52 protein-coding genes and 1 pseudogene (1 of these 53 only partly in view) are annotated in these 57,671 nt (G+C 39.5%); 32 read left to right on the top strand and 21 right to left on the bottom strand.

Annotation, left to right across the window (positions count from 1 at the left end):
* A protein-coding gene (gene lysS / locus G399_RS0115870) for a lysine--tRNA ligase (RefSeq protein ID WP_006010814.1) crosses the window boundary here: on the top strand, positions 1–1,189 show its 3' portion. The gene continues 353 nt to the left of window position 1, outside the view; 1,189 of the gene's 1,542 nt are visible here — the last part of the coding sequence; its start codon lies beyond the left edge, outside the window; it ends in the stop codon at positions 1,187–1,189.
* An 81-nt stretch (positions 1,190–1,270) separates the two neighbouring features.
* On the opposite strand, the gene G399_RS0115865 is transcribed toward lysS, so the two are convergent.
* Genes G399_RS0115865 through G399_RS0115855 form a run of 3 tightly spaced genes read right to left on the bottom strand, consistent with a single transcriptional unit; the run spans position 1,271 to position 3,559 of the window.
* Positions 1,271–2,254 (bottom strand): ketopantoate reductase family protein, encoded by a 984-nt coding sequence (locus G399_RS0115865; RefSeq protein WP_006010815.1) that lies wholly within the window; start codon positions 2,252–2,254, stop codon positions 1,271–1,273.
* The gene (locus G399_RS0115860) at positions 2,233–2,979 is read right to left on the bottom strand and encodes a pseudouridine synthase (protein WP_006010817.1); all 747 of its coding nucleotides are present in this window, start codon (positions 2,977–2,979) and stop codon (positions 2,233–2,235) included. The genes G399_RS0115865 and G399_RS0115860 overlap by 22 nt, the downstream gene beginning before the upstream one ends.
* Positions 2,980–2,995: 16 nt before the next feature.
* Positions 2,996–3,559, bottom strand: a complete 564-nt coding sequence (locus G399_RS0115855; protein ID WP_006010819.1) for an Hpt domain-containing protein — start codon at positions 3,557–3,559, stop codon at positions 2,996–2,998.
* Positions 3,560–3,967: 408 nt separating this feature from the next.
* On the opposite strand from G399_RS0115855, the gene gshA reads away from it, so the two are divergent.
* The 3 genes from gshA to G399_RS21785 all read left to right on the top strand — a co-directional run bounded on the left by gshA (position 3,968) and on the right by G399_RS21785 (position 6,596).
* The gene (gene gshA / locus G399_RS0115850; protein WP_006010822.1) at positions 3,968–5,545 is read left to right on the top strand and encodes a glutamate--cysteine ligase; all 1,578 of its coding nucleotides are present in this window, start codon (positions 3,968–3,970) and stop codon (positions 5,543–5,545) included.
* A 193-nt stretch (positions 5,546–5,738) separates the two neighbouring features.
* On the top strand, positions 5,739–6,338 hold the full coding sequence (locus G399_RS0115845; protein ID WP_425304084.1) for a transglycosylase SLT domain-containing protein: 600 nt from the start codon (positions 5,739–5,741) through the stop codon (positions 6,336–6,338).
* Between the two features lie 129 nt (positions 6,339–6,467).
* Complete coding sequence (locus tag G399_RS21785) at positions 6,468–6,596, top strand: DUF3149 domain-containing protein (RefSeq protein WP_006010826.1); 129 nt, start codon at positions 6,468–6,470, stop codon at positions 6,594–6,596.
* 2 nt (positions 6,597–6,598) lie between these two features.
* Here the strand turns inward: G399_RS21785 and smrB are convergent, their stop codons facing one another.
* On the bottom strand, positions 6,599–7,171 hold the full coding sequence (gene smrB / locus G399_RS0115840; protein ID WP_006010828.1) for an endonuclease SmrB: 573 nt from the start codon (positions 7,169–7,171) through the stop codon (positions 6,599–6,601).
* A gap of 99 nt (positions 7,172–7,270) precedes the next feature.
* On the opposite strand from smrB, the gene prmB reads away from it, so the two are divergent.
* From prmB to G399_RS21360, 4 genes are all read left to right on the top strand, one after another.
* Positions 7,271–8,200: a 50S ribosomal protein L3 N(5)-glutamine methyltransferase gene (gene prmB / locus G399_RS0115835; protein ID WP_006010830.1), complete on the top strand. Its 930-nt coding sequence runs from the start codon at positions 7,271–7,273 to the stop codon at positions 8,198–8,200.
* Positions 8,201–8,315: 115 nt separating this feature from the next.
* Positions 8,316–9,413 carry a chorismate synthase gene (gene aroC, locus G399_RS0115830; protein ID WP_006010832.1) on the top strand — a complete coding sequence of 366 codons (1,098 nt, stop codon included), beginning with the start codon at positions 8,316–8,318 and terminating at the stop codon, positions 9,411–9,413.
* 124 nt (positions 9,414–9,537) lie between these two features.
* Positions 9,538–10,719, top strand: coding sequence for an MFS transporter (locus tag G399_RS0115825; RefSeq protein ID WP_006010833.1), 1,182 nt, complete (start codon positions 9,538–9,540; stop codon positions 10,717–10,719).
* A gap of 13 nt (positions 10,720–10,732) precedes the next feature.
* A complete protein-coding gene (locus G399_RS21360; protein WP_006010834.1) occupies positions 10,733–11,695 on the top strand; it encodes a TolB-like translocation protein in 963 nt (320 codons plus the stop codon).
* Between the two features lie 192 nt (positions 11,696–11,887).
* Here G399_RS21360 and G399_RS0115815 read toward each other — a convergent pair whose 3' ends face one another.
* Entirely contained in the window at positions 11,888–12,469 is a 582-nt protein-coding gene (locus G399_RS0115815; protein ID WP_006010835.1) for a Fe-Mn family superoxide dismutase, read from the bottom strand.
* Positions 12,470–12,820: 351 nt separating this feature from the next.
* Here G399_RS0115815 and grxD point away from each other — a divergent pair, with 351 nt between their 5' ends.
* Complete coding sequence (grxD, locus tag G399_RS0115805; protein ID WP_006010837.1) at positions 12,821–13,156, top strand: Grx4 family monothiol glutaredoxin; 336 nt, start codon at positions 12,821–12,823, stop codon at positions 13,154–13,156.
* 111 nt (positions 13,157–13,267) lie between these two features.
* Here grxD and G399_RS0115800 read toward each other — a convergent pair whose 3' ends face one another.
* Entirely contained in the window at positions 13,268–13,462 is a 195-nt protein-coding gene (locus G399_RS0115800; RefSeq protein ID WP_006010838.1) for a (2Fe-2S)-binding protein, read from the bottom strand.
* Between the two features lie 71 nt (positions 13,463–13,533).
* The gene (gene rnt / locus G399_RS0115795) at positions 13,534–14,175 is read right to left on the bottom strand and encodes a ribonuclease T (protein ID WP_006010839.1); all 642 of its coding nucleotides are present in this window, start codon (positions 14,173–14,175) and stop codon (positions 13,534–13,536) included.
* A gap of 212 nt (positions 14,176–14,387) precedes the next feature.
* Between rnt and G399_RS0115790 the strand changes: the two genes are divergently transcribed.
* Positions 14,388–15,251, top strand: a complete 864-nt coding sequence (locus tag G399_RS0115790; protein ID WP_026843803.1) for a flagellar protein MotY — start codon at positions 14,388–14,390, stop codon at positions 15,249–15,251.
* Here G399_RS0115790 and glpQ read toward each other — a convergent pair.
* The 3 genes and pseudogenes from glpQ to G399_RS21780 form a co-directional block, all read right to left on the bottom strand.
* Positions 15,233–16,300, bottom strand: coding sequence for a glycerophosphodiester phosphodiesterase (gene glpQ / locus G399_RS0115785; protein ID WP_006010842.1), 1,068 nt, complete (start codon positions 16,298–16,300; stop codon positions 15,233–15,235). The two genes, G399_RS0115790 and glpQ, sit on opposite strands and share 19 nt — an antisense overlap.
* A 27-nt stretch (positions 16,301–16,327) precedes the next feature.
* Positions 16,328–16,711: a lactoylglutathione lyase gene (gene gloA, locus G399_RS0115780; protein ID WP_006010844.1), complete on the bottom strand. Its 384-nt coding sequence runs from the start codon at positions 16,709–16,711 to the stop codon at positions 16,328–16,330.
* Positions 16,712–16,744: 33 nt separating this feature from the next.
* Positions 16,745–16,990, bottom strand: a pseudogene (locus tag G399_RS21780) (endonuclease III); the annotation flags it as partial.
* A 69-nt stretch (positions 16,991–17,059) separates the two neighbouring features.
* Here G399_RS21780 and G399_RS0115775 point away from each other — a divergent pair.
* Positions 17,060–18,718, top strand: coding sequence for a recombinase family protein (locus G399_RS0115775; RefSeq protein ID WP_006010846.1), 1,659 nt, complete (start codon positions 17,060–17,062; stop codon positions 18,716–18,718).
* On the opposite strand, the gene G399_RS0115770 is transcribed toward G399_RS0115775, so the two are convergent.
* Positions 18,715–18,912, bottom strand: coding sequence for a hypothetical protein (locus G399_RS0115770; protein ID WP_006010848.1), 198 nt, complete (start codon positions 18,910–18,912; stop codon positions 18,715–18,717). The genes G399_RS0115775 and G399_RS0115770 overlap by 4 nt on opposite strands.
* 1,211 nt (positions 18,913–20,123) lie before the next feature.
* Here G399_RS0115770 and G399_RS21355 point away from each other — a divergent pair.
* Positions 20,124–20,384 (top strand): terminase TerL endonuclease subunit, encoded by a 261-nt coding sequence (locus tag G399_RS21355; RefSeq protein WP_051288594.1) that lies wholly within the window; start codon positions 20,124–20,126, stop codon positions 20,382–20,384.
* A gap of 28 nt (positions 20,385–20,412) precedes the next feature.
* Here the strand turns inward: G399_RS21355 and bamE are convergent, their stop codons facing one another.
* From bamE to G399_RS22095, 3 genes are all read right to left on the bottom strand, one after another.
* On the bottom strand, positions 20,413–20,790 hold the full coding sequence (bamE, locus tag G399_RS20895; RefSeq protein ID WP_006010854.1) for an outer membrane protein assembly factor BamE domain-containing protein: 378 nt from the start codon (positions 20,788–20,790) through the stop codon (positions 20,413–20,415).
* A gap of 498 nt (positions 20,791–21,288) precedes the next feature.
* Positions 21,289–22,398 carry a M48 metallopeptidase family protein gene (locus tag G399_RS22625; RefSeq protein ID WP_226988956.1) on the bottom strand — a complete coding sequence of 370 codons (1,110 nt, stop codon included), beginning with the start codon at positions 22,396–22,398 and terminating at the stop codon, positions 21,289–21,291.
* The gene (locus tag G399_RS22095) at positions 22,335–22,685 is read right to left on the bottom strand and encodes a hypothetical protein (RefSeq protein WP_154658925.1); all 351 of its coding nucleotides are present in this window, start codon (positions 22,683–22,685) and stop codon (positions 22,335–22,337) included. The genes G399_RS22625 and G399_RS22095 overlap by 64 nt, the downstream gene beginning before the upstream one ends.
* Positions 22,686–22,910: 225 nt before the next feature.
* On the opposite strand from G399_RS22095, the gene G399_RS0115740 reads away from it, so the two are divergent.
* From G399_RS0115740 to G399_RS0115700, 9 genes are all read left to right on the top strand, one after another.
* Positions 22,911–23,525, top strand: coding sequence for a restriction endonuclease subunit S domain-containing protein (locus tag G399_RS0115740; RefSeq protein WP_006010856.1), 615 nt, complete (start codon positions 22,911–22,913; stop codon positions 23,523–23,525).
* Between the two features lie 88 nt (positions 23,526–23,613).
* A complete protein-coding gene (locus G399_RS0115735) occupies positions 23,614–25,143 on the top strand; it encodes a type I restriction-modification system subunit M (RefSeq protein ID WP_006010857.1) in 1,530 nt (509 codons plus the stop codon).
* A complete protein-coding gene (locus G399_RS21350; RefSeq protein WP_051288593.1) occupies positions 25,133–26,332 on the top strand; it encodes a restriction endonuclease subunit S in 1,200 nt (399 codons plus the stop codon). The genes G399_RS0115735 and G399_RS21350 overlap by 11 nt, the downstream gene beginning before the upstream one ends.
* Positions 26,333–26,350: 18 nt before the next feature.
* Positions 26,351–28,273, top strand: coding sequence for an ATP-dependent nuclease (locus tag G399_RS0115725; protein WP_006010909.1), 1,923 nt, complete (start codon positions 26,351–26,353; stop codon positions 28,271–28,273).
* Positions 28,270–29,151, top strand: coding sequence for a GIY-YIG nuclease family protein (locus G399_RS0115720; RefSeq protein WP_006010907.1), 882 nt, complete (start codon positions 28,270–28,272; stop codon positions 29,149–29,151). The genes G399_RS0115725 and G399_RS0115720 overlap by 4 nt, the downstream gene beginning before the upstream one ends.
* Positions 29,148–30,197, top strand: coding sequence for a virulence RhuM family protein (locus G399_RS0115715; RefSeq protein WP_006010905.1), 1,050 nt, complete (start codon positions 29,148–29,150; stop codon positions 30,195–30,197). The genes G399_RS0115720 and G399_RS0115715 overlap by 4 nt, the downstream gene beginning before the upstream one ends.
* 73 nt (positions 30,198–30,270) lie before the next feature.
* Positions 30,271–33,594, top strand: a complete 3,324-nt coding sequence (locus tag G399_RS0115710; protein ID WP_006010904.1) for a type I restriction endonuclease subunit R — start codon at positions 30,271–30,273, stop codon at positions 33,592–33,594.
* The gene (locus tag G399_RS0115705) at positions 33,594–34,427 is read left to right on the top strand and encodes a M48 family metallopeptidase (RefSeq protein ID WP_034897361.1); all 834 of its coding nucleotides are present in this window, start codon (positions 33,594–33,596) and stop codon (positions 34,425–34,427) included. Before G399_RS0115710 ends, G399_RS0115705 begins: the two co-directional genes overlap by 1 nt.
* Before the next feature lie 5 nt (positions 34,428–34,432).
* Positions 34,433–35,671, top strand: coding sequence for a hypothetical protein (locus tag G399_RS0115700; protein ID WP_006010902.1), 1,239 nt, complete (start codon positions 34,433–34,435; stop codon positions 35,669–35,671).
* 689 nt (positions 35,672–36,360) lie between these two features.
* On the opposite strand, the gene G399_RS22090 is transcribed toward G399_RS0115700, so the two are convergent.
* The 3 genes from G399_RS22090 to G399_RS20875 form a co-directional block, all read right to left on the bottom strand.
* On the bottom strand, positions 36,361–36,537 hold the full coding sequence (locus G399_RS22090; RefSeq protein WP_154658924.1) for a hypothetical protein: 177 nt from the start codon (positions 36,535–36,537) through the stop codon (positions 36,361–36,363).
* Positions 36,538–37,813: 1,276 nt separating this feature from the next.
* On the bottom strand, positions 37,814–38,287 hold the full coding sequence (locus G399_RS0115690) for a hypothetical protein (protein WP_006010897.1): 474 nt from the start codon (positions 38,285–38,287) through the stop codon (positions 37,814–37,816).
* 201 nt (positions 38,288–38,488) lie between these two features.
* Entirely contained in the window at positions 38,489–39,448 is a 960-nt protein-coding gene (locus G399_RS20875; protein WP_006010895.1) for a hypothetical protein, read from the bottom strand.
* Positions 39,449–39,769: 321 nt separating this feature from the next.
* Here G399_RS20875 and G399_RS0115680 point away from each other — a divergent pair, with 321 nt between their 5' ends.
* Positions 39,770–40,327, top strand: coding sequence for a recombinase family protein (locus tag G399_RS0115680; RefSeq protein ID WP_006010894.1), 558 nt, complete (start codon positions 39,770–39,772; stop codon positions 40,325–40,327).
* A 186-nt stretch (positions 40,328–40,513) separates the two neighbouring features.
* Here G399_RS0115680 and G399_RS0115675 read toward each other — a convergent pair whose 3' ends face one another.
* Positions 40,514–41,245: a hypothetical protein gene (locus G399_RS0115675; RefSeq protein WP_006010892.1), complete on the bottom strand. Its 732-nt coding sequence runs from the start codon at positions 41,243–41,245 to the stop codon at positions 40,514–40,516.
* A gap of 1,048 nt (positions 41,246–42,293) precedes the next feature.
* Between G399_RS0115675 and G399_RS21345 the strand changes: the two genes are divergently transcribed.
* From G399_RS21345 to G399_RS0115660, 3 genes are all read left to right on the top strand, one after another.
* A complete protein-coding gene (locus tag G399_RS21345) occupies positions 42,294–43,178 on the top strand; it encodes a GIY-YIG nuclease family protein (RefSeq protein ID WP_006010889.1) in 885 nt (294 codons plus the stop codon).
* Between the two features lie 72 nt (positions 43,179–43,250).
* On the top strand, positions 43,251–44,294 hold the full coding sequence (locus G399_RS0115665; RefSeq protein WP_006010888.1) for a hypothetical protein: 1,044 nt from the start codon (positions 43,251–43,253) through the stop codon (positions 44,292–44,294).
* Positions 44,295–44,399: 105 nt separating this feature from the next.
* Complete coding sequence (locus tag G399_RS0115660; RefSeq protein ID WP_006010887.1) at positions 44,400–44,984, top strand: hypothetical protein; 585 nt, start codon at positions 44,400–44,402, stop codon at positions 44,982–44,984.
* Between the two features lie 775 nt (positions 44,985–45,759).
* On the opposite strand, the gene G399_RS20865 is transcribed toward G399_RS0115660, so the two are convergent.
* Positions 45,760–46,368 carry an integron integrase gene (locus G399_RS20865; RefSeq protein ID WP_006010884.1) on the bottom strand — a complete coding sequence of 203 codons (609 nt, stop codon included), beginning with the start codon at positions 46,366–46,368 and terminating at the stop codon, positions 45,760–45,762.
* 405 nt (positions 46,369–46,773) lie between these two features.
* Here G399_RS20865 and G399_RS0115650 point away from each other — a divergent pair, with 405 nt between their 5' ends.
* The 4 genes from G399_RS0115650 (at position 46,774) to G399_RS20855 (ending at position 51,401) form a co-directional block, all read left to right on the top strand.
* Positions 46,774–47,454 (top strand): hypothetical protein, encoded by a 681-nt coding sequence (locus G399_RS0115650; protein WP_006010882.1) that lies wholly within the window; start codon positions 46,774–46,776, stop codon positions 47,452–47,454.
* 95 nt (positions 47,455–47,549) lie between these two features.
* Complete coding sequence (locus G399_RS20860; RefSeq protein ID WP_006010880.1) at positions 47,550–47,966, top strand: hypothetical protein; 417 nt, start codon at positions 47,550–47,552, stop codon at positions 47,964–47,966.
* 652 nt (positions 47,967–48,618) lie between these two features.
* Positions 48,619–49,851 (top strand): hypothetical protein, encoded by a 1,233-nt coding sequence (locus G399_RS0115640; protein ID WP_006010876.1) that lies wholly within the window; start codon positions 48,619–48,621, stop codon positions 49,849–49,851.
* A gap of 254 nt (positions 49,852–50,105) precedes the next feature.
* Positions 50,106–51,401: a metallophosphoesterase gene (locus G399_RS20855; RefSeq protein ID WP_051288591.1), complete on the top strand. Its 1,296-nt coding sequence runs from the start codon at positions 50,106–50,108 to the stop codon at positions 51,399–51,401.
* A gap of 97 nt (positions 51,402–51,498) precedes the next feature.
* On the opposite strand, the gene G399_RS0115630 is transcribed toward G399_RS20855, so the two are convergent.
* A complete protein-coding gene (locus G399_RS0115630) occupies positions 51,499–51,699 on the bottom strand; it encodes a hypothetical protein (RefSeq protein ID WP_006010872.1) in 201 nt (66 codons plus the stop codon).
* A 522-nt stretch (positions 51,700–52,221) separates the two neighbouring features.
* On the opposite strand from G399_RS0115630, the gene G399_RS22800 reads away from it, so the two are divergent.
* Positions 52,222–52,347 carry a hypothetical protein gene (locus G399_RS22800; protein ID WP_006010868.1) on the top strand — a complete coding sequence of 42 codons (126 nt, stop codon included), beginning with the start codon at positions 52,222–52,224 and terminating at the stop codon, positions 52,345–52,347.
* Between the two features lie 319 nt (positions 52,348–52,666).
* On the opposite strand, the gene G399_RS0115620 is transcribed toward G399_RS22800, so the two are convergent.
* Positions 52,667–53,602, bottom strand: coding sequence for an integron integrase (locus G399_RS0115620; RefSeq protein ID WP_026843798.1), 936 nt, complete (start codon positions 53,600–53,602; stop codon positions 52,667–52,669).
* An 832-nt stretch (positions 53,603–54,434) separates the two neighbouring features.
* Between G399_RS0115620 and G399_RS0115615 the strand changes: the two genes are divergently transcribed.
* Together G399_RS0115615 and G399_RS0115610 are read left to right on the top strand one after the other, a co-directional pair.
* A complete protein-coding gene (locus tag G399_RS0115615) occupies positions 54,435–55,103 on the top strand; it encodes a hypothetical protein (RefSeq protein ID WP_006010866.1) in 669 nt (222 codons plus the stop codon).
* A 112-nt stretch (positions 55,104–55,215) separates the two neighbouring features.
* Positions 55,216–55,653: a hypothetical protein gene (locus tag G399_RS0115610; protein ID WP_006010865.1), complete on the top strand. Its 438-nt coding sequence runs from the start codon at positions 55,216–55,218 to the stop codon at positions 55,651–55,653.
* Positions 55,654–57,671 lie beyond the last annotated feature (2,018 nt).

Genomic DNA, 57,671 nt, shown 5'->3' with positions numbered 1-57,671 from the left:
TAAATCAGGTAAAGGCGACTTATATGTTGATATGGCTGAATATCAGTTATTAACAAAAGCATTGCGTCCTTTGCCTGAAAAATTCCACGGTTTGGCTGATCAAGAAACTAAGTATCGTCAACGTTATGTAGATTTGATCACGAATCCGGATACGCGCAAGACATTTAAAATTCGTAGCCAGATAGTCAGCGGTATCCGTAACTTTCTCACTGAGCGCCAATTTATGGAAGTCGAAACACCTATGCTGCAAGTCATCCCGGGTGGTGCAACAGCAAAACCATTTACGACACACCACAATGCATTAGATATAGATATGTATCTGCGTATTGCCCCTGAGCTTTATTTGAAGCGTTTGGTTGTGGGTGGTTTTGAGCGTGTTTTCGAAATTAACCGTAATTTCCGTAATGAGGGCTTATCCACTCGTCATAATCCTGAATTCACCATGCTTGAATTTTATCAAGCATATGCTGACTTCAACGACTTGATGAACTTAACAGAAGAAATGTTACGTTATCTTGCAGAGACTGTTATGGGTACGTCAATAATTACCAACACAGTGACAAATGCCGAAGGTGAGGTGCTTGAAACAAAAGAATATGACTTTGCTCAACCTTTCCAGCGTTTAAGCATGGGTGATGCTGTTTTAAAGTATTGGCCTGATGCGAATGTAGCGGCGATTAATGATCCTGAAAATCATCTGCCAGAACTTAAAGCGATGGCTAAGCAATTACATATTAAAGAACCAGCAGTTGACGGTATCTGGGGCGCTGGTAAGTACCTTTGTGAGATTTTTGAAGCAACGGCTGAAGAACAACTTGATCAACCTACTTTTATTACTCAATATCCATGGGAAGTTTCTCCATTGGCACGCCGCAATGACGATAATTCGTTTGTGACAGACCGTTTTGAGTTTTTCGTTGGTGGTAAAGAATTGGCAAATGGCTTTTCGGAGCTGAATGATTCTGAAGACCAAGCAAATCGCTTTAAAAAGCAAGTACAAGAAAAAGATGCAGGCGACGATGAAGCAATGCATTTTGATGACGATTACATTACTGCATTGGAATACGGTTTACCGCCAACAGCAGGCGAAGGTATCGGGATTGACAGATTAGTGATGTTGTTTACTGACAGCCCAACCATCAAAGATGTTATTTTATTCCCGCACATGAAGCCACAATCGCAGGATTAAAATGACATAAGACGATGTATTTTATTTGCTGTTGAAACACTAAAAGCCTGTTACGGTTAAACCGCTCAGGCTTTTTTATTATTATTTGCTTGCAGCTTTTATTTGTTCATATAGCTGTTGTACATACGCCATTTTCATCCCCGTCTCATGACCTTTTACTAGTAAAAATCCAAGGATACCTTCTACTTCTGTCTCGCGCCCATTTTGAAAGTCTTGATGCATTGAGGAGTAATTTTCTTTTGTGAGCTGTATCACGGTGTCAATATGCAGAGAGAGCGCATGGTTGTCCAAGGGTAGATCCATGAATTCGTACAAATCGAATATCTCTTCCTTTATTCTTGATACTTCTTCTGAATAGTTAACTAATTCACCATTTTTACAGTTTTTCAATGCAGTTAGCGGGTTAATCACTGCATTTACAGCTAATTTTTGATATAAGGCAAATACAATGTCATTACGCCAGACAAGGTGTGGATGAAGACAGTTGATGTAATTACTTTTGGGATCGTTGTAGTTTTCTACTATGTTTTCTTCATAAGAGCTTTGTTCATAAGAGCTTTGTTCATAAGAGCTTTCTTGGTTTGCTCTTTGTTTATAAATAACACCAATATCAAGTTGTCCTACAGCGGTTTGAACAAAACAAGTCGGTGAGGTTTTATAAACACCATCAGTGGTGGTGGCCACCAGTAAAGGATTGTTGGGTAAATACATTTGCACCAACTCAATACCACCCATGCCGTTGTGCAAAAGTAGTATTGTTGTTTTTGGATCCAGTTTTTCTGCAATTTCTTGCAAGATACGTTCTATTTGATACTGCTTGACGGGCAGTATTATCATATCCAGCGGTTTGAGAGAACTCTCTGAAATATAAGCCTGGTTACATTTAATAGAATGGATGATTTCGTCGGGGGTTGACAAAGAGAGTACATCGGACCGTTCATAATGATCTCTAACCAACAGCGTGGTATTGATGTTTTTTGCAGATTGTAGGTAAAATGCAATGTTCACGCCTATTGCCCCGCGGCCGACAATACCTATTTTTTTTATGCTTTGTGTGTCGGCCATTGCATTGTCCGTGGGTCAGAATTTTGAGAGAAAAATGAGTTTAAATTGCAAGCAAATAATACACCAGCCTCAGGCAAACAAGTGGCATTATAAATTTCGTTTTTATAAGCAAATTGAAGAACATAGCTGTGCAAGTATAAGCGGTCCGATGGCGTACCTTTATACCGTTTATCACCAACAATTGGAGAGCCAAGTGACTTTAATGCAACCCGAATTTGATGTGTTTTACCACTAATTGGTTTGACCATGCATAACCTGATGGCTGGGCTTTGCGCACTTTTAATAGTTGGCTCAGGGGGTGTCTGCAGTCCAGAGTGGATCGCTGTTTCTATTGTTGTATTTGGCAGCGAAAAACTAAAAAATTGTGTGATTGCCGGATTAACTTGGCTCGTACTTAATTTCCAATCACCATTGCGCGCTTTTTTCATGTCGCCTTTTATCGTACCTTGTTTTTTTTTGGGTTTACTATCGATAACTGCAATGTAGTACTTTTGAACATTCTTTTCGGCAAATTGTTTTGAAAGTTCAGATGCAGCTTGTTTCGTTTTCGCTAGCAGAATACATCCTGAGGTGTCGGTATCCAAGCGATGAATTAACCATAGTTTTTGATAATTAAATAACGACTCAGCAACGCGAATGATCGCATTTTCACTATCATGCATAGGCATACCGCTGGGTTTATTAAGTACCATGAAATCTTGATTGTCGAGCACTAATGTTAGCATTTTTGTTAGCGGACGCTTAAGTGTTTTCTTCTATTTTTGTTATTGCTTGAGGATATTGAAGTTCCTCAATTAACTGAATGAGGTGCTTTGCATCAGATTCAGTTAGGCGCAAACCAGCGATGAGATTTAATAAAGTGTCATCGTCAATAAATTCGTTTCTTTTTAGCCGCACTATTAAGTCAGACTTACATTTCTCAGGTGGCAAAGTTGAGGCCGTTAGTTGCAGTTCTGGTGGCTCTTTATGCTCCATTTGTTGAATTTCAAGACAGGTGTTGTCAATGAGTTTGCTGAATTCCTCCAATATCGCGGCACTCGCTTCGCCTGATCTTAATTCGACATCAAAACGAGTTGCACAATCGAATAGTGCTTGAAGTCCAATATTACCGGATATCCCCTTCACCGTATGCACTTTCATTTTTGCATTTTTAATGTCATGTGCTTGAACAAGGCTAATTATCTCTGCGGGCACGTTTGCAAATTCATCGACAAATCTACCCAGCATTTTGCTCAAGAGTGCTTCGTTCCCACCGAGTTGGTTTAATGCGAAGTCATAATTAAGAATGGGTAAATTAGTCGACATGTTTTTGTCCAGTTTTTAGCGAGTGGGTTTGCATTCAGCGCGATCATAATACACATAAAAGCAGTGGCTGTTTTTTTATCAAGCTACTTACAATATATTGCTTATATAAGAAAATTGCTAGTCTACATTGCAGGTAGCTAGGATTACCTGCAATCAGCTACCTGAATTATGCTGTATAACTTATAGTGAAGCCAAACTAATAAAAAAGCGTGCACACAGTCTATAAAGTTATTATTGTTACGGAAGATGTATTAGCACTGTGCAAGAAATTGTAGGTTTCGAAGTAACCAAGTAGATAATTCTTTGGTATGAATTTATAAATTACACACTATAATACAAGCACAGTACGTTAATGCTTCTGCAGTAATAATCTACAGGGGCTTTTTAAACCAGTAGCGGAATAATAATTTGTCCATTCATTCACTTACCTTTTCAAATCGCTTAGCAGCACTTTCTCAACCACAGTTTCAAACTTCGTTGCCCAATATTAAACATGGGGTAGAGAGAGAGGCGCTTCGAGTCGATCCGTCTGGCGGACTAGCGACTACTAACCATCCTGAAGCACTTGGAGCAAAACTGACTCACGATACGATCACTACAGATTTTTCTGAAAGCTTAATGGAATTCATTACGCCGCCTGAAAAGGAGCCGAAAACAACATTGGCTCAACTTGCTGATATTCATAAGTTTGTATATGAAAATATTGGCGATGAAACGCTATGGCCAATGAGTATGCCGTGCTTCGTGAATAAAGATACATGCATTCCAATTGCTCAGTATGGTAGCTCTAATGTTGCAAAAATGAAGGAAGTGTATCGTACAGGTTTACACAACCGTTACGGTAGTACGATGCAAGTCATCGCTGGCGTGCATTTTAATTTTTCTTTTTCTGATGAGTTTTGGCAAGCGTGGTGTGATTTACACGAAGTAGAAAATAACATGGATAATCGTTCTTTGTATTATTTTGATTTAATTCGTAATTTTCGAAGCTTATCTTGGCTTATTCCTTATTTATATGGTGCTTCTCCAGCACTTTGCCAGTCATTTTTGGCAGGTAAAGAGAATACGTTTCCATTTAAAAAATTAGGTAAAGGAACTTTATACTTGCCTTATGCTACATCGTTGAGAATGAGTGACTTAGGCTATACAAACTCAGAGCAATCAGCGTTAAATATTAGTTACAACAATTTGAGCTCTTACGTCAGTTCGGTACGCGCGGCCATAAATACGCCGTCCGACCAATACGCTGCCTTTTCGTCGAATGAAAAAGATGGATGGCAACAACTGAATAGTAATGTTTTGCAAATTGAAAATGAGTTGTATTCACCTATTCGACCTAAACAAGTTGCAAAATCGCTTGAAAAGCCCAGCGATGCGCTAGAAAATAGAGGTGTCAGCTATATTGAAGTTCGCGCATTAGATGTAAATCCATTCTCTCCACTCGGTATCGATGAAAACCAATTTTATTTCTTAGATGTATTTTTGTTGTATTGTTTACTAAAAGAATCACCAAAGTTTACGCAACCTGCGTATGATGAAAGCGAACATAATTTAGATGCAGTCGTTATTGAGGGGCGTAAGCCCGGCTTAATGTTAACGCATGAAGGTAAAGCCATTTCGTTAACGGATTGGTCCACTGAATTATTCACTGAATTAAGAGAAGTCGCTAAAACGTTGGATGAGGCAAATCTGAATGCAAAGTATTCAGCAGCTGTCGAACGCGAATTCGAGAAAGTCACAGACCCGAGCAACACGCCATCTGCTAAATGGCTAAAGACCTTAATTGATCACGAAATCGACAATAGTACATTAGGTTTAGAGTTAGCAGATGAATATAAAAAGTATGCTTCTGGGTTGAATTATTTGCATATGACGCAGGATATGTTCCGCCAACAAGCAGTGGAATCTATTCAATCTCGGGTACAAATTGAACAAGCGGACAGCAAAGCATTTTCTGATTTCATACAAGATTATTTTGCTCAATAAAGTAGATATGTTGTCATACCATCAACTACGATAGTGGCTCTGAAATTCATGTTTTAGACATTGGAAGCAAAAAAAACCCGAACATTCATTGAGAAGCTCGGGCTAACAGGGAAACTTGTTAATTCGCATGTACAAATAAGAGTAGGTTAACATCGAAAAGTTCATTTTTTTTAACGTCAAATTTTCAAATCCGATTTATTTAGCATTGTTTCTCATTCTAATGAGCGGTTGTGCAACTAAACCGCCAACGCAAAAAGAAAATATTTGCGAAATATTTTATGAAAAACGTGACTGGTTTGATGCCGCAGCAGATATGCGTGAAAAATGGGGTGTACCTATTCATGTACCTATGGCGATGATGTACCAAGAAAGTTCGTTTCGCCATGACGCATTGCCTCCCCGTGACTACATTCTTTTTGGCTTGATCCCCTGGGGAAGAGTTAGTTCAGCTTATGGATACTCCCAAGCTAAAACAATGACATGGGACGATTACAAAAGAGAGACCGGGCGGATGTTTGCTAGTAGAGAAGATTTCGACGATGCCCTTGATTTTATGGGGTGGTTTATTAAGAAAACACATCAAATCAACAAAGTGTCTAAGTGGGACGCTAATGCCCAATATCTTAACTATCACGAAGGTTGGGGTGGCTACAAACGTAAATCTTATCGCAAGAAGCAATGGTTGATTGGTGTTGCTCAAAAAGTCGGTTCACGTTCAAAACGCTATGCAACGCAATTAAAAACCTGTGAAGATGACCTAAATCAGAACTGGTTTATGCGTCTCATATTTTAAAAAATTGATCTAGCGCAATTAATTCCCCTGAAAGACACAAAACGAGGTTTAATTATTGATCTCGATCACATTTACAATGCCAATGTTTGACTACTATTAATGCATAAACACAAACCAATGAGGTAATTTATGTTATCAATGATATTCGGCGACGCGGTAGTCTGGGGCTCTCTTCTTGGCATTTTAGTGATGCTAATTATGAGTGCTTATTTTACTTATCTGTTCATTCACAACAGTTCACCTGACGAACACAAGTAAGCTCAATCGTATTTATTGTGCTCTTCACTTTGTTTTATGAGCACCAGTAATGCGCTATTGCCGCCCCATTCTAATGTAGCTTGGTGAAAACCAGTCACATACGGATGCTGTATTAACCAACTAGGTACTTTGCGCTTTAATGTGCCGGTGCCAATACCATGCATGACACAAACGCATGAGTAGTGTTTTCTGTGTGCTTCAAATAATAATGCCGCAATTTCGTTTTTTGCGGCTTCTGCATTCAAGCCGTGTAAGTCAGCGATCAGTTCAGGTGTTATTTCACCGCTTCGGAGCTGCCTGACCCTATCAGTGCGCTCACCATCGGCAACGTACTTGAGTGGCCCCGTGCTGCTAAAGCTGGCTTCAAAACCATCCGAAAATTCAAACAGCGCATTGGCTTTTTTGTCGGTCGCGGCGCTTGAAAACTGCCGCTGTTTCAATTGAACTATTCTGTCCTCTGGACTTAATTCATAGCGATCATGTTTGACGGGTTTTACGCCATCGAATAGGCTCGTAAATGAAATCTCATCTTGAGGACTGTCTTTGTTCGATAATATTGAAGTTTTTTTCTTCATAAGTGCAGATAACAAGCGAATTTGATTGAATTTCTGCGTATTATAGCAGTATTACGTCGATATTAAGTCAGTAATATCGCTATTCCACCTAAGGATCCTGTGAATATACAACAACCATCTTATCCGCCAGAGCTAGTCACGATACTAGACTGGATCCGCTATTCTATTTCTGCATTTTATCAAGCCGGTATTTTTTTCGGTCATGGTACTGATAATGAATGGGATGAGGCCTCTAGTTTAGTTTTTCAAGCTATAAACTTACCCTTGGACATGCCTACAGTGCGTCAAGAAGCATTATATAATACTCACGTTACAGAAGCCGAAAAGCAACTTATGGCAGACTGGTTGCAACAGCGTGTTGAATTGCAAAAGCCATTACCTTACATTACGCATCAGGCCTGGTTTGCGGGTATGCCGTTTTACGTGGACGAGCGTGTCTTAATTCCACGTTCTCCTATCGCCGAATTAATCCTGCAGGGCTTTACGCCATACTTAAATCACGAGCCGAAACGAATCCTTGATCTTTGCACAGGCGGAGGATGCATTGCGATTGCTTTAGCTAATCAATTTCCTGATTCAATGGTCGATGCTGCCGATATCGATGCGGATGCGCTTGATGTTGCTTCCATGAATATTCACGAGTATCAATTAGAAGAGCAGGTAATTCCGTTGCTATCTGACTTGTTTCTGGGCTTAAAAGGAGAGCGCTACGATCTCATCGTTTCAAATCCACCCTATGTTGACGCTCACGATATGGCTGACTTGCCCGCCGAATTTCATCATGAGCCAGAGCATGCTTTGGCAGCTGGAGAAGATGGCTTAGATTTAGTCGAAATAATGTTGCAACAAGCCCCTGATTATATGAGTGATGGTGCTTGGTTGTTTGTTGAGGTAGGCAACAGTGAGGTGCATATTGCTAGTCGTTTTGCTGGCTTGCAGCTTACTTGGTGTGAGTTATCTCAGGGTGGCAGTGGAATTTTCGCGATTCAAAAAGAAACGCTGGTTACTTATTGGCGAGACAAAAATTGAATACTGCGTCAATGCACAGTTAAAAGTGATGTCAAGTGAACGACATCCGCAAAATTCTTGAAGTAATTGAATTATATCGAAAAAGTATTAGCTACAGAAATAAGGAAAGAACAACATGTCTGGGAACACAATAGGTAAGTTATTTACCGTGACAACCTTTGGAGAGAGTCATGGTATTGCCATCGGTGGCGTGGTTGATGGTTGTCCTCCGGGACTCGCATTAAACGAAGCCGATTTGCAGGGCGACTTGGATCGCCGCAAGCCAGGAACATCCAGATATACAACCGCTCGCAGAGAAGATGATGAGGTAAAAATTCTTAGTGGTGTTTTTGAAGGTAAGTCGACGGGGACCAGTATTGGTTTATTAATTAATAATAAAGACCAACGTAGTCAAGATTACTCTAAAATTAAAGACTCATTTCGCCCCGGTCATGCTGATTATACTTACCAGCAAAAATTTGGTTTTAGAGACTATCGTGGTGGTGGTCGCTCATCGGCCCGTGAAACTGCTGTGCGTGTTGCCGCAGGTGGCATAGCTAAAAAATATCTTAAACAACAATACGGCATTGAAGTACGTGGTTACCTTAGTCAATTGGGTCCAATTGCGGTTGATAAAGTGGACCATAGTGTTACTAACACTAATCCTTTTTTCTGTCCGGATGAAACCAAGTTAGAAGCACTAGATGCCTATATGCGCGACTTAAAGAAAGAAGGTAACTCAATAGGTGCCAAAGTAAGCGTAAGCGCTATAAATGTGCCTGTGGGATTAGGTGAGCCTGTTTTTGATCGTCTTGATGCTGATATCGCGCACGCAATGATGGGAATTAATGCAGTTAAAGGTGTTGAGATCGGTGACGGCTTCGAAGTAGTCAATCAAAAAGGAACTGAGCATCGAGACGAAATGTCGCCTGAAGGATTTCATACTAACCACGCTGGCGGCATTCTAGGAGGGATTTCTAGTGGTCAAGAAATTATAGTGCATATGGCGCTGAAACCCACTTCTAGCATCAGTATTTCAGGTGAATCGGTGGATATTAATGGTCAATCTGATGAGGTTATTACAAAAGGTCGTCACGACCCTTGTGTTGGCATTCGAGCTGTGCCGATAGCGGAAGCCATGTTAGCCATTGTATTAATGGATCATTTGCTTAGGCATCGAGCTCAAAACAGTCTAGTCAACTCAATAACGCCAATTATTCCCGCACAGCGTTAACTGCCAACATGACCGTTACTATGGGCTGTGTATGTTATCGGCTGTGTTTACTGAGCACCACTTTCTGAACAGGGAATAAGTCTTGCTACTGTCTAAACTGATCACGACGAAAAGTAAGGCGGCGATGTCGAGCCCTACAAACTTAGGGCTTCTTTCTCTTACTTATTTCTTCTATTTCGGCCAATTGGGCGTTATTACCCCTTTTGCGGGGGTCTTTCTTGATGGGCGTGGATTCAGTTCACAGGAGATAGGCAGTTTACTCGCCATTATTACACTGACGCGAGTGTTAGGGCCGAACTTATGGGCCGCGGTCGCAGATAAAACAGGGCGAGGAGCGGATATTGTGCGCTTTGGTTGCTTGCTTGCATTTGTTACTTTTACCGCCGTTTATTTCTCATTCAGTTTTTGGGCGCTAACCTTTAGTTTCGGGATCATGATGATGTTTTGGACCGCGGTGCTGCCGCAGCTTGAAGTCATCACTGTGAATGCAACGAAAGAAAGCAAAGGTGGTTATGGTGCTGTGCGTTTGTGGGGCAGTATCGGTTTTATCGTCCTAAGCTTAATTATTGGTTTTCTACTCGATTACTTCACGACAGAAGTGATTATTTATACTGCCAGTTTTTGTTTATTTGCGCTATATATCAGCTCGCTCTTTATTGCCTCACCTCAAGTCGTACCAAAACATGAGCGGGTGGTGGTCAACGAGTGGTACAAAGTCCGTAGTTTAGTTTTTATTGCCTTTATTATATCCGCTATTTTTTTACAAATCAGTTTTGGCTCGTACTATAGTTTTTTTGCACTTTATATGGGACAACTCGATTATTCGGGTAAACAAACAGGCTTGTTTATCGCCGTTGGTGTGTTATCCGAAATTGGTATCTTTATTATTGCATCACGACTTATTGTGAGGTTTGGAGTCAAGTGGATGTTGATATTTTCAATGTTATTGACGTCTATAAGATGGCTTTGCTTAGCGTTAGTCCCTGAATTTACGAGTGTAATTATTTTCAGTCAAACACTGCATGCGTTTAGTTTCGGTATGACGCATGCGACCTCGGTGCATTTTTTACATACCTATTTTGCCAATGGCTTTCAAAGCAGAGCGCAGGCATTGTACGTCAGTATTGCCTTTGGTATAGGTGGTGCGTTGGGTAGTTTTATTGCTGGAAATACCTGGATGCAAGGTGCTGGCGCTGAGAAAAGCTTTTTAATATCAGCAAGTTTTGCTTTTATTGGTGCTTTCGCATTACTCTTAGTTAGCAGTTCCGCCTTTTCTAGGCAAAAACCATTATTAGAAAAGCACTAAAAAGGGTAAGAAAATGGTTAGAATAACGCAATTTTTTAAGATCTCAATATCATCAGTGCTTATTTTTTTGGTAGCATTTTTTACATCAGCTCAATCAGAATCCGATATTATGATTGCATCTGTTAGTTATGAAGACAGTCTTTCTGACAAAATTGCAGGAAAGCCGGCACCTAAAATAATCAAGTTGAGCAACTTTCAAAAAATAACGGATTCACTTAGTTATACCAATCAGCCTTACTTCATTAATGGCGACACTGCGTTGGCCTACACTCAGATGATCACGAGTGAGAATACCAGCCAAACAGATATTTTCGTATATGACTTCACTACTCAGTCTTCAACAAACTTAAGTAATTCGCTGAGCAGTGAGTATAGCCCAACACCGACACCTGACGGTAAAGGACTGTCAGTAATAAGAGTTAATAGTGAAGGAAAACAAGAGCTTTGGTATTTACAATCGGATAATGGGGAAGCTAAAAAAAACTTATTACCTGCTGTTGAACCAGTTGGTTATCATGTCTGGGATGGTGCAACAAAAGTGCTTCTATTTGTTTTAGGTAAACCGCAAACGCTGCGCTTAGCCAGCATTAATAAACCAACTGATCAGGGCCGAGTGCTGGATACCAATATAGGGCCAAGTTTATGGTCAATCCCCGATTCAAGCTTATTTAGTTATAGTAAACAAATTGATGAAGCGACATGGCAACTGCGATCTGTGGATACCAAAAAGAAGACTACGGCTAAATTGGTAGACATGCCGGTAGGTAGTTACTATTACGCATGGTCACCAGAAGGCTATGCGGTGACTGCCGTGGAGAGTAAATTGTATCAATGGCACCACACCAGCGCTGCTAAAAAGTGGACGCCATTAGACGGCCTGAGCACACAGTGCCCTGCTGGCATAAGTCGTCTACGCTTTTCTGAAAAAGGTGACAAAATTGCATTGGTTTGCAACCACCAGATGGTAACACGGTAAAATACAAACATTGGCTGCTGGGGCTGACGTTGACACCAAATTAGGCGACCTATAAATTGACTTAGTTCCACGCCTTAACCCCCTTAGCAAATAGTATATTTTAGATAAAAAAAACCACCAATCGTTGGTGGTTTTTTGTTTGCTACACTATATCTTCAGAGTAATCTTATATATTGTTTCTTTTGCGATAACTTACGCGAAGTTGCTAGCCGCGAAATCCCAGTTAGCAAGTGCCCAATATGCGACCAAGTAATTTGGACGTACATTGCGATAGTCAATGTAATAAGCGTGTTCCCACAAGTCACACGTCAGTAGTGGTGTGACGTCGTCTTGAGTCAGTGGATTATCAGCATTGCTGGTGTTCACAATATCTAAGCTGCCGTCAGCTAATTTTACTAGCCAAGTCCAGCTTGAGCCAAAGTTGTTCACTGCTTTGTCATTGAACGCCGTCTTAAAGTCCGCAAATGAACCCCATTTTGCGTTAATTGCGTCAGCTAATGCACCCTTTGCTTCGCCGCCGCCATTCGGGCTTAAGCTATTCCAGTAAAAGGTGTGGTTCCAGATTTGAGCAGCATTATTAAAAACGCCACCGTCTGACGTTTTGATGATTTCTTCAAGTGACTTAGTCGCCAATTCAGTACCGTCCACTAGGCCATTCAGTTTAGTAACGTATGTCGCGTGATGTTTACCATAATGAAACTCTAATGTTTCTGCAGAAATATGCGGTTCCAGAGCGTTTTTCTCATAAGGTAATGCGGGTAATTCAAAAGCCATGTTTTTCTCCGTTGTGAGTCAGTGTGTAAATGTCAAACTTGCAGGCCAATGTTGGTAAGCCTGTACTGAAATAACAAACGCGAGCATTGTTTTGCACTGTTTGTGTTTCCATTCCTGTACCTATGTTATTGGGACTATTATAGTAAACCCAATAATAAACTCTAATAAATTAATTAATAAGTTATAACTGATTCGACAAAACACGAAAAGAAGATCATTTTTTTACTGTTTTTTCGTTCTAATATTATTAATATCGTGCGATTAAGAATTACGGGTTGTTTTATTAAAGATAAACCGCATATCTTGGGATATGATACGCGCAGCATTTACATTTCAGATAAAGGTTATTCAATGGAAACAATAGATAAAATTAAAGAACAAATTGCCGAGCACCCAGTCTTGTTATACATGAAAGGTTCTCCTAAGTTGCCAAGCTGTGGTTTTTCAGCTCAGACGGTTCAAGCGCTAATGAATTGTGGCGAGCAATTCGCTTACGTTGACATACTGCTAAATCCAGACATTAGAAGTGAATTGCCTAAGTTTGCAGATTGGCCAACCTTCCCCCAACTTTGGATAAAAGGTGAATTGATCGGCGGTTGTGACATTATCTTAGAGATGTTTCAGCAGGGCGAACTTCAACCATTATTAAAAGAAGCGGCAGTGAAGTCGGAAGACGAAGTAAAATAAATGCTTAACACTGTGGTCACCTAAAGTGACACAAAAAAGCCTCATTCTTTGAGGCTTTTTTATTAAGTTTACTTTCTGCGGCTGCTGTATAGTGTTAGGCAGGGGGGGAAGTTAACCAGCATCACTAAATAAAGTCTCGTCCATAATTGTATTATCAATAACTTGCTGCGCTAATTCAATGCATTTTCCACATTGACTGCCTAGCGCCATGACATTTTTTAATTCGCGTATGTTACCCACGCCATGCGTTTCCACTGCGTTTTTAATTTGCTTATCAGTAATGCCATAGCACATACAAACGAACATTAAGAACCACCTATTTATTAATATGCGAATGATAATAGTTGGCATTTAGATTAATTGCAAGCTTTTTGCAATTAATTCTCAATTAGATTTGGAAGTGGCCAACCACCTAAATTCTTATAGCGGTTAACAATAAAACAGAATAATTCTGCTGTACGCTCGGTGTCGTACAGTGCCGAATGTGCTTCAGACTGGTCAAATGGAATACCAGCAGCTTGGCATGCTTTAATCAGGACTGTTTGCCCTAAAGCAAGCGCTGATAGCGATGTAGTATCAAATGATACAAATGGGTGAAACGGAGTGCGTTTAATATCATGTCTTGTTATCGCCGCATTAACAAATCCTTGATCGAAGCTTGCGTTGTGGGCAACAATGACTGAACGTTGGCAATCTGCTTCCTTTTGGTACTTTCTGACATGCTGACATAAGTTTTTAAACACAGTATTCTCATCCAATGCACCGCGCAGTGCACAAAATGGGTCTATACCATTAAAGTCAATAGCCGCTTGTTCAATGTTCGCGCCCTCGAATGGCTGCACGTGCTCATGAAAAGTCGTGTGAGGAACGATGTCGCCGTTTTCGTCGAGTTTTAAGGTGACTGCGGCAATCTCTAAAAGAGCATCTGTATTTGCATTGAAGCCCGCTGTTTCAACATCAATGATGACAGGAAAGTAGCCGCGAAATCTATCTTTGAGTGCTGGTTTTGTTATTGTCATGACGTAGTCAGAAATCCTTAATTAGGTATTATTACAATTGACGTAAATGCAGAAGAAAAAATGGTATGTAAAAACACTATTAAAAGACTAATCGGTCGAGATGCTCTAAAAAAAAGTGTGTGCAAAGACGCTAGCGCTGATTTCACTGCAATTCTAAACATTTTATCAAAATTGTCGATACCTTATCTATGTTCTCGGAGATCGAATCTAGCATGAAAAAATACCTTATCAGCATGTGTTGTCTGCTTCCCATGGCTGTATCAGCAAACTTGCGTGAATATAACGCATCTGTGGAAAATTCCGAATGGACACTTGGTGAACAAACTCGCCTAATTTGCGAACTCAAGCATCCTATTCCGGGTTATGGCATAGCCTCTTTCGTAACGGAAGCATCCAAACAACTGAATTTAGAATTCGTGCTTGATATGTTGCGTTTACCTAATCGGTATGACACTGCAACGGTCTATTCTGTCGCGCCGAAGTGGATGCCTGGTGTTGCTCAAAAAACGATCGGGAAAATGAATTTACGTAAACAATATGATGGTGACTTGCCTTCTGAGTCAGCGTGGGAGATGTTGACCGAGTTAGAAAAAGGTTTTTGGCCAACTATTCACTATCAAGATTGGAACAACCGATATGATTCAGTTGCGGTAGCATTAAACTCAAGTAATTTTGAGCCCTCATACCTTGCTTTTTCGCATTGTGTGACAAATCTATTGCCTTATAGCTTTGAAGATATTGCATACACTGTTTTGAGTTATAAAAAGAGTAGTGTTGACCTGACCAATTATTCCAAACGTCGCTTAGACATGATTGGCGACTATTTAAAAGAAGACATCGCGTTAGAGTTGGTGCTATTAGATGGTTATTCCGATAGTTATGGTGGTTCTTGGAACAACCTGCAATTGTCTATTCGTCGTGCCAATGAAATTCGCGATTACTTTGCAGCACAAGGCGTTGATACCGCAAGGATAGAAGTCACAGGTCACGGTGAAAAGCGGCACGTATCACCGAATGACAATGAATTATCCAGAGCAAAAAACCGGCGTGTGATTATTCAGTTAGCTAAATTATAGTCACTAGCTTTAGATTCTATTTTATTCACTTCTTCGAGGACAATATCAACTTGATCGGTGAAGATGCCATCAAGTTTTAGTTTGTTTTTTACTAAATCTATCAGTGTTTCAGGACTCATATTGAAGGCCAGATCGTCCGCTCTAAATGTGTAAGGGTGAATAATTAATCCCAACGCTTTGGCATTACGGACAAGCGCAGTTTCGGTTTCTGATACAGGGTCGTATATCTGCGGTAACCAAGGTCCTATAACATTTGCATATGTTGCAACTTCTTCTAAACCCTGTTTAGTCTGCATAATATCGTAATCTGCGCTCGACTCATTCCAGCTGTTATCAGCAATTAATTGCACAAGGGCAACCTTTACCTTAAATTCATTTTTCAATCGTTTGAGGGTTTCAGGGTAGAAACACTGGATAAAAATATTGGCGTGCGCTTGAGTTAATCCGTGCTTTTCGAGCATGTTAACAACGATCTTAGTGATATCTTTGCCTTCGGATAAATGCCATTCAGGCGATTTTATCTCAGAGTAGTAGCCAACACTTTTACTAAAGGTGTTATTCAGCTTATTAATAAGCTCGATGTGCTGCTCAAAAGACGCGACTTTAAAGGCTCCTCTTCCACTATACCGAGTAGGAAAGACTTTATTACCGAGTTGGTCTTCGCGTTCATGAACGAATAATTGTTGAATTTCAGCCCAAGTGAAGTCAATCGCGTAATATCGGCCATCAGAACGATGTCTCTCTGGAAAAATAGATTCAACGTTGGTGACCGTTTCAATGTGAATATCATGCAGTACAATAGGCACATCATCAGAGGTTAATATAATATCTTGCTCTATATAGTTTGCACCTTGCATAAAGGCGAGGGTCGCGGCATCTATTGTGTGTTCCGGTAAATAGCCGGAAGCTCCTCGATGTGCGATGATCGTAAAGCCAGCGCTTTCTTCGGATATACCAGTTGAAGTTCTTTGATCCGCGTCGATTTGCATTGAAATGACAACAAATAGGAATGACATAAAACTCTTCAGAAATACATTATGTAAGCTCATTTCATTCCTTTTTAATAATATTAAGGCTTAACTTTCTTGGATGAGTTCGATAGCATATCCACTCGGATCCCTTACAAAGGCAATAACTGTTTTGCCGCCCTTAACAGGACCCGGTGGTCGGTATACATCACCACCTTTTGCTTTAATATCATCACAAACAGCATAAATGTCATTGACACCAATGGCAAGATGGCCAAAAGCGTCACCATGTTCATATTCGACTTTGTCCCAATTGTAAGTTAGTTCTATGACAGTATTATTATCTTCATCGCCATAACCTAAAAATGCGAGGGTATATTCATATTCTTTGTTTTCACTTTGGCGCAGCAACTTCATGCCTAATGTTTCTGTATAAAAAGCGATAGACTTTTGTAAGTCACCAACGCGCAACATGGTATGTAGGAATCTCATTATTTTTATCCTTTTAAATTAAACTAATATTACTTAATCGATCTTATCTTTAAATTCACATAAATCCTCGATAATACAGGAACCGCATCGGGGTTTACGTGCGATACAAGTATATCTACCATGTAATATTAACCAGTGGTGAACGTCAATTTTAAACTCTGCTGGCACCACTTTCACGAGTTTCTCTTCGACTTTATCGACATTTTTCCCCATGGCCAGTTTAGTGCGATTACTTACTCGAAAGATATGCGTATCAACGGCAATTGTCGGCCAACCAAAGTATAATAAAACTAGATGCTCAATTCAACTTAACTTATACTATTGGCAAATTTGATGAAGGTCACTAATATGTCGACTAAGCCATTACTATACAGTTATATTCGTTTCTCTACTATCGAGCAAGCTAGAGGGCAGTCACTTAATCGTCAGATGAGCTATGCGAAAGAAATTGCAAATTTAAGAGGGTTGGAGTTGGATGACTCGCTTACGATGAAAGACCTCGGGCTGAGTGCATTTCACCAAACGAACATAACTAGGGGGGCTTTAGGTCTTTTCCTTAAAGCTGTAGAGGATGGTAAAGTCCCAGCTGGTTCTATCCTTGTAATTGAAAGCCTTGATCGAATTTCACGAGCAGATCCGCTTGATAGTCAGAGAATTATTACAAAGATAATTAAAGCAGATATCACCGTTATCACCGCCGCAGATCGTAAAGAATACAATCAGGAAACTATTAAGCAAAATCCTATGGATCTTGTTTATATCGTTTTACTCCTGATCCGTGCGAATGAAGAAAGCGAAATGAAGTCAAAAAGGGTTAGCTCTGCACTTGTAAAACAATGTGGTGATTGGTTGGTTGGCAAGCGTGGTTTCAGGCTGAAATGTGGTAAAGCTCCCAAATGGGTGAAATGGGATGATACAGAAAAAGTTTATGTGTATGAGCCTCATGAAAAAACCATTATTTTGCGTAAAATAGAGCTCTTTAAACAGGGATTTGGTGGGTTGAAAATAGCCGAATTACTAAATAGTGAATTCGGAGTCGGAACAGTTCACCATACAGGTGCAAATGTATATAAAGAGGTTAAGCGGCGCACACTAGTTGGCGAGTTCAATGTTAAAATAGGTAATATTGATTATGTACTAAAAGACTACTATCCGGCGTTGTTAAGCAGTGCTGATTTCAATTTATTGTTAGCTGACTCAACAATACGCGGAGCCATTAAACACACTCAAAAGTATGTCGGTATCCTATCGGGTATAGGTACTTTCAAATGTGGAGGCTGCGGAAAATCAGTTGGCTCTCATGTAATATATAGGAAAAAATGTATCGGTGACGTTAAAAGTAGTCATAAACGGTATGGTTGCGTCGAAGCACGAAGAAACAATAACTGTACAATGAAATCAACTATACAAATTGACGTGATAGAAAAAGCAGTCGTGCTCTTTTGTCAGGATAAAGTGAATCTCGAAAGAATCCTAGTTCAAAAGAGTGATGCAGAGAACCTACGTTGTAAGGAAATCGAATTAAAAAATGAGGTTTCACAAATCAATGAAAATATTGAAATATTTACTAATAGTCTGTTGAAGCTTGATGGAGCGCCACCGCAGGCTATTGCTAACAAAATTAAACAGCTAGAGGCTGAAGTAGCAACGTTTGAAAGGGAAATAGATAAGAACCGAAATTCTCAAGCGAAAATTAATAATTCTTCTCGAGAGGACGTCACCCGACGCTGGTCGGAACTAACAGAAAATTTAAGTGAGTTAGGAAATGAGGAAAGACTCCTTCTGCGTCAACTTGTAAAAGATACTTTTAAGACTGTAACTTTACAGGTTTCTATAAAGGAAAAGCAAAAAGCGAATGGATTAGACGGCGCAGTAAATCGTCTCTTGCTAGGCGATAATCAATCAAATTATTTCGATCTTACACTAGAGTTTCACAATGAAAAAAAGCGCCTGCTAAGGGTGAACAGGCACACTGCCGAATTGTTAAATGGCTTCGATCTTAATTAAGCTGACTTTTTGAAGTCCGCTTCTGTAAAACCGCTGAACTTGGAACAAAAATTTCTAACAACTTGTTCTGTCATTGCATCAAAGATCTCCTTTGATACATCTTCACCTTGTCTAACAATATTCCCTTTGTCATCAACAATCGCTAGCTTCATGCCATTTTCTATTGATAGTGTGGTATTGGAAGCTGAAACCATTATTCATCCTCCTTGATACATCTAACAACCTTCAATTTATTTATATAGTTCATGTCAGTACCTCTTTTATAACTGCTTGAACATATAAACACCCTGATTTATTTATTATTTTTATCCATTTCAATGGCTTTAAACTTCACTTCTAATGTTTGATTAAAATTGAAATTCAAGTCAGAACTTATACTTTTTGTTGTTGTTCTGAAGCCTTTTATCATTCTGTTTATACAATTATTTAATTTAATCTGGTTATGAATTGAATTCCTGAGGGCACCAAGTTATTAGTTAAACTTGTTTTCAAAATCACTACCAGTCCCAGTAAAAGCTTATTTAATATATTGAGTCGTTTTTGATTCGGAAGTATTGGAAACGTCTCTTGTCGAGTTTGTTTTGATTAATTTGAATTCATAATAAAACTCCAGTAATTATCTTTTTATGTCGGCTACAAGATAATTCTAATATATCTGTTAAGAAAAAATTGTCTAATTTTTTTAGATTTATTTTTTAAAAGGTTAACAACATCGATTGTGACAAGTGTATGATCATAGTTCTTCGATGCTGGTTCACAATGAAATTCAATAATGCTCTTATCTTTTATTAGAAACCTACAGAGGCTTTCTTAACCCCTTCCTTGATTAAGAAGGCGATATGTTGGTGCCCCCTCGAAATACTGAGTGTTGGTCAATTTAAGCTTTCCGCCAATACGCAAATCCTAGGCATACAAACACCGTCAAAAAAGAGATGATTAGATTTTCTGATATCGTAGTTTTTTGAGGTACTGAGCACTTTCTGTTTTGAGAAGTTTTGGTTTTTTAGTAATCGTTCCAGATCGACAGTCAACAAGCCGTAACGAGAGTTATTTTCGAATTCTCGCTTGAACACTGCGGTTGTGTAAATTAGCAGTGAAATAATTGTTTTTTGAGTTTCTATGTTAATTTGCACTAGTTTTTGATCCGCAATTGCATTAAATAAGTGAACCACTTAAATACCATATAGCCCTCATTATTAATGCGGATTTAGGCTTATTCAATGGTCAAATTCATATGCAAAAAACATCACTAAATGGATCGATTTTGGATGCAAATTAACACTTCAAGTCTATAAAAGGCTTGAGTCGACCTAAACCGGCTATTAGGATAGTGAGCTGCGATTGACGGGTATTCGCTCGCTGCTGACTATCGGTTCAGTTCCAGTAGGAGCCGTTCGAGTGATAAATGCGAACGGTGTTCGTTCGGGGTAAGTATGAAACCTATGTGGCATCAAAGCGCATTATTCACGATAACAATCCAGTAATGAACTGGGCCATTTCAAATATGGTAATTGATATAGATGCGGCAGGTAATGTTAAACCGAATAAGAAAAAAGTACCCAATAAGATAGATCCGGTTGTGGCCAGTCTTACTGGGTTTTTTACTTACATGTCAGATTTGCAGGGACAAAACATTTATCAATCACGTGGTGCAATGGTGATTTAGCTCAAGGTCCGCGTAACAATTGAGTGATTTAGTTATTAAAGACACTGCCTGATTCAGTTGCTGAATCGCTTTGTGTCCAGTCAGTGACTATATTGTTCGAGTCAAATGTTATAACTAGTGTTTGAGTTTCCGTTTTAGCCCCACCAGCAAATAAACCAACAATTGGTATATAAGTGGCAGCATTAATGTCCACATTGCCATAAATATAAGACCAATAGACTGTGCCATCTGAATTCTTGGTAGTAGTTTGAGGCTTTCCAAGCGCTGCTTCAACCTGAGTTGAAGTAGTTTCACCTTTAATGAGCTTTGAAGTCGTACCTGAATCTATTTCTTTCCCTGTTGAGTAACAAGCGCTTAAACTTCCTACTATGGCAACTACCGTTAATAATTTAACTATTTTTTTCATCGATATTCCTTGTCTAGTGTTTATGGTTTATTGAGGTCTGCCCTTTGCTCGCTCAGTTCGTGAATCTAACCCTAAGAGTATAAGTGGTATTAAGGCTATATGCTACCCTTCGGCAGGGCTTGAAGGGCAGGGGCTTACAGCGATTATGTCTTTAGCGGACGGAATGTCCCCAGAACCCCAATTCGGCCTTCATTGTTAATGCAAGCTCAAATCTATTGGTCTTTGGCACACCTTTAACTAGAAACATCACTATTAAGTGTTTGTGGTGGATAAATGAATAGGTCTTGGAGAGTAGATGCTACATTGCAGAAAATTACCGTTTTTTTGAAAAAATATTTTTGGGGCACCAGACGAAATTAATTGGATTGTTCCGTTCAATTGGGGCATAAATTACTGCCAGATAACTTTTAATGATTGGACGAGGGTTCTTCTATTCGCCGAACAAGCTGTTTCGTCTAACGTGATAGGTGGTTGTTGGTGTTTCATTCATCAAAATCATCAAACCATCAAACTCGCCCCATTTTCACGCAGACACTCTTTACTCTCTAAAAAGTCGGGCATGATAATTTCAACTAGTTTCCAGAATTGCGGTGAGTGGTCGTGTTGCTTCAAGTGACATAGCTCATGCACTACCACGTAATCCACCACGCGATCTGGTGCCATGATGATTTTCCAATTGAAATCAACTCGTCCTCTGGGTGTGCAGCTCCCCCAGCGGGACTGGAATGACTTAACTTTATAGCCGTTCGTCTCAAATGTAGAGCTTAAGTCGTGAAAGTCACGTTTTAATTCTTTGCCAATAAGCGCCAGTTCTTTGCGTACCTTAGAGATCACGTTGCCAACTGATTTACGAAACATAAAGCTGCCAGAACCATTTAAAAACAAAGGGGCATCATCACAATTACCATGCTCTAACTGCCATTTGGCAAGACGGTGTTGATGTTCTTTATCATTGCGATATAGCCAAAGCGATGCCATCAAGCCTTTAGACACTATAATGGTGCGCTCTTTATCAAACTTACCAACAATGGTTATGTAATAAACAGGTTTATTACTGAGACTAGAGTCAACCACGTGACCAGCATTAAAGGTGGCGATTTCTTCGGCACGTAATCCACACTGAACCGCTAAATCAACTCTTAGCTTTGGCCCGTGTTTGCTCAGCGCTTTACTCGAATAAAGCAGCTTTAGCTCTTCTTGATAATAAGGTGACAAACTCGTATCACCTGATTTTTTCTGTTTGTACTTTTTGGGGATCAGTAAGTCAGTGATGGTAACCGTAAACCCCTTTTCCTCTCTTCCATAGTCAGTAAATAGCAAGTCTAGGCCGCCATCTTTGCGCTTTTTCTTAATGACCTTTGTTTTGTATTTGAAAGGAAGCTTTTCAATCCTGCGTTGCTTTCTAGCCCATTCATAAAACTGCCTGACATGGTTGATATACAAATTAGCGGTGTCTCGGTCAATCTGCTTTGCAATGACCTTCTCAATTAAATACTTACGATAGCGATAAACAGGCAACCAGTATTTCGCTTTATCGCTATCACTTACAGCATATACTTCATGCCAATCGACATTATTGATTTCAATCCACTGTAAGAATAAACACATCGAATTCGCGAGAGATTGAGCCGTGATGAGTGATATGCCGCCCAAGGGGTTCTTTCTTCCCCGCGCTTGGGCGGCATAAAAAGTCCTTTATATCGGTGCTCTAAAAACAAATTAATTTCCAGCGCGTCCAATATACGTATGAGAGATAACACCCTAGGGAATCGCTCTACCACATGATCGTCATGAAAGGCGACAGTGCGTAACGCTGTTGCATCAACGTCAGAAAAATAAGGCAAGCTGCCTAAGTTCACGCTCTGTTTGACTACTTTAGGATAGTGATTACTCAAATTATACGCTCCATTTCAATACTGCAAATATAACTCAAATTGCTTACCTTGTCAATTTTATTTTGCAGTATTTGGTAACTGCAAAATAAAATTGATATTAGGCTTAAAATCAGTCATCATCATTTTGATATATTCATTCAGTTTCGTAAGTGTACTTTTAGTAGTAGCTTTACAAGACAACTAATCTGAATGACGTAAACAGTTAATCGAGGGGGCTAAAGATAAATGAATGCAAAAGAGCACGGTGCCTCTGAAGCAGTTATGCTGCGAAATATGGCCGATATTCGTTCGGGGCATCCGTTTCGTGGCACCATCAAACAGTATGAACATGGTGACGTAAACGTAGTGCAAGTAAGAGATACTGAAGCAACCGGGGAGATAACCCCTTATAGCGCAGTTAAAACCATCCTCTCCACTAAAAAACAGCCTGACTGGTTGCAAAATGGGGATGTGTTATTTGTCGCAAAGGGAGCAAAGCACTATAGTGTATTGGTAGACAATATTCCTGAGCGCACCGTCTGCTCCCCTCACTTTTTTGTGGTGCGATTAAAGCCCGCTTTTAAAGGGGTCATTTTGCCCGAGTTTTTGTGTTGGCAACTTAATCAGCAGCCTGCGCAGCGTTATTTCAAGGCCACTGCCGAAGGGTCAATGTACTTAAGTATTCGCAGACAGGTAATAGAAGATGCCCCTATTAAGTTGCTCACGTTAGAAAAACAACGCCAACTTGCGGCGATGCATCGCTGTGGTGTTAAAGAGCATAAAGTATTGCAAAAGCTCATCGAAAACAGACAACACCAACTCGCCGCTATTGCACGGCATGAACTCGACGCAGTTGACTAAAAACAGTCGCGAGTTGGCTGTCCAATAACGACCAAATGTTGAATAACAAACAATAAAATGAACAAATACAACAAGGATAAATAACACTATGCCAGTAAATCAAATCAATCAGGATGATATTAATAAAGCAGTATGGGCCGCATGCGATACGTTTAGAGGCGTGATTAACGCAGACACATACAAAGACTTTGTGCTGACAATGCTGTTTTTAAAGTATATCTCGGATGTATATAAAGACGATTACAACAAGCTAGTTGTCCAATATGGTGGCGCTGGTAACGAAAACCCTGAGCTAATTCGAGCCATGATGTCAAAACAGCGCTTTGTATTACCAGATGGCGCAAGTTTTTGGGATTTGTACGAGCAGCGACATCAGCCGGGCAATGGTCAGCGTGTCGACCAAGCCCTTCATGCGATTGAAGAGGCCAACGGCACCAAGCTAAAAAACGTATTCCAAGATATTAGTTTTAACACCGATAAATTAGGTCAAGAAAAGCAAAAAAATGACTTGTTGCGTCACTTATTGGAAGACTTTGGTAAAGACATTCTTAACCTGAGCACAGAGCGAGTGGGCAGCTTAGATGTTATAGGCAATGCGTATGAGTTTTTGATTAAGCATTTTGCCGCAGGAAGCGGTACGACCGCAGGCGAATACTATACACCACCCGAGGTATCCACTTTACTCGCCACCCTTTTAGAGCCTACCGAGGGAGACCAAATATGCGACCCATGCACAGGCAGCGGCTCATTGCTGTTAAAATGTGGCGCGATGGTGCGCAAAAACTCAGGCTCAAAAAAATACGCTTTATTTGGGCAAGAAGCCATTGGCTCGACATGGGCACTGGCTAAAATGAACATGTTCCTGCACGGTGAAGATAATCACCGTATTGAATGGGGCGACACCATTCGTAACCCACTGCTGCTGGATAAAGATGGCAAAGGTTTATTGCACTTTGACGTGGTCACCGCCAATCCGCCATTTTCACTTGATAAATGGGGCCATGATGATGCTAGTGGCGACCCGTATGGACGCTTTCGACGAGGTGTGCCGCCCAAAACAAAAGGTGACTATGCCTTTATTAGCCATATGATTGAAACCCTTAAGCCAGAAACAGGACGCATGGGTGTAGTTGTGCCACACGGGGTGCTATTCAGAGCATCAAGTGAGGGTAAAATTCGTCAGCAATTAATCGAGGAAAACCTGCTTGATACGGTTATTGGCCTGCCAGAGAAACTCTTCTTTGGTACCGGTATTCCAGCAGCTATTCTTATCTTCAAAAAACACAAAACCGATAATAATGTACTGTTTATTGATGCCAGCCGCGAGTTTAAATCAGGCAAAAACCAAAACCAGTTAACACCAGAGAATATCCAAAAAGTCATCGATACTTACAAAGCCCGTGATAGCGTCGATAAATATGCATACCTAGCCAGCTTTGATGAAATTGCTGAAAACGACTTTAACCTTAATATTCCTAGATATGTGGATACTTTTGAAGAAGAAGCGGAGATTGATTTAGTGGCAGTGCGTACTGAGCGCCTTGAGCTACAAAATGAACTACAAGTCCTAGAAGCAGAAATGGAAGGCCACTTAAAGGAGTTGGGTTATGGTGCCTAAGGAATGGGAAACATCAAAGCTAGGTAATTATGCTATTAAAATTGGCAGTGGTATAACACCCAAAGGAGGAAGCTCGTCTTACAAACTAGCTGGTATACCTTTGATAAGAAGTCAAAATGTTCACTGGGGAAAGTTAGATTTATCTGACGTAGCTTTCATTGATGATAAGCAGCATTTAAAGATGGCAGGAAGCTCTCTTCAACAAAATGATGCGCTTCTAAATATAACTGGTGCTTCAATAGGTAGAGTCGCAATTTTTGAATCTAATAATGAGGCCAATGTAAATCAGCACGTTTGTATCATTCGCACTAAAAACAGCCTCTTTCCGGTATATTTAAAGTATTTCCTCTTGTCTCATAATGGGCAAAAGCAGATTGAACGATTTCAAGCAGGGGGAAACAGGCAAGGACTTAATTTCGAGCAAATAAAATCATTTAAACTGAACATACCTCCACTCCCAGAGCAACGCAAAATCGCCAAAATCCTATCCACTTGGGATAAAGCGATTAGCACCACCGAGCGCCTAATCGACAACAGCAAACAGCAGAAAAAAGCCCTAATGCAACAACTGCTCACAGGCAAAAAACGCCTTTCTGGATTTTCGGAATTGTGGACTGAAATTCACCTAAATGATATTGGTAAATGTATTACTGGTCTTACTTATAGTCCCTCAGATGTTGTTGAAAAAGATGGAATGCTAGTGTTAAGGTCTTCAAATGTCCAAAATGGAAAGCTAGCTTTTGTAGATAACGTGTATGTAAAGTCAGGTTTAACAGTTAAATCCAAAACGCAAGATGGAGATATATTGGTCTGTGTGCGAAATGGTAGTAAAAATCTTATAGGTAAAAGTGCTCTGCTCAGAGGCAGAGCAGTAAATCAGGCTCATGGTGCATTTATGACGATATTTCGCTCTAAATACTCAGATTATGTTTTCCAACTATTTCAATCTGGTGATTATTATAAGCAAGTTAATAAAAACCTTGGGGCAACTATTAATTCGATCAATACCAGCGACCTTCATAAATTTAAATTTATCATGCCAACAGACGAAGCCGAAATAAGTGCAATTGCTTCTTGCTTATCAGATGCTGATAGAGAAATTAAATTATTAGAACAACAATTATTCGATTTGAAACAAGAAAAAAAAGCGTTAATGCAGCAGTTGTTAACGGGTAAGCGCAGAGTGTAAACCTAAGGATGGTACTTCATGAAGTTAAGAATTAGCAATATTACACTGAGAAATTTTAAGACATTTAAAGAAATATCTATTCACCCAAACCCTGATTTTAATATCATAATCGGTGAAAATAACTCTGGCAAATCTACGATATTTGAAGCAATTCATTTATGGGAAAAGTGTTATCAGACCTATATATTAAGTTCGAGGAAAGGATTTTATAAGGTCAAAAAATCAACCAACCGATATGTAAACTATCAGGATTTAGATTTTCTTCGGATCACAAAAGATGAAGACCTGTTTCATGACCCTAGAGATCCTGAAATAGGTAAGTGTGCAGAAATTTCGATTTCTTTAGTAAACGATGACGAAGAAGCTCAAACTTGGAACTTAGGATTTAAAGTGACCTGTCCAAGTTCAATAGAAAATGCTTTTTATCGAGTTCAGCCAACAGACGAAGACCAGTTTACCTCGTTCGCTCAAGCCTTTTGTGGTGCTGGTAAGTTTTTAGATGAAGCAATCTTTATCTACCAAACTAGACCTGTGGCAGGTGTCCATCAGTTTGAACCCTATTATAATGAAGCCCAAATTAAGAAGAAAATACAAAAAGGTTCTTCTCATGAAGTTTTGAGAAATAAAATCATATCGAAAAGAAAATCTATTTCCGATTTAGAAGCAAGTATCTCTGAAATAGTTGAAAAAGAGATCAAGTTTACTTTACCGCCAACGACCAAGCGAGAAAAAGATGAATATGTCTGCCTTGATGTTTCTGTTGATGGTTCAAAACCATATGACCTGCATCTTCAAGGCAGCGGCTTTCTTCAGATTGTAGAGATTTTAGCTACTGTTGAGTTTGTTGATGCGCCTCTCAAGTTACTTTTAGTTGATGAACCAGACTCTCATATCCACTCCAAGCTACAGAGAAATTTACTTAATTACCTCAGGAAAATTGATCATAACCAATTTTTTATCATCAGCCATAACGATCAGTTTGTAACCAATGCTGGTGATGGTGAAGTATTTTTTATCAGTGATGATGTTAAGAACGATGGCCTTTTGACGGCTATAGACAGTTCGGGCTTTGACATAATAAAAAATGCTTTGGGTGGGGTGATTTTGTCGTTAGAGCGATTGAATCAAGCGAAGCATATCGCCTTTGTGGAAGGTAAAGATGATGCCAGTTATCTTCATGCTTTGAACCGAAAATTGAAAGAAGTTACGCCTGTTGTGGGTTGCTTGAATGAAGTAACGTTCTTTCCTCTTCGTGGGAAGGACAACATTGCTAAAAAAATCGAGTATAACAAGCGAACTTTGATCTCACTTATGAAAGGAAAGACTTGGAACGCTATTTTTGACAGAGACTTTTCAACACCAGAAGTTGATGCTGATTTGAAACAAAAAATCAGAAAAAACTGCGTTCCCCATAGCCATCAGGGTTACTGTATCGAATCGGTTGTATTTTCTGAACTGGATATACTTAAGCGGTATATTTGCTCTTATATTGACTATTTACCCGATGGAGAAGTTTGTCAGCACATTGATGAGCTATTAGCGCAATTAGAGAATAATATCCAGAATACTAATTCTGATTTAAATAAAATTGTTGAGATGAGGTTTGACGGTCAAAAAAATAACAGACCAGAATTCAATACCTTGCAATTTATAGAAGTAATGCGTTCATGGACAGATAATGGTGTTTTCAAATCAGAAAGAGTAATGTCTAAGCCAATGATTCGGGATTTTCTTACTAAGCTTGAGCTTAAACTTGGGCGATCCTTGTTTTTACGAACATCTAATGATGATGAAGAGATTACATCTAAATTTTTCAATAATTACATAGCCTTTATAAGCACAATTAATGATGTAGTTCTATCTTTAAAATCATTATTTATCCAGTTGGGTGTACTCGCTGAGCTGCAACCGAATAATGAAGGTGAAGAGCAATCTGCATGACCATTCAAAAGCGGCCTCGCACCATTCAAATATTTCTACCCAGTGGCGACCCATCTGGCATTCGCATTGCAGAGCAAACTACCTCAATTATTCGCTTAATTGAAGTGCCTCGTAGCGATATGGCTGACTTTATAAAAATGCCAGAAGCCAAACAGGTAGGACTCTATTTTTTGGTATCCGGTGATAGTAAAGATGAGTTGTATATTGGGCAATCGGGCGATGTCGGCACGCGCCTTATGCAACATCACAAAGATGAGAAAAAAGATTGGGAGCGAGCACTAGTATTGGTGTCGCTCACCAATAACTTAACGCAAACCCATGTGCTTTATTTAGAATCCCTTTCCATTGAAAAAGCCCGACTGTGCGAACGATATGAACTATTAAATGGCAACGGCGGGCAAAAGCCGCACACGCCCATTCCACTGAAAGCCGATTGTGATGAAATACATGGCATTGGCGGATTATTACTAGCCACCTTGGGCTATCCTATTTTTGAGCCTTTAACGGGCTCAGCGTCATCTAACACCGAGCAAGTGTTTGCCTGCACTCGCGCCAGCGTAAACGCGAGTGGCATATACACTAACGAAGGCTTGGTGGTGCTTAAAGGCTCATCCGCGCCTTATATATCTACACGTAAAACCGACTCGCGAATGATAGAAAAGCGAGATGAATTGGTGTTAAAAGGAATACTGGCCATAGAAGGTGATAACGTTAGATTTACGAAAGACTATGTGTTCAAAACACCCAGCGGTGCCTCTGGCTTTTTACTGCTTGGCTCATCAAATGGGTGGGTAGATTGGAAAACCGCACAAGGTGTTACCTTACATGAATATCAAGGACGCACGCTAGAAACTGCCGCTATGGGAGCGATAACGTGACTGATACCGATACCCATTCTCAAGCGCCAAATGTACCCAACGGCGAATTTGTTTTATTTCAATCAAAAGGTGGAAAAATACAGGTTGAATGTCGTTTTGAGTCAGACACGTTATGGCTGTCTCAAACCATGATGTGTGACTTGTATGGCAAAGCGAAAGCCACTATCAGTGAGCACATTAGCAATGTGTTTGCAGAGGGAGAGTTAGCCGAAAATGCAGTTGTTCGGTTTTACCGAACAACTGCCGCAGATGGCAAGCCTTACAATGTAAAATACTTTAGTTTGCCCATGGTGATAGCAGTAGGCTACCGCGTTCGTTCAACTCGCGGCACCCAGTTTCGTCAGTGGGCAACCCAGACATTACAAGAATATTTGGTGAAAGGCTTTGTAATGGACGATGAGCGACTTAAAAACCCACCCGTGGGCGATTCTGTTGTCCCAGACTATTTTAATGAAATGCTCGCACGAATTCGCGATATACGCGCCAGTGAGCGTCGGGTGTATTTGCGAGTACGAGAAATATTCACCATGGCCGCCGATTACGAGCCGTCAAATCAAGACACTAATCGGTTTTTCCAAAGCATACAAAACAAACTGCACTATGCCAGCACACACATGACCGCCGCTGAATTAATCGCTGAACGCGTCGACATCAACAAGCCCGACATGGGACTAACCAGCTACAAAGGCGATGAGATTAGAAAAACGGATGTTACTATTGCTAAAAATTATTTAAGGGAAGATGAAATAAGTGCACTCAACCGAATTGTTGTGATGTGGTTAGACTTTGCTGAAGACCAAGCGTTGCGGCGCCAGCAAGTATTCCTGAACGATTGGGATAAAAAGCTAGACGAATTTTTAAGGTTTAATGACCGTGGTGTGCTTGAAGGTAGCGGCTCAGTAACAAAAAAAGTCCCTGATGACACCGCCAAAAAAACGTACGAAGCTTTTGCTATACAACGCCGGTTATTAAAAGAAGCTGAGGGAGAAAAGGCTAACATTGACGCTTTACGCGAAATAGCGAAAACACGGCATAACGACAAATAATAGTGTTTTGCCAATGGCCCATGGCTGAGCGAGCAGTACTGGCTTTGATTTAAAACTGGAGAGAAGATCCAATATGGAAATAAATAAAAAAACGCCTAACTTCCAAGAAGAATTCAGCGCTAAACTCCCTGCGTTAACGTTATTGACTAACCTTGGTTACCAATTTATACCCCCTAGTGAGTGCGAAGCACTGCGTGGCAATACGTCAGTTTATACAAAGAGTGCTATTGAAAAGAAAAGCACGCATCAAGTGTTACTGTTGCCTGTTATGCGCGACTTCTTGGCTAAGCAAACGTTTTTATTCGCTGGTAAAGAACATATGCTATCGGCGGCGGCGATTGATAAAGTGATGCACGAGCTTAACCCAGCAATGAATTTAGGGTTAAAAGCCGCTAATGAACTTATCTATAACGCCTTAATGTATGGCGTAAGTGTTACCGAGTTTATTGATGGTAAGAAAGCCTCACCCACTATTGCCTTAATTGATTGGCATAACATTGACAATAACCAGTTCCATTTTACCGAAGAATTCGTGGTTCAAAATGCCGAGGGCACTGGCAACCGTATTCCCGATATTGTTTGTTTCGCGAACGGCTTGCCGTTGGTGGTCATTGAGGCGAAACGCCCGGATTCGAATAAAGAAGGCAAATCTACCAACTTTGAGGCTGTTTCACAGCATATTCGCAATCAAGGTCAGGCTGAAATCCCGCACCTATACGCTTATAGCCAGTTGCTGCTAGCAGTCAATGGGCACGAGGGTTTATATGCTACTTGCGGCACACCGGAAACGTTTTGGGCTAAATGGAAAGAAGAGCTCATTCCTGAAGCGGAGTTTGTTCGCTTAAAAAACCATAAGCTAAACGATAAACAACGCAACGCTTTATTTAACCATCGACCCGCTTACGCCAAAGATGACTATCTATCACTGCTTGCTGCGGGTGATTTGACAGTTACCGACCAAGACAGGCTCATTGTGAGCTTACTTAGACCTGAGCGTTTATTAGAGATGACACGCCTATTTACTTTGTTTGATAAAAAAGTAGGTAAAATAGTCGCCCGTTATCAACAAGTATTCGGCATTAAGGCCTTAGTTGAGCGCATTAATAGTTTTGATGCGGCGGGTGCACGTGAAGGTGGTGTCATTTGGCACACCACGGGCAGTGGCAAGTCGTTCACGATGGTGTTCTTATCCAAAGCCTTAATTTGGCTTGAAGCGCTTGCTCAGTGCCGCGTAATAATAGTCACCGACCGAGTGGATTTAGAAGACCAACTGAGCCGAACCTTTGCCTCTGGTGGTGTACTCACCGACAGAGACAAAAAAGATGCGATGGCCACCTCAGGTAAGCGTTTGGCCCAGCAGATTGGCAAAGGTAACGAGCGAGTTATCTTTTCAATTATTAACAAATTTGGCTCTGCTATTAAGCAGGAAGCCTGTTTTAACGACAGTCCCAATATTATTGTATTGGTAGATGAAGGACACCGTAGTCAAAACGGTGAAAACAATGTGCGAATGTTGCAAACACTGCCCAAGGCCGCCTTCATCGCATTCACAGGCACACCCTTGTTAAAAGACGATAAGACCGAAAACAAATTCGGTAAAATTATCCATTCCTACACTATGCAACAGGCCGTTGAAGATAAAACCGTCACACCGCTGCTGTATGAAGAGCGTATTCCAGAGTTGAACGTGAATGACAAAGCCATAGATGCGTGGTTTGAGCGTATGACCGAAAAGCTTAGCGACAAGCAGAAATCCGATTTAAAAAGAAAGTTCTCTCAAAAAGGTCAAATATACCAAACCGAAGGTCGTATAGAATTGATTGCCCATGATATTTCTGATCACTTCCAGAATTTCAAACAGCAAAGGCTACGAGGCCAGTTAGCCTGTGATTCTAAGGCCTCTGCTATTCGCTATAAAAAAGCGTTAGATAAGATTGGTAAGGTGACGTCAGTTGTGGCGATGTCACCTCCCGATACACGGGAAGGTCATGACGTTGTCGACCAAGAAAGCAAAGACATCGTCCAAAATTGGTGGAAAGGCAATGTGGCACAAACCTACGGAGGCGATGAGAAAGCCTATACCAAAGCCATCATTGAAGACTTTAGCCGTGATGATGGCCCAGATATCATGATAGTGGTAGATAAGCTCTTGACGGGCTTTGATGAGCCTAAAAACACCGTGTTATATATCGACAAGCCTTTGAAAGAGCACAACCTGATACAAGCGATTGCGCGTGTAAACCGTTTGCACAGTAAAAAGCAGTTTGGTTACTTAATTGATTACAGAGGCATATTAAAAGAACTCGATACCACCATTGAGAAATATCAAGACTTGGCGCAGCGCACTCAAGGTGGCTTTGATGTTGATGATCTTAAAGGTTTGTATAAGCGCATGGATACGGAATACAAAAAATTACCGGGTTTACACAGTGATCTCTGGGCTACTTTTGAGGGAGTTAAAAATAAACAAGATGGTCCAGCGCTTCGCCAAGCTTTAACGCCTAAGGTGCATGAAGTTGAAGGAAAGCTTGCTGATACCAACCTTAAAAAGCGTGAGGATTTTTATGCAGCCCTTACTGCCTTTTCAAACTGTATGAAAGTCGCTCTGCAATCCGCTACCTACTTTGAAGATAAGTCACTTGATAAGAAACGAGACTTGTATAAGCGAGACTTAAAAGCCTTTGTCGATTTACGTAAACAAGTACGCGAGGATGCCAACGAGACCATCAACTACGATGAATATGCGGAAGATATTCGCAGTTTGTTAGACAAACACATTGCCGGTATTGAAATAAAAGAGCCAGATGGCGCTTATTTGGTTGGTAACTTAGGTAAAGACGTTAAACCCCAAGATATAAGCGATGACGAAGCACGCAATCAAACCGATAAAATAACCGGCCGCATCACTAAAATGATTGCGCAAGACTTAGCGGATGATCCTTATGCACAAGAGTATTTTTCTAAATTATTGAAGAAAGCCATTGAAGACGCTAGAGCCATGTTTGATGCCCCAGTTAAGCAATACATTCTGTTTGCTGATTTTGAACAAGAAGTGAAAGAGCGCAAAGTGGCTGATGTGCCGAATGACTTTGTTGATGCGTCCGGCAAGCTGAACAAGCATGCCCAAGCCTATTTTGGTTTATTTAAGCACTTGTTCGGGCCTGAACTGCTTACTGACAAATCGTTAGATAATGACAAGCTGGTTGTCCTCGCCTTTAGCATTGATGAGGTGGTGCATAACGCGGTAGCCGAATATTCGATTAACCCCGCTGAAATTGAAAATGCGATCAGTATGAAATTGCTACCCATGTTATTTGGCGCTTTGGGGCTAGATAACGCACAGAAACTGATTGAAGCCGTGCTTAAAATCACCCGGCTTGGCTTAGCGAGGGGGTAATGGGAGTGACAAATTTGTCGGTTGCTGCTGAGATATTTACTCAAGAAGGCAAAAATGCCACCGCTGAGCGTGGTGTTTTTATTTATGGAAATGACACGATCCATTACGAAGTGATCCGCAGTTCTCTGTCTACTGATGCAGCAAAAAAAAGCCCCCGTAAAATCGTGATTAAAGTACACCCAGATCAACGCGTAGTGGCGTCTGCGCCTTTTAATGCAACACAGGACGCCATCCATGAAGCCGTATCAAAGCGTGCGAGGTGGATTTGTCAACACATTGAAGAATTTGCAAAACAAAAAGATACGGTGCTTCCGAAACGTTACGTTAGTGGTGAAACTCAATTTTACTTAGGCAAACGCTATGTTTTAAAAGTACTTGTTGATAATGAGCACGTCACGAATGTAAAGCTAAGCCGTGGCAGATTAAATGTGACGCTCAAACATGAATTAAGCCACGGTCCTGAAGATAGGATAGCGAAAGTTAAACCGCTTATTGATAAGTGGTATCAGCACAAAGCTAAAATTGTTTTCCATGAGCGACTCGCACAATTGCTACCTAAAGCAACGTGGGTAAAGGGTATCCCATCATTTCGCGTCATGGCGATGAAAAAGCAGTGGGGAAGCTGCTCTATCAAAGGTAACTTAATGCTCAACCCGCACTTAGTCAAAGCACCTAAAGAGTTTATTGATTACGTCATACTGCATGAGCTTTGTCACATTGCCGAACATAACCACAGCGAAAAATTCTGGCGTTTACTTACCCAAATCATGCCGAACTGGAAAGAAGTGAAATCTAAATTAGATGATATGGCGGAGATGTATTTGAATGAGTAATAATCATGGGTAAAGCTATTTACACTTGGAAAAAGAACCTTAAGCCTCAGGTTATGTTAGATAAGTTAGCAAAAATAGTTCAAGTAACAGCAGATGGGAAAGTGTCATTCATCGGCTTGGACTATCATGAAATCAAGGTTTCATTGGAAAACATGGTTGAAACTAAAAAAGCATCACGAGACTTATATCTACCTTCGCTCATATCAAAAGCAGTCACTCAAGCGGCAAAGGAGGGTCTTACCGCCAATACTGTACTGGAAAACCTCAATAGCTTAGCAAAAGAGCAGTTAACCACAAAAATTAAAAATTACAGAGTGTTAACCTCACTTTCATTGCCTTCGTCATATCCGCAAAAAAGATTCAAAGTTGGTAGTAGTGAAATTCATATTGTGAGTGATTTCCCTCAAAAATATCAGACAGAAAGAAACGGTTTGTTATCACGAGCCGACGAATTATCAGAATATAGTGTATCGGATAAACATTACTTAAAAGTTGTAATTTACTGCAAGTCAAAATCACCATACGGGGCAATTAAACAAGCCCTTGAGGACTTAGACCTTTGGAGGGCGCTGTTATGCTTTTTTTCCAATCCACAAATGGAGCTAATTGGTAATTCATATAAACCAATAAATACCATAAGACTCGGGAAATTCCATACATTGCACGAAGAAAACGGTAAAACGGGTCTGAAAAAAATGTATTGGTTCGAACCAAACTTTACACCAGCAAATCTTTCTAAAATCAAAGAAGCCAACGTTCTTCTTAAAAACATTAATTTCTTTAAAAAACAGATTGAAGAACATTGTGACAAGAAAATGTTAACGGAAGCAGTAGTAAGATATGTTCGGGCGCTTGATGAAAAAGACCATAACACTGCGGTTATTAAGCTCTGGGCTACTTTAGAATCGATTTTAGCAAGAGGTCAAAGTAATTGTGGTGCAATCCCTCGTAGAGTGTCATTTTTATTTGAAGATCACCCCTACCATGCTCAGACTTTAGAGCACATAAGAGATTATCGAAATTCAAACATTCATTCTGGTTTAGAGAACCAAAACGCTAAGAACTATGCATTTCAACTTCAATTCTATTTTTATAGATTGATGCTGTTTTATGTGAAATCTATGGATGATTTTAAGAACATCGATGAGGCAAATAAATTTCTTGATAGCCCAAAGGAAGAAGCCAAAATCAAGGACGGAATTGAAAAGCTAAAAATAGCCTTAAGAATGCACGGAAAAAGGTAACAGTTTATGCTGCTTTATAAAGGATGGATAAACCGTTTTCATGTGGGTGGCGACGAAATACCTAGACCATTATTTAGGCTGGTTTAGATATTTCCCTCTCTGTCAGACTACCAGTCGTGATTAAAATTTAATCATTATAGTGAAGTTGAGGGCGTGGAGTGACAACAGTTAATACAAACATAGCCAATCTAATTATTAATTTTAGTTAGACAAAGATTAAAGTAATAAAGTGATTCGGCGAATTTACACTATATCGCTGGTTTAAATAGTGTCGTAATTGGCGGGAACTTTGCTTATACGGACTTGTACTATTGCTGTTTTTTCCTACTTCAAACCGACCTCAAAGTTTTTGCATTCAATGGCAAGTAGTCTTAAGAATCTCGCTACATTTAAGGTTACAAGTCGGCTTTTTACTTCACACACAATTTGTCTACAAACTGGTAATCAAAAATCCACCACGGAGCCTTCTGTCTAAGTTGTTTTGTTAGTAAAGCACCTATGGTTTATTCAACACCCTGTATCTTATTTTTATTCTATAAAAAAATTAGGCGATGATGCTACTAACCTCAAACTCAATAAAATTTTTGGCCATTGACACTAATTACTTACTTACTTTCATGTATATAAATACATTGTTATCAATCCAACTGTTTAGAAAATCCTTCTAGCGACTCTCATATTTAAATTAGTTACTTATCTAATGGATTTTGCAGGGGGATCTTCAATGCTACTAATGACATCAACTCTGCCACAGACGACATCAACAATGCCACAGATGACATCAACAATGCCACAGATGACATCAACTCTGCCACAGATGACATCAACTCTGCCACAGATGACATCAACGCTGTCATCTGTGGCATTGATTGTTTGATAAAAGCACGCAAAACTTTTTCAGAAATACACGTTTATTGAGAATACATTATTTTTATTTATAAATTTATAATGGTTATGATCGTTATAATAGTTTATAACATGAAATTTATATTTTTTACGCACGAAAAGTTATTTTTGCAAAGTAGGTCACATACTTTTATAAAAAAGTGTCAAAAACCGTCGTCATCAACTGCTGCTATTAAATCGACGGCGACTCACAACTAACTTGTGGTAAATGGCTTTTTGCACTTGAGGTAAACCCAACTGAGATCAATAGTCTCCGTATATCAATTTTGTTAACCATTCCTAATTAAGGTGACTCTTTCATAGTGTTTGCCGCCAAAAAGCTTATTTTCAAATCAGCACTTAAATACCACTATTCGAAAGCTGGACTAGTGTAAATGGTCACATTATGCTGAATAGAACAGTCGCCTACTTACGGGGTTCGGTCGTTAAAGTGAAGTTGGACAGTTCCAGCAATGTCTAAATTAAAGGAGTTGCTAAAGTTAATCGTCACTTTAATAATAGTTCACGATAAACCCAAGCCTCAAATAATCAACTACTACCAACTTTCTTTTGAGTACAATCAAATATTGAGACCAAGCAGCAGTGCTTGAAACGAATATAAAATAAGCCCGGTCATTTGCAAGCAAAATGTTTTGTTTGCAAAGAACATTTAGCCTTTCTGACGTTGGGCTGAAATATGCGGAACGAAAATACTGCAAGAAGTGCATCAATATTGACCTGAAACTCAGTTAGGCTTTTAACCATTTACTGGGGTTTTGTACTCAATAAACTTTTTTTGAATGAATAGTGCCTAGAAAATCGGGAGGGTAGTCGGGGGAATCATTAGCTTTTTTCAAAATACAAATTCGAAAACGCTTTGTCTCTATTTGAACCACACCCTAAATAGATAATTAAAATAGCATATTGCGCTCCTAGTCGGAATAACTAGAAATGCCAAGCCTACTGAAATGCTCTGACTATGAAAATCAGTATTGACGGCATAATCTAAGGTTGCTTAACCGAACCAAGATCTAAGATCTATGAGTAGTAAACCATTTTGCCCAATGATATCGTGATTGAACTGAAAGTAATATATACGGGTGAAGCTAATAGGAAGCAGTGAGTTGCACCAATAGGTCAGAAATACGGAGGTCTTTAGATTTTTGTTTTTACCTGTTGAGATCCTAATGACACGCAGTAAGGCACTGGAGATAAAATGTTCACGTTTGCCTCAGAGCTCGGAAATCCCGTATAAGCTCAATTTTGTCGTATTAGCCTCATGTATGATTTAAGAATTGCAAGGCCAATAAACTCTGCTCTATCTTCTCTACATACATCGTCTACGGTGTTCAAAAAAATAGAAAAATCAGACTGTACAACTTCTTTTAAGTCTCCTAGATATGCACGATCTAAGCCTGCTACATAACCCTCAATAAACCACGTAAGGGCTTCCTTTTTGATGTCTTTGTAATCCAAATATGCATTACATGTTTCTCTTAACTGAGGGGGGGCATAACGATTCAAAGTTTCTGACTTATGTTTGAGTATCGATACAATATTTATAATAGTCTGCTTTTCCTCTTTATTGCCAGCGGCTAATGAGAACAGACTATTGTAGAGGCTTAGAGTTGAAAATTGTTCTGCTAACTCTTCGACAGTGTTCTGTGCCAAAGTTACTTTACCGCTTAATAAAAAAAATATTCCTAATAAACCTAACACAGCTTTTTTCACAACGATTCCTTCCTTTCATGCAATAAGCCTATCCGCTTGCGTTCTATAATGTGATGGCAAATAAAATATGGACTTCATTTGGGCTAAATTAATCCCTACCAGAACCTTAACAGTAAATTGAATCGATGTATCTAAAGGTCTGAAACCCTCATCGCCTGCCACTATAGTATCCAATGACTGAACTTCCCAGACTTTATTAGCTCATTCTGCCATGATTTTTTCCCATTCATACTGACAGGAACTGCACTTCCCTTCATTACATTGGTCATCAAGAGTTAATGATTCTTCACAATTCTCACAGCTGATGTACTCCATTTCATAGCCGCATGCTACACAGTAAGCGTCTGCATGAATAAAAGTCCTTTTTCGACACTCATTACATGTATCAAAAGGTGAGTAGCCTCCATCCATTGCATTTCTAATTGCCCCAGAAGCAAAAGAATCATAGATACATTGTTCAAGTGCGTCATCAAAGCAAAAATCATGACCACAAGACTTGCAACGTAGATCGATAGTTGGATAAAGATCCTCTTGATATGGCGCTTGTATGAGCGAAGAGTGGCATTGATTGGAGCGAAGGTACTCCAAAGCTGATTCAACCGAATCATACTTCCAGTCAACTGCATCAATAGTCGCTTTGCAAGCTTTCTCTTCCGCAAGGTAAACATCACTCACTTTAAGTAGTGTTGTCCAACAATCATTACCGAGAGTTTCTTGAGGGTCGAGTTCTAAATGCTCTGATAAAAAATCTCTAATCAATAAAAATGACTTCGTGACGATTTCACGAACAGCATCAGGCGATTTGGATGTATAGTAATGTTCCAAGTCGTTTCTTAAGTTGCTAATTTCGTCGAATCGGTTCCAGACTACTGTAATGTTCAAACTTTTAAATCTTTCCTTTATAGAAATAACATCAACCGTTTTGTTACCTTTACCCTCAAAACCTATTTTACCGTCTCCAATCTTTACTGGCCTGATATGCTGCTTTATGAGTAACTCTTTATTATCATCTGGGGACAATTGACAAAGCTTTTCCTTGTACAGTAATAAAATACCAGCCGTAATGTTTCTCACGGCAGAAACACTGCGCCTATCGTCATCACTTTCAAAATCTTCAACCCCAATCTGGATTGAATCGATTGCGTTTTGAATAATACTCATTGCCTCTCCTGAGATTTAAATATTTAGTAACTCTAGTACATCTGCTCAAATAAATATCTAAATTAATAAGTTGTAAATCGTTTTGACCAATAAATTCACCTATCAGTCAGTTTGTAACTAATGAGTATGAGTATTAGCTAATAACCCAGTTCTCAGGATGCTTAGAACTCAAATAGATATAATCTCGAAAACAAACTTACGATTACTGCGTCCGAATATATTATGATTATTACGTACATGTACTAATATTAAATAGCAATATTTAGTACATGTGTTTTTGCCGTGTACTAAACTTTTAACTTTCGGACATAGGTAATAGAGATGGCATTAATAGGGTTTGCTCGCGTGTCTACAGAAAATCAAGAATTGACGAATCAACTTGAGCAGTTAACTGGTGCAGGTTGTGAAAGAATTTTTCATGGCAAGCAATCAGGAATATCTAAGGAAAATGTACTTCAACTTCAAGCGCTCGTTGACTATGCGAGAGATGGCGATGCTGTTGTAGTTACCAAGCTGGACAGGTTAGGTCGAAGCCTGAAGTCGATTCTTGAAACCATACAACGCCTAGCAGATAAGAAGGTAACCTTTAAGACCTTGGATGGTTCGATTGATACGACCAACAGCAGCCCGTTTGCAACTGCACAATTATCTTTAATAGGTGTATTTGCCCAACTTGAAAGAGACCTAATCGTTCAGAGAACAGGTGAGGGTAGAAAGTCAGCAATCGCTAGAGGAGTAAAGTTCGGCAGAAAACCATCTTTAACTCACGAGCAACAAAAAGAGGTTAAAGCAAAAATTAAGCGAAGAGAAAGTGTCTACGCAATAGCAAAACAATATGAAGTCAGTAGACAAACTATTATGAGAATAAGAGATAAGTAGGTACTTTTTTCTTCTTCAACCTTTTCTAGCCGACAATAGATGAGGGTTACTTAGGCCCAAAGAAGCTATGCAGTTCAAATTTGACTCGGCCTAACACAGGGAATTATGTGATATCTCAATATATTAAACTATTTTTTCTCATTACAATCGTTTAGATAAATCAGTTTTAAAAATATAATTTAGACATTACATAGGTCTTGGCTTCTTTCGCTTGTTTAACGCAATTAAGAGAACTACCGCTAAAATATATGTCACATTTGGTTCCGGTACAGCGGCAGTGCGAACAAAGGCGAATCCTCGCAGCGAGTTCGCAACCATATTCTGTGGGTACGGATCACCCATCGATATATAAGCAGGTTTGGTTGCAACTAATTCTTCAACCCATTCACATGTATATGGAAGATTGATATCCGTCTCATAGCAATAATCATGCGCAGGAATAATATAATCATAGGATGAACTTACACCAATCGTAGCAAAAGCCTCGTTAGTTACTTGGCGATCAATAAAAGGGGCGCCAATATAAAACTTGGATGAATAAAATGTCGAATCACCAAATGCATTATTAGGGGTAATAATATGAGAACCAAACAGTTGAGTAAATTCAACTATAAAATCATTTTCTCTTATTCCATCGATGGAAATATTCCATGAATTTTGTCTAGTGTAACTAGGAGCCACACTAGATAGCAGGTCATCCATCTGAGTAAAACTTGCGATGTTCCAACCTTGAGAGCCATAAATTCCAAAGGCTTGATTTACTGTCATGCCCGCAGTTTTTTCGAATTTTAGCCACTCTAAATTTGTTGCCCTATCAATAATGGAATGGCCTGAAGAAGAGAGGGCTAGATTAATTAAAGAAGCTGAAGAACAAAATGAGAAGCAAAATAAAATACTCGCTACTATCTTTTTAAACATTGAATACTCCTTTCAATAAAAATCTATTATGCATCTAGGTACATTAACAAATCTGATTTAAGTTTACCTATGAATTTTTAGCAATGCCTCCAGCGTCGAGACCTTAGTCTATTCTTTTTCACCAGCAAAAACTGTTCTGGTCAAGTCCAGCCGGACCCTTTTCTAAAGGAATCTTCAAACTCAATCGGTGACTGATCGCCGTTCGACGAATGTAATAGCTCCAGATCATAATATTTAATACATGCCGCAACATATTACGTATGATTAATTGGTTCGACAACAAAATTTCTGTCACTGCCAAAGGTCTTTTTTGACATCAATATTTTGACCACAAATGAGATTGAGCGCAAAGTAACTGGGGTTAGACGAATATTTCAATGGCCGAGGTTATTGCCGATGCAGCACTCCTCTTTTGCCATCAAACCACTTTGTATACAAACCACAATCAAACTCGGCGAGTCTTCGGTGCTCTTTTGCAATCAACCTATTTTTGTTTGCAAAGTACACGGAGCTTCTGGCCATTGATGGTTTTTGATATCAAATGACTTGTGAGCAGAAAGGTTGGGTTCAAAGATGTTGTTATCAACGCGGTTACGCAAGCAGCTTCTAGTTGATAACAAAATATGATTTAAAACAGGTCGGTTAAGCGGTGTCGGCTGGGCATGCGCAAAAGAGCAGCAATAACACGAAGAATATTGAGCTGGCTTGTTCGGCCGGTTAGTGTCATTACCAAGTTCTATATGCAATCCGAAAGTCCACTTCGTGCCATAAGCGGCCCTTTTTTAAGTTGGTTAACCACGCTTAGATATAAAGGGAGTGTTTAAAGTTTTTTGGGACCGTTTCAAGGATGGATAAGGGCTTGATAAATAGAGTGACATCAAAAAGCGTATCAGAAGCATACATCGAACAGGCTTGAACGGCCGATTCGTTGTTATTAAAGTAATATTGTGTTGGGTAGTGCAAAGGACATGTCCTTAATACCTTTGTTAATAAAAAAATAAAAATGGTATCCTTTTGTTTTGAACGGTCAAGAAACAAAAGGGATTTTATGAGTTTCGTTTACGTTCTCACCAACAAAAGCATAATTGGTACGATCAAAGTTGGTATGACAACGTCAAGTCCTGAAAAGAGAGCCGCAGAACTTCATACAACAGGAGTCCCGACGCCATTTGAGGTTGCTGCTTCATGGCGAGTACCCGCTGGCGAACACAAAAAATACGAAAAGATAGCTCACAAAGCATTAGCAAAATATAGGGTTAGTAAAAATAGAGAGTTTTTTGAGCTTGATGCAGACAAAGCAATACAGATCATAAACAAACTAATCCCAACCCCAGAACAAATCGTCGAAAAGAAAATACGGGATGAAGAAAAAGCAAAAGCCACGCGCATTAAGGAAGCTAAACAAACAGTCTTGCGGCAAAAAGAACAAAAGGAACGCGAAGTATTCAAGTTTAATAGGGAAAAACAAGAACTTCTGAATAAAAAAGACTTACTTCAAAAACAAGCCTCTGAGTACAAGACTATATTATCTAAACGACAAAGTTTCCTAGTGTCGGTAGGCTCAAGACTATCTGGCCTTATTTCCAGTTTATTTGGTTCAATCTATACTTTTATCCTTATCTGGATTGCGGTTGTATGTTTTGCTATTTACATTGCACGAAACGGTGATTTATCAGATGTGATTTTCTCGATTTTTGGTTTTACAATCGTTGGTTATTTTGGAGTAATGTTACTTATGCTTGCTGTTTTTCGTCTTGAAAACCTCCTAGTTTTTATCTGGAAATCACTAACTAAGTTTGTGCTGCCAGATTCAGCGAAGTTAATTACTCATGTGGACGCCAAAAAAGAACTCCACTCAATAAAGAACGAAATGCAAACAATTGATCAAAAGATAAAAGATATTAGTCGAAAACTTGGGAGCTCATCAGGATGATTACTTTTTTCAAACGGGCTGTGTTGATACATTTGACGCGCAATTTAAAACTATATAGGGAACATCTTATTCATGGAAGCATTTGCATTAGTCGTTGTCATTCTTATTATTATAGTCATAGCTTCAAAGTTGATGAATTCTGACTTAAGTCGTATTGTCAAATTGGGCAGCGATCTACTTGAGCTAGATGAATCAACAACTAAACGCTTTCTGCACTCTCTAAACGCCTCACGGGCGCAACGGCTTCTTAATTCCTTCGACCCACAAAAAGGAGCGGATAGTCAAAAATTTATCAAATTTTTGGTCTTTTATCTTTTAGGAAGTTTGAGGTTAAACGAATTCATTACGCTGGTTCTTAAGATTAAAAAGAAAGGCTATGACTACAAACTAAGCCACGACGATTTTACTTATATTGCAGGTCATTTTAAGGCCAGTGACCTCGAAAAATTCCCATTTGAGAAGGCCAAAGAGTACGAAGATATGGTTTTATCAGACCGTTTTACTCTTATGCTCGGCGGGGCAAAATTGCGGTCAGCTGCGGATTCTTTAAAAAATAACAATGACGACTTTTCAGAGAATGACATTGGAATTTCCGATTTAAAGAATGAAACAAGCATAACAGGCATTTACAGAAGAGAGCGTCGGCTGACGTTTAGCGAAACTTGGCAGCGTGTTGAATGGATCATAGCGACTAAGTTCAATGGCAAGTTTCATTTGATAAACCTAGACATCGTCCCGGACACTGAATTGTCTGCAAATTTTTACGAAAAGTTTTTTACACTTCCAAAATCTGATTACTTTGTATTTTTATCCGAAGAAATCGTTTTAACAGATGACGAAGAAGCTAGTCTTCCTGAAACCTGCACTATCAGAATCTTTGACCCCGACAAAAATATAGTCTTTAAGTCCAAGGTAGTCCCACGATATGTAGATGTCGACGTTAATTTAATCTTTATGCTCTCAAACAGCGACAGTGAATTCACTAAGCTTCTTAAGATTTTAAAAAGTAATATTTCACTTGTTTTCGAAATTACTGACGATGAAAATGTTTTAATTAGATTTGAATTAGATGGGAAGAGAAACGCATCAGCAGCTATTTGTTCTATTTCATCGTAAAGCTTAAAGTTGCACTGCTTGTTACTGCTACTATCCCGGTTCTGTATTTCGTATTATATTCTCAGCATAAATTACTGCCTATCTGAAATAATAAACTGAGACTAAATGTTTAGAGAAAATGAATATCTATTTATTCAGTACAGACTCAATGAGCATCGTGATTCTTTTATAAACGGTGAACTTAGAATAACCCAGCAGCAATATTATCGGCACTTAAAAAGCGCAGTGAGCGATTCATTTGAGGGGCAGCAACTTATGCATGCAAATGGAAAGAAATTTACTCTATTCGGTAATCATTCAACATATATCTGGAGCTGCTCTGTAACTGACCAAGAAGGGCTTTCCAATTTAAAAAAATTCGATGACTACAATTTGGGTTTATTAATCTTGGAACCCGAGGTTTTTGCTAATAAGGTTTGTAGCAGCCTCGCCTGTAATCCAATTTTAAAAAACATCGCGGAAATTAACTTGAAACCAGTAGTATACACGAACAAAGAAATACCAATGGCTGAAGACAAGAAGAATCCATTATCTCGCTGGACAAAACCTATGCGATTCAGTCATGAGCGAGAATATAGGCTTTGTGTTCATAACGTTCCCCCCATGCAGTGGTTGGCAAAACATATACCAGAAGACTTATATAGAATTGAGGAGGTGTACACACCAAATGAATATGTCAAAACTAAATAGACTTTTTACAGACTTGTCTTCAATATAGCTTTTGACTTCAATTACGAACTATATGGTTTCAATGGAAACATGTGGGTTAGAGAAACTCAGTAATATCTACACCAAAGTTAACGGCATTCTCGATTGCAAAATCAGCTCTTATAACCGAGTGGGTCTGATGTTTTGCAGGTGGCCGCTTTGCAAAATAATTGAGAATTGATAGTAAACTCCTTTTCCATAGAAACCTGAGAGCCGCGTTTCTATATGAAGCCGGGTATACTTCTCTCAATGACCGCAATTGTCAGTTGAGCTGACTGCCATTTAGGTTTGAGTTAACGGCAGCTATTCGCTCAGGCCGTGTGAAAACTCTAATCTATAGATTTTTGAATGTAATTTGGACTTAAAAATCATCACTACATTCAATGTTACTGATAATATGAGGATAATCCTTTGTTTCATCTACAGAGCGAACTATTTTCAACGGCAGCAAAATAGTTTTCACACGGCCTGCGCTCACTATTGACGTTCGGCTCAGTTCCAAAACCCGTCAGTGGGCATTACTTAAATTGAATTGATTTTTGCCACTAAATTGTCGCTCTGGTTTTTAGCTAAAAGGGCTAACAACGACCTATAGCCGACCTTTGAGATTTTGGTGAACAGGTTGAAATTGAAATTGAACAATCAATAAAATTTTGTTGTGACAATTTTAAGGGTTATTTAGGGCCCGATAAATGTTGTAGGTGATTAATACCGTTTACAAAGGAACTGAACAAAAGCGGACATTTGTCCGCTTACCTTAATCAATATCAAATGGACTTATTGCGCCTGACGAATGTTGACCAATCACATGTGTATAGATTTGGGTTGTCCTCAAGTCGTTGTGCCCCAGTAATTCCTGAACAGTGCGAATGTCTGCGCCACTTATTAGCAGTTGAGTAGCAAATGAGTGCCTAAAGGTATGGGCGGTAACATGCTTTGTTGCGCCAGAATTCGTAACCGCAAGCTTCAACTCTCTTGCTAGTGCCGTGCTATGCAAGTGATGTCGACAGAAATACCCGTCATACGGGTGTTCGCAACGCGTCGTCGATAGGAATAAGTATTGCCACTTAAATTCCTTCACAGCATTTGGGTACTTTCTGGCTAAATTTGGCGGCAAACTTGTCATTCCTGAGCCCTCTGCAATATCCTTTTGGTGTATTGAACGCACTTTTTCCAGTTGACCCTTTAATGGCTCAATGCGCTTTTTAGGTAACATTGTGGTGCGGTCTTTACCGCCTTTGCCGCGAAATACAAATACTGTCTTAGGCTCAAAGTCGATATCCTTAATACGCAGTTTAAGCAGTTCTGCTTTGCGCAAACCGCTGCCATATAACAGTGAAAACATCAGTTTATATTTGGGCTTCATTAATCCTATGCTAGCATCGCCTCTTTATGTGGAAGTACAGTAGGAACTCTGGTAGGTGCTCTCGCCCTCACCGCATCCGGAAGGAGCGTTAACTCTAGTTCAAATATATGCTTGTACATGAATACAATGGAGCATAGTGCTAGATTTTGAGTGGATGATGTGACTTGTTAATTTGCACGCTTAACTACCCCACATTTGCATTGAAAACGTGGACCATATAATTTCCTTTAGTAGCAATAAGATTCAATGCTTTATCAATTCACAACAGGGTCAATATTGAGTGCAAATCGAAGCAAAATTGGCTCAAGTTGTGCTGCAAATTAACAAGATACTGACAATACTAATTAACACTCTGGCAAAAAATTAAAGTATATTGGGCGTTCGCAGCTTAAGAAGGATTTTAATATGGTAAAAACTATAATTTTAGCACTCTCCGTGTTTTGTTCGGCGGCTTACGGAAGCTCTATAAAGATCAATGTAGAAGGCAGCATTACTCAGCTCGACTCTATATTTTCAGGTTTATTGGAGTACGGTGATGATATGAAAGCAACATTTCAATATGATCCTGCAAGCGTCTCCAGAATATCCAATTTTGAGCCCAATCGCGCTTTTCACTACTTCGACGAATTTTTTTTTAGCGTTGAGATGGGTGAACTAAACTTTTCTGGAATAGGTGGCAGAGCAGAAGTTACCCATGACTACCTCGATAGTAGCGGAAGAATTTGGGACCGTTACATACTCCAAACTGGCGGAGTCGCTACCTTTTATGAGAACGAGTTAGCTGATTATTTCGACATAGCCAATATATCTGCCAGCATCACGTTTTACGACTTTACCGGGAACGATGCAATTTCGGACACTAAACTACCCTCGGTCACTGAAATTTTAAGCTTTGATACAGCCCCCAATGTGAGCATTCAAATAAATGTAGACGATGGTGTATTTGATTGGTTACCTATGTTTGCAAGAAGCGATGAAGTCGAGGTAATAGCTGTAAGCGAACCAAAAGCGTCGTTAATTATAATGCCTTTGCTCATAATGCTGATTATTCGAGTCGTACTTTTTAAAAAATCACCAAATAGGTAAAGTTCCTAAACTAGCCGCCTCCATCATAGAAATCAAAAGGGTTGACCAAAATCTGAAAGGTCCGGTTATTAAGACCTCATATATTAGGAGACGTAATGAACTTTGAACCACCAGTAGTAAGTGCGATAACGGCCTTGGTTGCAGTAATAGTTGGCCCACTAGTGAGCATTATTGTCGCCAAAAAACAAATTAATGCTTCTGTTGTTTCGTCAAGCCGTCAGGCATGGATTAATCGGCTTCGAGATGAATTAGCAACGTTAGTTGGTATAGTTCATCATCTGCCTTCAGCCCATGCCAATGGTTCAGTGACAACCGATGATGCTATTGCAGAATACGGAAAGTTTGTTGAACAATTTCAAGTTATAAAGCTCCTGATTAACCCCAAAGAAACTGACCATCAAGAATTAATCCGCCTTATTAAATCAGTAGATAAAAAGGTTATAAATTCAATTAATAAAGAATTAGCTGACGCATCTGAATTCGAAGACGCCGGTCAACGTATAGTAGCTTAGTCTCAAATCGTTCTTAAGCAGGAGTGGGAGCGAGTTAAAAATGGCGATTAGAAAATGCCTAGTGCGCCCAGATTTTCCTGCTTTTCCGATGGATGAGCTGAAATGGGGGGCCTTGCGAGTTAGGGATTCAATAAAAAACACTTTAGCAATACGCTAGCGGTGTTTGTCAAACTAGTAAAGCGTTTCTATCCAAGTTGTATACGCTCTGTAGGATTTTTCGATTTCACCAGAAAGGCAGTTGTCTTCTATTTATCAGCATGCCTTTACTCCTATTGGGTTGAAATACTGCATTAACAGTCGATTCGTCATCAATCACTCAAAAATCAAAAGTAGTCAAATTGACCAATTATTATCTCATTGAAATAGCCGTCAAGTCCCTCATTAAAGTCTCACTTTTAAGCCTTGCAGCCCGATGTTGACGAAAACTCATTTGCGCATGTCACATAAAGAGACGTTATGGTAAGTAGGGACGTTTGGCATGCCATTAAAACACCTCTATTGAGACGACAAAATTAACATTGCCACTTCATCCTGCTTTAGAGCTACACTGAGCAGAAAGCAACGTCATTTAACTTTCTGATAGCCATTTTTCTTCAATTGAGTCTATTAGGGTGTAGACGAGGAGCTTAGGGTTCACACAAAGGAGAGCAGTTTGAAAATAAAGGTAAAAAAGGAATTTAATTTAAGTATCGTTTTAGCTCAAGTGCGAGCATCCCTCCCGCTTAACGGTGAAGGGAACGTAACGACGGAAGACCTTAGTATATATCCGAACATAAAGGACCTTTTGCTAAACATATTTGTTTTCCCGCCAAGGACCAAGCATTTGAATCTCGAATTTGCAGTATCAACGGCACTGCACAAGTATCTAAGGAGTGATGATAAAAGCGATAACCATTTTATTGAAACACTCAAAGCGACCTGCCTTTCTGAGCTGCAAAAACAGGAGGAAGAATATACTCTTTTGACAAGCATTTCGCTTTCACATGAAAATTTAAGGGGGTTCAACGTCAAACTATTGGATTGCCAGATTCAATTCCATCACCATAGTCCTAGTCATTTAACTCATCGAAGTAAGGTTTTACTTGAGCAGGGAAGTCAAATATCAAAAGATGAAATGCCGTCTGGCTATACGATAGTAACTGTTCTTGTAAGGTCAAGATATTGCAAGGAAGCTATGGAAAGGGCCTTAGAAGCATTAGATGTTATAAGAGGGCTAATCAATCTGGATGTAAATGCCTCTGACTTGTTATTTGGCAATGAGTGGCAGCCAGTAAACAAGGTTATGTATGGCAAAATACATACTCTCCATGATAAAACTGGGGTAGCACTTTCTAGGCCTGTTTATTTTGAGCCTAATTTTGTTAACAGAGTGCCAATAAACTATTCAAATGATGCTTTGCTCAGAAAGAACGTTACATATCGTTTAGTTAAAATGAAACAAATAGGATTCGCTGAAAATATTGTAGGAGCTATGATTAGGTTTGCAAGGGCACTAGACGAGCCAGATAATAACATTGCTGTAATAAAACTATGGGCAACGTTTGAAACGCTATTGTTGGTAAATGGAGAAGATCGCAGCAAAATATCAAAAATGCTAAGTGCACTCCATAGTAACGCTGAAATTGAATGGCTATATTTAGAGAATATCAGACTCTATCGAAATACTAATGTTCACAGCGGACTCCAAGATAACTCGCCTATTAGATATAGCTATAGATTACAAAATAATTTTATTGTTTTAATTAACTATTACCTTCTAATTAAACACACCTCTCTGAAAGAGGCAAACCAAGACCTTTTGCTAGCGTCAAAAGGGAAATCTCATTTAGATGACGAGTTAGAGAGAACCAAACGAGTATTTCATATTTTTAAAGACATTTTTTAATGTCCGTATAAGCTCGGTGTTTCCAAGGCGCTTATATGTAGTACTTGATATTTTCCGCATTGGCAAGCCTGACTTTGACTTTGCTTGTATCCGCGACATGAACTAAACGCATATCTAAAGTGAAATAACTATACGTTACAACAAAGTAGCATACTATTGGATACGATTATTTTGGTTACGCTACCAAAGATAGTTATTATAATACTTCAATAGATGGTGAGTACGTTGATGAATAAGGACATAGGGTCAATCAAATGATGCAGCATAAGAATTCCAAATATTATTTCGAACCGAAAGATGTAAAAGTTGCAGAGTTTAATGCCACGCATTTATCCGTATTTCATGGTGGTTTATATGCGGAAAAGCTAAATATTTCCATATCATTAGAGTTAACGAAAATGAGTGACTCTGAGCTTGAAGATATGGTCAGGAAAAGTCCGTATGTGAAAACTGGCTCTGCTGTAGTTATTGAGCATGAAGATGAGGGCTACTTTGTTATTGTATATTTTAATTTTATTACGTATTTTGGTGATGAAGTTAACGATATAGATGTTGTTTCTAGTTATAGCTATCCCTCCTTCAATAGCTGCTCAGGCAAACATTCTCAATATCATGACATTATTGGAGATATACACGCTAATGCAGATAAGCTAGAGAAATTGTTAAAGTCGTTAGGTTATCAACGTAAATTTGGAGTTTACTGTTGCGATAGAAGGCATGCTGTATTTTTAGGCGATTTCATAGATAGGGGTGATTATCACAAGCGTGTAATTGATATCGTAAGGCCAATGGTTGAAATGGGCTATGCATCTGCCGTTATGGGTAATCACGAATTTAACGCTATCGGTTACCATACAGTTGGTGCAGACGGCAAGCCGTTGCGGGAACATTCAACTAGTAATCAAAAACAGCATCAAGATTTCCTTTTAGAATATCCTATCGGGCATGCGGAGACAGTTTCTGTAATTAACTGGTTTAAGACCTTACCTCTGTTTTTAAATGGCGAAGGTTATCGAGTTATCCATGCTTGCTGGGACCCCGACCACATCAAAAAGATTAAAACAATGTTAAGTAAGACTAATCAAATTAAAGAGGAGTACATAGAAGAGGCATTCCAAAAAGGTAGTACCTTGTATGATGCTACTGAAACACTAATGAAAGGTGTTGAGATGGAGTTACCAATTGACATAACGTTCAGGGATCTTACAGGTAAGATCCGCAACATGGTTCGTGTTAAATGGTGGACCCCACCAGAACAAGTTGAAAATTATGCGCAAATTGCGTTAGTCGAAGATGTCGTTAAAGAATCACTAATGGATATAAAAATGGTCGGCGATAACAAATCTTTAGGGTATCCAGATAATGTGCCCCCCGTTTTTATTGGTCATTATCAACTTACCGGAGAGCCTGAACCTCTTACTAGTAGGGTGGTGTGTGTTGATTATTCGGGGCGAGAGGACAAGGCATTGGTGTCGTATGAGTGGGATCAAGCAAAAAGACCCTTCGTTAACGGTGTACTTGAAAGGGCTAACTTTAAGCTATCTAATTAAGCTTATTGCTACGCAGCTCATATAATCCTTAGGTCAAAGGTTGTAATCTCAGCTTTATCTTCAACTAGTATTTAAAAATGCCAGTTGAAGACTTGCGTTATTTCTTAGAAAGTTTGAAATGCTCACAACTGTGATACCGAGATGGTATTTTTTCGGGTAATTCCCCTTCTTTTTTACTAAAGTTATAAGAGCAACGCATACCAAACCCCACGCCTGCCAAGTTAATGTAATATTTACAATTTACACATATTGGATCTTTATCTTTAATACATTGGTGAATTGGTTTATCAGTATTCACTAGGTCTCCTTGGTATATGAACAACATGCCATTCCTAATTCCCTTTTAGTTCAGGCTTTGAGAATAAACGATGTCATTATCCTATTCAACAGACATTGATTTTTATGCGCTTTAATCTCAGGCCTATTTAGTTGACTAGTCACTGTGGTTAGGTTTATTCGCACCCACAGGACACTGTGCAATGGCATAGTGAAATAAGCCAACTTAAAAGAGTTTGAAAAATGTCATATTTGTTTCTAATCAAGTGAACGGTCGACTGGATTGACATCAATATTTTGGCCACAATGAGATTGGGCGCAAAATGTCTGTCGTTAGACGAATGCTCTCAATGGCCATCGTATTGTTGCTGGAATGCTCTTCTTTTGCCCTCAAGGCACGTTGTCTACAAAGCACAATCAAACTCGGCGAGTCTTCGGTGCTCTTTTGCAATCAACCTATTTTGTTTGCAAAGAACACGAAGCTTCTGGCTATTGATGGTTTTTGATATCAAATAACTTGTGTGCGGAAAGGTTGGGATCAAAGATGTTGTTATCAACCCGGTTATGCAAGCAGTTTCTAGTTGATAACAAAATGTTATTTAAAAAAAGTCGGTTAAGCGGTGTTGGCTGGGCAGGCGCAAGAGAGCAGCAAGAACACGAAGAATATTGAGCTGGCTTGTTCGGCCGGTTAGTGTCATTACCAAGTTCTATATGCAATCCGAAAGTCCACTGTGTGCCATTAGGGGCCAGTCGAGCTTCCATCGATGGAACTCAATTTTGCCAATAATTTATCACCCTTGCGCTCATCTAAAATGACAAAAAACGACCTATAGCCGACCTTTGAGATTTTGGTGAACAGGTTGGGATCGAACAATCAATAAAACTTCTTTGTGACAATTTTAAGGGTTATTTGGTGTCTGATAGATGTTGTAGGTGATTAATACCGTTTAGAAAGGAACTGAACAAAAGCGGACATTTGTCCGCCCACTTTAATCAATATCAAATGGGCTTATTGCGCCTGACGAATGCTGACCAATCACATGCTTATAGATTTGCGTTGTTCTTAAGTCGTTGTGTCCCAGTAATTCCTGAACGGTGCGAATATCTGCTCCGGATATTAGCAGTTGAGTAGCAAAGGAGTGCGTAAACGTATGGGCGGTAACATGCTTTGTTACGCCAGAATTCTTAACCGCAAGCTTCAACTCTCTTCCTAGTGCAGTGCTATGCAGATGATGTCGACAGAAATACCCATCATACGCGTGTTCACAACGCGTCGTTGATGGGAATAAGTATTGCCACTTAAATTCCTTCACAGCATTTGGGTACTTTCTGGCTAAACTTGGCGGCAAACTTGTCATTCCTGAGCCCTCTGCAATATCCTTTTGGTGTATTGAACGCACTTTTTCCATTTGACTCTTTAATGGCTCAATGAGCTTTTTAGGTAACATTGTGGTGCGGTCTTTACCGCCTTTTCCTCGAAATACAAATACTGTCTTAGCCTCAAAGTCGATATCTTTAATACGCAATTTAAGCAGTTCTGCTTTGCGCAAACCGCTGCCATATAACAGTGAAAACATCAGTTTATATTTGGGCTTCATTAACCCTATGATTAGCATCGCTTTTTTATGTGAAAGTATAGTAGGAACTCTAGTAGGCGCTCTCGCCCTAACCGCATCGGGAAGGAGCGTTAATTCTCGTTCAAATATATGCTTGTAAATGAATACAATGGAGCATAGCGCCAGATTTTGGGTGGATGACGTGACTTCTCGATTGACCGCGAGATGAGTTAGGAATTGTGTTACCTCTTGCTCGCCGAGGTCTTTTGGGTGCCTTTTATGATTAAATAAAATGAATCGTTTTATCCACAACAGATACGTAAGCCCGGTTTGTATTGAATAGTGCTTTGTTCTCATGACATGTCGAATACTTTCTAAAAATGGTGAATTGTCCTACAGGCCAGATAATTCCAGTACTTAGGGATAGATGTGCTGGTGTTGTTACAATGCTCGCATAGTAATAACATCAATTCATAGGTCAAATAACATTAGGTTGTTGTTTTATATAAATAAAAATTGAAACAGCATGCGCGGTTACCATGCATGCATAGTAAACACACAGAAAACGGTAGAAATATTAATCAAAAACAAGGTAAGCTACTGAAAGTAATAAAATATGAAGGCTTATTAAAATGACAATATCTAGTGGTTACAATACTGTCTTCATAATAAGTTTTATGTTTTTCAAGAATGCTGAAGTATTGGAGTCTGGTAGTGCTAGACCAACCGATACTTTATGTTAGGGGTGCATAAATATCATTGAGCCGTGACCCGGCTTTGTCATACCAGACCTTTGATATTTTTGGTACCACACCCTGTTGGTGAAGCTGGTACCTTCACTACAATCCATATTTTGGGCAGCAATCCAAAGTATGGCGTCACTGGCCTGTGACGTTAAGCTCAGGTGTTTAATTTTCCTGAGCCGGCTCGGGGTTTATTTTGGAGAACTATATGTTCACCCTTAAAACTTCGAAAATCGAGATTACGATTGATATCGCTCGCATCATTAAAGCTTCGGCTTATTTGTTGCTGTTACTTTTGTAGTCTTTGGCAGGGCGGCATTAGTCGCCCTAGGCCTAAAAACATAACAAAAAATTAAACAAGGACAAAAGCAGTTGGCTTTTGCTCCTTCGTCGCCATTTCAGCCCACAATTTTTTGCCTGTTAATCGGGCGTTATGCGCCAAAAGTAAGGAGTTCTAAATGAGTTGGTGGGTATGGGCAATAATAATAGTTGTAGCATTGATAATACTTGGCGGCATATTCTCAGGTGAAGAAAGTGTGCCATCAAATAAGAAAGCCAAAGCCAAAGGCCAAGCTGGCAATAAGTCTGCAAAAGACATCGCCAATGAAGTGACAACTATTGCTCATTTTCGATCTCTAGAAAGAAAAGTCGAGAGAGCTGACGAGAAAAGGCAGCAAAGCCAAGCTTATGATGCACGTAGCCTTAAAGTAGAAGAAAAGGCTGATGATAGATATCGGGCTTTGCAAGATGCACTGGATATTGCTTCCAATAAAATTCTCCGCTGGCAGTTCATTCCAAGTGCAGATTTAGAAACACCATTGGATATTGCCAAGAGCGCTTATAAAGTATTCCCGGCTACAGAATATGAAGAAAAGGTGCATGAATTTGGTAACGACAAAGATAAGTGGTATGGGCTTCGTGGAGATGAAGAGCCAGACGATAAAGATGAGGAAATAAAATTCATCATTAAATTCAGAACTATAGTTGAAAATACTGAATTATCTAATGACGAAATATCAAAAAAAATAAACGCACTTGTTTCACGAAATACAGATGATGCTAGCAATTTCTTTGACACGGAAAGTAATATCAAACCGGCTGAGCAATGGCGTGAAATCTGCGCTTGACAAATTGCTGCACGCGGACTTAGCAAGCTGTCGTGCTTTTTGCAAAAAAACCGCAAAAATACACGCCAACTTGCTACGCCGTTGAGCAAGGCGTTATACATAAAGGATACATATGGTTGATATCGCAATTTTAGGATCTGCACTTGGCAGTATCAAAACGGCAACGGACATTGCCAAGCTAATCAAAAACAGCGGTACTTCTCTTGAAAAAGCAGAAGTTAAACTACAAATTGCTGAGTTAATAAGCTCATTAGCTGATATAAAAATGGAATTAGCGGATGTTCAAACTATTCTAATCGAAAAAGACCAGATTATTACCGAGCTACGGAATCAACTCAACACGAAAGATTCAGTTTTTTGGTCTAAGCCATATTACTTTGTAGGCCAAGATGAAGATAAAGATGGGCCTTTTTGCCAACAATGTTATGACCAAGAACAAAAATTAATTCGCCTTCAAGGTGGTGGGACTAATTCATGGAATTGTTTAAGTTGTAAATGCTCATATAGAGATTCAAATTATCAATCACCAAGACCTATTAGTTATGGTTAGGTGTGTTTATGTATAACAAGCTGTTAAACAAGGATAAAAAACAGTTGGTTTTTGCTCCTTCGTCGCTTATTTTAACCAACTATTTTATTTCCTGTTAACAGGGCGTTACTGGCTGCGGATTTCGTAAGAGTCAGCGACCATCCAAGATAAACTGCTAAGGTCCGGTTTGACGGATCACTTGTCATTAGGATACCACTCGAAAAAATCGATAAATCCCAAAATTCATATATTACTTGAACGGCCGGTTATCGCTCAGAGCAGTCCATCACGACATTGCTAACCAACGAATATAATTCGCTCATTCTTGTCCGTCGCACTATCTAATCTTGCCATCCGGACGACTTAATCTACCTTTTACTCATTAATATTTTTGCAGTCAATAGCCCGCAGCCTCAAGAACCTTAAATATTTTGCTTTCAGCAAATGCCTTTTTGTACTCAAACCAATTTGTATTCAAAGCCCTAACTAACTAAAGCCGAGTCACTATGGTAAGTCAGCTATGTTTTTTGTAATCAACGTGTTTTGATAGCAAAGGGGGGCTAAGGATACCTTTCCGTCGCTTGAAATTTAAAGGACTTATGTTTAAAAAACAAATCATAGCAAAGCCACTCTAATTCAACATTTTCTTGGCCATTGAAGCAAAAACAATTTCCCTCGGTACTCAAAAAAAATGCTTTGGCGTACTTTATTTGACCACCAAATTAGCGTTGAACAATATGGTAATTCTGTTTACTCAAGTGAACGGTCGGTTGGATTGACATCAATATTTTGGCCACAAATGAGATTGAGCGCAAAGTAACTGTGGTTAGACGAATATATCAATGGCCATGGTTATTGCCACTGTAATACGCCCTTTTCCTTCAAAACACGGCAAGCCTGCGGTGCATCTCTTTTGTAAACAATAGAATTGATGGCAAAGCTCACACTTTTTAGCTAGGGTTTGAAATAAAAATCATTCTTTTAGTACGTTTGAGTAAAACTGGGAGGTTTTTATAAATTTGTTATAACTGGCTGAGTGCCCGATGGACACAAATAATTATATTTACATTATTATCAAGCTTTGGCTAAACTGGTGCCGAGATTAAAGTATATTAGCTTTAATAAACAAGGGGAAATCTTGAAACATATATTAGTTCTTTTAGTTTTTATATTGCTAAGTGGATGCGCCGCCAATCCAACAGGCTCCAGTTGGGCGCTTACAGATTTTAATAAGTATGAAAAAAACTACTCTCCATTTCCGACTAAGGAAATTTCTATAGGTGCCTCAACCAATTCATAATTGAAGCTCCTTGGTTCCAATTATGAATTGGTTGAGGCAGGCAAAGATTATGAAGTTCTATCTTATCAACATTGGGTTTCAGTAGGCGTGCCAGACTATGTTGGAAAAACACTTTATCTGAAGCTGGAAGGCGATCAGCTTGCTTATTGGAAAATCACAAGTTATACGGTGTCAATCGTTCCACGCAGTTGGTAGTTGTGTCAATAATACAGGGATGAAGAGTGGTGTTGTGGAAGTGAAGTGTCCAAGTAATATTGTCACTTAAAATTAAGTTTCTAGTGTTTGCTCTCAATCTAATTCGCCTACAAAGCACGGCAAGTATTCTGCGCTAGCTCTTTTTGCAACCAACCTATTTTGTTTGAAAACAGTGGAGCTTTTGGCGTCAAGCTGGTTATTTCAGTTAGTCTCGAGCATTGCATCAGGCATATCACTACTGGCCTGAAATTGAACTAGGTTTTTGATCATTAACTGGAATTTAGCGCTCAATAAACTTTTTTCCGAATGAATAGTGTCTAAAAATTCGGGGGAAGATCAATTATGCTGCGGCAAATAATTTCGATTCTTCACCGGTGCTAACAATCTTTATTCAGTCTCTGGTGCAACTTGCATCACGCGTTCTAAAATCAGTCTCTGGTGCAACCTGCACCACGCATCCTAAATAAATTCTCTTGCGTGACGTTAACCATACATTCTTAATCAACTCTCTGGTGCAACCCGCACCATGCATTATTAATAAATT

The organism is Brumicola pallidula DSM 14239 = ACAM 615 (genome assembly GCF_000428905.1).
GTDB classification, from domain to species: domain Bacteria; phylum Pseudomonadota; class Gammaproteobacteria; order Enterobacterales; family Alteromonadaceae; genus Glaciecola; species Glaciecola pallidula.
This window is presented reverse-complemented; position numbering and strand designations above follow the sequence as displayed.

Coding starts and splice junctions, on each gene's coding strand:
- G399_RS0115865 (WP_006010815.1), bottom strand. CDS start 2,254: ATGGCCGACACACAAAGCATAAAAAAAATAGGTATTGTCGGCCGCGGG.
- G399_RS0115860 (WP_006010817.1), bottom strand. CDS start 2,979: ATGCTAACATTAGTGCTCGACAATCAAGATTTCATGGTACTTAATAAA.
- G399_RS0115855 (WP_006010819.1), bottom strand. CDS start 3,559: ATGTCGACTAATTTACCCATTCTTAATTATGACTTCGCATTAAACCAA.
- G399_RS21785 (WP_006010826.1), top strand. CDS start 6,468: ATGTTATCAATGATATTCGGCGACGCGGTAGTCTGGGGCTCTCTTCTT.
- smrB (WP_006010828.1), bottom strand. CDS start 7,171: ATGAAGAAAAAAACTTCAATATTATCGAACAAAGACAGTCCTCAAGAT.
- aroC (WP_006010832.1), top strand. CDS start 8,316: ATGTCTGGGAACACAATAGGTAAGTTATTTACCGTGACAACCTTTGGA.
- G399_RS0115825 (WP_006010833.1), top strand. CDS start 9,538: ATGTCGAGCCCTACAAACTTAGGGCTTCTTTCTCTTACTTATTTCTTC.
- G399_RS21360 (WP_006010834.1), top strand. CDS start 10,733: ATGGTTAGAATAACGCAATTTTTTAAGATCTCAATATCATCAGTGCTT.
- G399_RS0115815 (WP_006010835.1), bottom strand. CDS start 12,469: ATGGCTTTTGAATTACCCGCATTACCTTATGAGAAAAACGCTCTGGAA.
- grxD (WP_006010837.1), top strand. CDS start 12,821: ATGGAAACAATAGATAAAATTAAAGAACAAATTGCCGAGCACCCAGTC.
- G399_RS0115800 (WP_006010838.1), bottom strand. CDS start 13,462: ATGTTCGTTTGTATGTGCTATGGCATTACTGATAAGCAAATTAAAAAC.
- rnt (WP_006010839.1), bottom strand. CDS start 14,175: ATGACAATAACAAAACCAGCACTCAAAGATAGATTTCGCGGCTACTTT.
- G399_RS0115790 (WP_026843803.1), top strand. CDS start 14,388: ATGAAAAAATACCTTATCAGCATGTGTTGTCTGCTTCCCATGGCTGTA.
- glpQ (WP_006010842.1), bottom strand. CDS start 16,300: ATGAGCTTACATAATGTATTTCTGAAGAGTTTTATGTCATTCCTATTT.
- gloA (WP_006010844.1), bottom strand. CDS start 16,711: ATGAGATTCCTACATACCATGTTGCGCGTTGGTGACTTACAAAAGTCT.
- G399_RS0115775 (WP_006010846.1), top strand. CDS start 17,060: ATGTCGACTAAGCCATTACTATACAGTTATATTCGTTTCTCTACTATC.
- G399_RS0115770 (WP_006010848.1), bottom strand. CDS start 18,912: ATGGTTTCAGCTTCCAATACCACACTATCAATAGAAAATGGCATGAAG.
- G399_RS21355 (WP_051288594.1), top strand. CDS start 20,124: ATGCGAACGGTGTTCGTTCGGGGTAAGTATGAAACCTATGTGGCATCA.
- bamE (WP_006010854.1), bottom strand. CDS start 20,790: ATGAAAAAAATAGTTAAATTATTAACGGTAGTTGCCATAGTAGGAAGT.
- G399_RS22625 (WP_226988956.1), bottom strand. CDS start 22,398: ATGTGTTTATTCTTACAGTGGATTGAAATCAATAATGTCGATTGGCAT.
- G399_RS0115740 (WP_006010856.1), top strand. CDS start 22,911: ATGAATGCAAAAGAGCACGGTGCCTCTGAAGCAGTTATGCTGCGAAAT.
- G399_RS0115735 (WP_006010857.1), top strand. CDS start 23,614: ATGCCAGTAAATCAAATCAATCAGGATGATATTAATAAAGCAGTATGG.
- G399_RS21350 (WP_051288593.1), top strand. CDS start 25,133: ATGGTGCCTAAGGAATGGGAAACATCAAAGCTAGGTAATTATGCTATT.
- G399_RS0115725 (WP_006010909.1), top strand. CDS start 26,351: ATGAAGTTAAGAATTAGCAATATTACACTGAGAAATTTTAAGACATTT.
- G399_RS0115720 (WP_006010907.1), top strand. CDS start 28,270: ATGACCATTCAAAAGCGGCCTCGCACCATTCAAATATTTCTACCCAGT.
- G399_RS0115710 (WP_006010904.1), top strand. CDS start 30,271: ATGGAAATAAATAAAAAAACGCCTAACTTCCAAGAAGAATTCAGCGCT.
- G399_RS0115705 (WP_034897361.1), top strand. CDS start 33,594: ATGGGAGTGACAAATTTGTCGGTTGCTGCTGAGATATTTACTCAAGAA.
- G399_RS0115700 (WP_006010902.1), top strand. CDS start 34,433: ATGGGTAAAGCTATTTACACTTGGAAAAAGAACCTTAAGCCTCAGGTT.
- G399_RS22090 (WP_154658924.1), bottom strand. CDS start 36,537: ATGCCACAGATGACAGCGTTGATGTCATCTGTGGCAGAGTTGATGTCA.
- G399_RS20875 (WP_006010895.1), bottom strand. CDS start 39,448: ATGAGTATTATTCAAAACGCAATCGATTCAATCCAGATTGGGGTTGAA.
- G399_RS0115680 (WP_006010894.1), top strand. CDS start 39,770: ATGGCATTAATAGGGTTTGCTCGCGTGTCTACAGAAAATCAAGAATTG.
- G399_RS0115675 (WP_006010892.1), bottom strand. CDS start 41,245: ATGTTTAAAAAGATAGTAGCGAGTATTTTATTTTGCTTCTCATTTTGT.
- G399_RS21345 (WP_006010889.1), top strand. CDS start 42,294: ATGAGTTTCGTTTACGTTCTCACCAACAAAAGCATAATTGGTACGATC.
- G399_RS0115665 (WP_006010888.1), top strand. CDS start 43,251: ATGGAAGCATTTGCATTAGTCGTTGTCATTCTTATTATTATAGTCATA.
- G399_RS0115660 (WP_006010887.1), top strand. CDS start 44,400: ATGTTTAGAGAAAATGAATATCTATTTATTCAGTACAGACTCAATGAG.
- G399_RS20865 (WP_006010884.1), bottom strand. CDS start 46,368: ATGAAGCCCAAATATAAACTGATGTTTTCACTGTTATATGGCAGCGGT.
- G399_RS0115650 (WP_006010882.1), top strand. CDS start 46,774: ATGGTAAAAACTATAATTTTAGCACTCTCCGTGTTTTGTTCGGCGGCT.
- G399_RS20860 (WP_006010880.1), top strand. CDS start 47,550: ATGAACTTTGAACCACCAGTAGTAAGTGCGATAACGGCCTTGGTTGCA.
- G399_RS20855 (WP_051288591.1), top strand. CDS start 50,106: ATGATGCAGCATAAGAATTCCAAATATTATTTCGAACCGAAAGATGTA.
- G399_RS22800 (WP_006010868.1), top strand. CDS start 52,222: ATGTTGTTATCAACCCGGTTATGCAAGCAGTTTCTAGTTGATAACAAA.
- G399_RS0115615 (WP_006010866.1), top strand. CDS start 54,435: ATGAGTTGGTGGGTATGGGCAATAATAATAGTTGTAGCATTGATAATA.
- G399_RS0115610 (WP_006010865.1), top strand. CDS start 55,216: ATGGTTGATATCGCAATTTTAGGATCTGCACTTGGCAGTATCAAAACG.